The following is a 51846-nucleotide window of genomic DNA, read 5'->3' as shown; positions in this document are numbered from 1 at the left end:
CCCCCGCCGTACCCCCGGCCGTCACGAGGAGCACCCCTTGCGCACCGTCGTCCAGAAGTCCTTCGGCACCCCCGGCGTCCTCGTCCCGGCCGAGGCCGACCGCCCGGTCGCCGGCCCGGGCGAGGTGCTGGTCCGGGTGCACGCCGCCTCGGTCAATCCGGTCGACGCCTACGTCCGGTCCGGCGCGCTGCCGATGCTCGGCGAGCCGCCGTTCGTGCTCGGCTGGGACGTCTCGGGTGTCGTCGAGGAGGTCGCCCCGGACGTCACCCGGTTCGAGGTCGGCGACGAGGTCTTCGGCATGCCGTGCTTCCCGCGGCCGGCCGGCGCCTACGCCGAGTACGTCGCGGCCCCGGCCGGGCACCTCGTCCGCAAGCCGGCGGCGCTGGACCACGTGCGGGCCGCCGCCCTGCCGCTGGCCGGTCTCACCGCCTGGCAGGCGCTGGTCGGCACGGCCGGCCTGCGGGAGGGCATGCGCGTGCTGGTGCACGGCGCGGGCGGCGGGGTCGGCCACCTCGCGGTACAGATCGCCAGGGCCCGCGGCGCGGAGGTGCTGGCGACGGCCAGCGCCGCCAAGCACGACTTCGTCCGGTCGCTCGGCGCGGACCGCGTCATCGACTACCGGGCGGGCGACTTCGCCGCCGGGCTGGGCGGGATCGACGTCGTCCTCGACGGCGTCGGCGGCTACGGGCAGCGATCGCTGCCGCTGCTGGCCGAGGACGGCGTCCTGATCACCCTGATCGAGCGGAACAGCCCGGAGCTGGTCGCCGCGGCCGCGGCGGCCGGCCGGCGCCTCGCCGGGCCGGTCGTCGAACCCGACGCCGCCGGCCTGGCGGCACTGGCCGGGCTGGCGGAGCAGGGCCGGCTGCGCCCGTACGTGCAGCACGTGCTGCCGCTGGAGGAGGCAGCGAAGGCGCACGGGCTGATCGAGTCGCGCGGCACCCGGGGGAAGATCGTGCTGACCGTCTGAGTCCGAGTCAGGCCGGCTCGGCGGCCGCCCGGTCGAGGAAGACCAGCCGGGCCCGCTTCTCCGGCTTGTCGATCTCCGGGCCGGGTTCGAAGCCGCAGCGCCGCAGCAGTGCGATCGCCCGGTCGTTGCGGGCGTCGGGCTCGGCGACGATGCGGCGGCGGCCCGGGTCGGCGAGCAGGAAGCGGACGAAGACGCCGACCAGCGCCCGGCTGACGCCGTGCTGCGGGGGGCCGTCCGCCGGGCCGATCAGCAGGTGCATCCCGTGGTCGCCCGGCCGGACCCGGTAGCACTCGCCGACCGGGTCGTGCTCCGGTTCGTAGCTCTGGAAGAGCGCGGCGGGGCGGCCGTCGCGCAGCGCGAGGAAGGCATGGTGGGTGGTCAGCGAGTCGACGAACTCGTAGGTTTCCCGCACCTGTTCGCGGTCGGCGTCGAGCATGCCCCAGTAGCGGGCGCGCGGTTCGGTGACCCAGCGGTGGACGAGTCCGGCGTCGGCGGCCGGGTCGAGCTCGACGAGCCGGACGGTTCCCAGGGCGGGCAGCCGTTCCTCGTGCAGCGCCGGACGGTCCGCGGGCAGGGCCGCCCGGACGGGCGTGTCCGCAGTCACCACGGCTCCTCGGTCAGGCGGGTCCAGTCGGTGGTGACGGGTACGAGGCCGCCGCTCAGCCACAGCGGCAGCTGGTCGCGCCGGTGCGGGTGGCCGGGCAGCCCGGAGGCGCCGAACGGCACCACCCAGCGGCTGTTGTCGCGGTCGGCCAGGTCCCAGACGTACCGGGCGGCCGATCCGCGGGAGCTGCGGTCGGTGAGGCCAGGGACGCTGGAGGTGGAGAGCACGCAGTCGTGGTCGCCGGCCAGCGCCGGCCAGTCCTCGTCGGATCCGCCGTCGACGCCGGGCAGCGCCTGCCAGGGCGCCAGCCGGTGGGTGGCGCCCCAGGTCCGCCCGGTGTCCTCCGCCGCGGCCGTCTCCTCCACGGCGGCCCGCACCAGCGCGGCACGGTCCACGCCGGGCAGCCGGTCCTCCGTCAGCAACGTCTCCAGCGCGTACGCGATCCTGGGCGGCAGCGCCAGCCAGGGCCGGAACAGCTCCGGGTACGGCGAGGGCCCGGCGAGGGCGGCGAGCGCCGGCTCGGCGGCGAACCCGCGGACGACCGCGGAGCGCAGGTCGGCGAACCGGGCGGCGTCGGCGGAGTCTGCCGCCATCCGGCGGTCCCAGGCGAGCAGCCGGTCGCGGAGCTTCTCGGCGGCCGGGCTCAGCCCGTCGAGGGAGGCGAGCAGGTCGAGCAGCGGGGCGGCGGAGGCGAGGCGGGTGTCCATGTGGACGACCGCCATGTCGGCGGCCGTCCAGGCGACCGGGGCGGCGAGCAGTTCGGCGATCCGGTCGGCCCGGTGCGGCGGCGCGAACTCCACACCGAGCGGGGCGGCCAGGCCGCGCTGATTGGCCATCACCGCGGTGCCGTGCACCTCGGCGCGCGGCATCGGCCGTCGGCCGCGCCAGGCGTGTTCGGCGTCCCAGGCGGGGACGGGCCGCAGGCTGTTGGCCCCGGGGCGGTCCGGGACGGCGCCGGCGACCCGGTGCAGCAGGCCGCCGGCGGTGTCGGCGGCCTGGACGACGTTGACCGGCTCGATCCAGTGGTCGAAGGCGCGGTCGACGTCAGCGACGGTGCGGGCGCGCAGCAGGGCGGGCAGGGCGTCGAAGCCGAGTTCGGCGTCGACCCGCGGCAGGCAGCGGAGGCTGATGGCCTCTCCCCCGTCGTCGGCGCCGCCGGTGATCACCGGTCCGCGTGCGGTCTCGACGATCTCGATCTCCACCGGTTCGGCGCCGGCGACCTCGACCGTCTCGTGGTGGACGGCGGCTGGCTGCCAGCCGTCCGGGCCGAGCGCCTCGACCCCGGGGCCGTCGGGGCCGTCGGTGCGGCGCAGCCGCTCCCGGTAGAGGTCCTGGTAGTCGGCCATGGCGTTGGTGATCGCCCAGGCGACGCCGCCGGCGTGGCCGAAGTGGCCGATGCCGGGGACGCCGGGCACGGCCAGGCCGATCACGTCGAACTCCGGGCAGGCCAGCCGGATCTGCTGGTAGATGCCAGGGTCCTCGATGAAGCGGTGGGGGTCGCCGGCGATCAGGGCGGCGCCGCTGCCGGTGCGTTCGCCGGCGATCAGCCAGCCGTTGCTGCCGGAGGTGCCGGGGCCGTCGGTGGCGAAGAGCTCGGTGTGCTCCTCACCGAGGGTGCGGGCGACCCGGTCCCGCCAGAGCTTGCCGGGGAAGCCGGCGAACAGGACGTGGTGGGAGAGCCAGACGGAGAGCGGGGTCCACGGCTCCCATCGGCCCGGGGTGATTCCGGCGGCGGCGAACTCGGGTGCCCGGTCTCCGTGTTCGGCGAGGCCGTCGTTGACGCCGTCGACGTAGGCGCGGACCCATGCGGCGGTCGCCGGGGCGAGGGCGTCGAAGCAGCGGCGGGCGGTGTCGGCGAGCCTGGCCCGGCGGGCGAAGACGTCCCAGCCGAGGGCGTCGGCGCCGAGGAAGGCGGCCGAGGTGCCCCGGGCGCGGTGCCGCTCGACCTCGATCTGCCAGGCGCGGTCGGCGGCGGCGTTGCGGCCCTGGGCGTGGGCAAGTTCGAGCGGCCCGTCGGCGCGCAGGTGCGGGATCCCGTACGCGTCGCGGTAGGTGCGCTCGGTCATGCCCGGCTCCCCTCGGGGCGGACGGCGCCGCGGCGGGCGGCGGGGACGACCAGCGGGGTGCCGGTCTCGGGGTCGTCGATGACCCGGCAGGGCAGCCGGAAGACCTCCTCGACCAGGTCGGCGGTGACGATCTCGGTGGGCGGTCCGGAGGCGACGACCTTGCCGTCGCGCATGGCGATCAGGTGGGTGGCGTACCGGGCGGCGTGGTTGAGGTCGTGCAGGACGGCGACGAGGGTACGGCCCTGTTCCTCGTGCAGCCGGGCGCACAGGTCGAGGACCTCGATCTGGTGGGCGATGTCGAGGTAGGTGGTGGGCTCGTCGAGGAGGAGCAGCGGGGTCTCCTGGGCGAGTGCCATGGCGATCCAGACGCGCTGGCGCTGGCCGCCGGAGAGTTCGTCGACGAGCCGGTCGGCGAGGGTGTCGACGCCGGTGGCGGCCATCGAGTCGGTGACGACCTCCTCGTCCCGGGCGGACCACTGGCGGAGCAGGCCCTGGTGCGGGTAGCGGCCGCGGGCGACGAGTTCGGCGACGGTGATGCCGTCGGGGGCGACGGAGGACTGCGGCAGCAGGCCGAGGGTGCGGGCTACCCTGCGGGCCGGGACGGTGGCGATGTCCTGGCCGTCGAGCAGCACCGAGCCGGCGGACGGCCTGAGGGTGCGGGAGAGGGCGCGCAGCAGGGTGGACTTGCCGCAGGCGTTGGGGCCGACGACGACGGTGAACGACCGGTCGGGGACGGCGACGGTCAGGCCCTCGGCGATGGTGCGCTTCTCGTAGGCGAGGGTCAGCTCGGCGCCTGCGAGGCGCGGTCCGCCGGTTTCCATGGTCGGTTCTCCGTTCCGGGGCGTGGTGCTGGTGCGGGGTGCGGGCTGTCCGCTCACATCCGGCCTGCCCGGCGCTCGGTGGCGAGGAGCCAGACCAGGTAGCCGCCGCCGAGGACGCCGGTGACCACGCCGACCGGCAGTTGGTGGCCGGCGAAGGCGTGCTGGGCGAGGTGGTCGGCGGTGACGAGCAGGGCGGCGCCGGTGCACATGGCGGCGAGCAGGTTGGGGCCGGGGGCGCGGGTGAGCCGTTTGGCCAGTTGGGGTGCGGTGAGCGCGACGAAGTTCACCGGGCCGGCGGCGGCCGCGGCGAGCGAGGCGAGCAGGACGGCGCAGGCGAGCAGGGCGAGGCGGACGCGTTCGACCCGGATGCCGAGGCCGCCGGCGGCGTCGTCGCCCATCTCCAGCATCCGCAGGGCGCGGCCGCCGCCGAGCAGCACGGCGGGCCCGAGGACGGCGAGGGCGATCAGCAGCGGGACGGCGTCGCGCCAGCCGCGGCCGTCGAGGCTGCCGGTGAGCCAGAGCATCGCGCGGGCGGCGTCCATGAGCTGGGCACGGGTGAGCAGGTAGCCGTTGATGCCGGTGAGGACGGCGGCGCTGCCGATGCCGACGAGGACGAGCCGGCTGCCCTGGACGCCCTGCCGCCAGGCGAGGGCGTAGATGGCGGCGCCGGTGGCGACGCCGCCGGCGATCGCGCCGCCGGCCAGGGCGAGGCTGCTGCCGCCGGCGAGGACGACGAGCAGGGCCCCGGCGCCGGCGCCCTGGGTGAAGCCGAGGATGTCGGGGCTGCCGAGCGGGTTGCGGACCAGGGACTGGAAGAGCGCGCCGGCCAGGGCGAGGGCGGCGCCGACCAGCAGGGCGGTGACGACGCGGGGCAGCCGCAGGTCGTTGACGATGAAGTCCTCGGCGGGGCTGCCGCCGCCGGTGAGGGTGCGCAGCACGTCGGAGGTGCTCATCGGGTAGTCGCCGCTGCCGAGGGCGAGGACGCCGACGGCGAGGGCGAGCAGGGCGGCCGCGGCGCCGACCAGCAGGGCGCGGGGCCGGTAGCGCACGGAGACGGAGGCGCCGATCCGGAGGGTGCTGCTCATGCCCGGGCCACCTTTCCGCGGCGCGCGAACCAGAGGAAGAAGGGGCCGCCGAGGACGGCGGTGACGAGGCCGACCTGGAGTTCGCCGGGCCGGCCGAGGACGCGGCCCAGCACGTCGGCGCCGAGCAGCAGGACGGGGGCGAGGACGGCGCAGTACGGGAAGAGCCAGCGCAGGTCGGGGCCGGTGAGGGCGCGGACCAAGTGCGGCACCATCAGGCCGACGAAGACGATCGGGCCGCAGGCGGCGGTGGCCGCGCCGCACAGCAGGGTGACGGCGGTGATCGCCGCGGCGCGGACGAGTTCGGGCCGGGCGCCGAGGGCGCGGGCGGAGTCGTCGCCGAGGGCCATGGCGTTGAGCGGCCGGGCGAGGGCGAGGGCGAGCAGCAGGCCGGTCGCGATGAACGGCAGCACCTTGAGCACGGTGGAGCCCTGGGCACTGGCCAGCGAGCCGACCGTCCAGAAGCGCATTTTCTCCAGGGCGCCGGTGTCCAGCAGCATCAGGGCGCTGACGTAGCTGTAGAGGGTGGCGTTGAGGGCGGAGCCGGCGAGGGCCAGCCGGGCCGGGGTGGCGCCGCGGCCGCCGCCGACGGCGTAGACCAGGGCGGCGACGGCGGCGGTGCCGGCGAGGGCGAACCAGACGTAGCCGTCGAAGCCGGCGATGCCGAGGAAGGTGCCGGCGGAGACGACGGCGGCGGAGGCTCCGGCGTTGATGCCGAGCAGGCCGGGGTCGGCGAGCGGGTTGCGGGTCAGCGCCTGCATGACGCCGCCGGCGAGGCCGAGCGCGGTACCGGCGAGCAGTCCGAGCAGGGTGCGCGGCAGCCGCATCTCGTGGACGACGGTGTAGGAGCCGGCGGCGGGGTCGGTGAGGCCGTGCCAGACCTCGCTGGGCGAGAGCTCCTTGGCGCCGACGCCGATACTCAGGGCCAGGACGGCGAGCAGGACGAGCAGGGCGGCGAGGAGTCCGGCGGCGCGCAGCGCGGTGCGGGCGCCGGGCGGGCGCCGTCGGGGGTCGGCGGGTTCGGCCGAACCCCCTTGGTCCTGTGGCGGCTTGGTGAGAGACACGGGTGGTGCTCCGGCGCTGGCGGGGACCGGATTCCGGGGCCCCCTCTGGACAACGACTTAGGTTAGGTTAACCTAAATCCCGCTGCGGGTCCGCTGCCGGTCCCTGCCCGCACTCGCCGCCTGCACCCACCCCCTTCGAACCGGGAGAGACACCGTCATGCCGCGTTCCAGAACTGCCGCTCACCTCTCCCGTCGCGGCCTGCTCGCCGCCGGTGGCGCCACCGCCCTCGGTGCCGTGCTCGCCGCCTGCGGCAGCGGCGGTTCCGGTTCCGACGGCGCGTCGGGCTCCGCCGCGAAGGCGGCCGGCCCCTGGTCGTTCACCGACGACCGCAAGAAGGAGGTCACCGCCAAGGCCACGCCGAAGCGGGTCGTGGCGTACACCGGCACCGCGGCGGCCCTGGTGGACTTCGGCCTGGACGAGCAGGTCGTCGGCGTCTTCGGCGAGACGAAGACCGTCGACGGCAAGGCCGACCCGACGGCCGGCGACCTGAAGGTCGACAGGGTCGAGATCCTCGGCAACGCCTGGGGCGAGTTCAGCGTCGAGAAGTACGCGGCACTGCGCCCCGAGCTGCTGGTGACGCACATGTACGACCCGGACGCGCTGTGGTACGTGCCGGACGAGAGCAAGGACAAGATCCTCAGGATCGCCCCGAGCGTCGCGATCACCACCGCCCGCGTCCCGATGACCAAGCCGATCGAGCGGTACGCCGCGCTCGCCGAGTCGCTCGGTGCGGACCTGACGGCCAAGAAGGTCACCGACGCCAAGGCCCGCTTCGAGAAGGCTGCCGAGGAGCTGCGCCAGGCGGCCAAGGCCGGCGGCGGCATCAAGGTGATGGCCTGCTCGGGCAGCGCGGACATCTTCTACGTCTCCAACCCGAAGGTCTCCACCGACCTGATGTACTTCGCCGAGCTCGGCGTCGACATCGTGGTGCCCACCAAGCTGGAGGCCGGCGACTACTTCGAGGCGCTCAGCTGGGAGAACGCCGGCAAGTTCCCCGCCGACCTGCTCCTGCTGGACAACCGCTCCACCTCGCTGCAGCCCAAGGACCTCGCCGCGAAGCCGGCCTGGGGACAGCTGCCCGCGGTCAGGGCCGGCCAGATCACCCCGTGGGACGCGGTGCCGCGCTTCTCGTACGCGGGCGCCGCGCCGCTGCTGGAGAACCTCGCCAAGGCCATCCGGAACGCCAAGAAGGTGAGCTGACACCAGCATGGCCACCGCTGCCGCGATCGCGGCGCAGTACGGGTTCTTCGAGGCCGAGGTGGTCCGCACCCGCCGGCTCGGGCCGACGATGCTGCGGGTCACCTTCGGCGGCGCGCAGCTGGCGGGCTTCGCCTCGGGCGGCCGGGACCAGAGCTTCTCGCTCTTCCTGCCGCACCCCGGGCAGGACGCCCCGGTGCTGCCGGTCGAGGAGGGCGAGGGCTGGTTCGCCGCCTGGCGGGCGCTGGACGAGGGCGTCCGGGCGGTGATGCGCTCCTACACCGTCCGCGCGCAGCGCCGCGACCCGGACGAGGTGGACGTCGACTTCGTGCTGCACGGGGTGGATTCGGCCGGTGCCGCCGGGCCGGCCGCCGCGTGGGCCGCGAAGGCCGCACCGGGCGACCGGGTGGTCCTGCTCGGCCCGGCGGTCGAGGACAACCGCAGCATCTGCTTCCGCCCGCCGGCCGGCACCGACTGGGTGCTGCTGGCGGCGGACGAGACGGCGCTGCCCGCGGTCGGCGGCATCCTGGACCGGCTGCCGCCGACCACCCGGGCCCGGGTCTGGATCGAGGTCCCGTACGCCGCGGACATCCAGGACCTGGTCGCCGGACCGGAGGTGGAGATCACCTGGCTGGTCCGGGAGAGCGGGGCGACCCCGCTGGTGGAGGCCGTCCGCGCGGCCGACCTGCCCGGCGGCACCCCGTACGCCTGGATCGCCGGCGAGTCCGGGAGCGTCCGGGCGCTGCGCCGGCACCTGGTCGGCGAGCGCGGGACGGACCGTGCCGCGGTGACCTTCGCCGGCTACTGGCGGCGCGGCGCCTCGGAGGAGCAGCTCCGCCTGGAGGCCGCGTCCAAAAGCTCTCCTGACGAGGACTGATTCGACTTACCGTCAACCGCACACCCGCGACGGCCCGTTCCCCGGCACCCGGGTGCGGGCCGTCGCGGAATGCAGGAAACTTAGGGTAGGCTAACCTAAGTTCCACACCTCGTCCGCGACCGTTGAGGACTGACCATGAGCTTCCGGGGCCACACCGTCGAGCCGTCGGCAGGCAGCACCGCCACCCTGGAGAACGCCAGATCGCACCTGTTCAACGACCGCACGGTGGAGGGCTACCGGGAGTCCCTGCGGGCCGGCGTGGAGACCGTCGCCGCGAAGGTCTCCACCACCACCCGGCCCCTCACCGGGACGACCCCGGACCGGCTGGCCCCGGAGATATCCGGCATCGACCTCGACCGCCCGCTCGGCGACCCCGCCGAGGCGCTCGCCGAGCTGGAGGACGTCTACCTCCGCGACGCCGTCTACTTCCACCACCCCCGCTACCTGGCCCACCTCAACTGCCCGGTGGTGATCCCCGCCCTGCTCGGCGAGGCCGTCCTCACCGCCGTCAACTCCTCGCTGGACACCTGGGACCAGAGCGCCGGCGGCACCCTCATCGAGCGCCGCATGATCGACTGGACGGCCGAGCGGATCGGCCTCGGCCCGGACGCCGACGGCGTCTTCACCAGCGGCGGCACCCAGTCCAACTTCCAGGCCCTGCTGCTCGCCCGCGAAGAGGCCTGCGCCGCCCTCGCGGCCGCCGCCGACACCCCGCCGGCCAAGCACGAGCTGCTGCCGAAGCTGCGCATCATCGCCTCCGAGGCCAGCCACTTCAGCGTGAAGAAGTCCGCGAAACTGCTCGGCCTCGGCATGGACGCGGTGATCTCCGTGGAGACCGACCACGGCCGCCGGATGAAGCCCGAGGCGCTCGCGCGGGAGCTCGCCCGCTGCACCGGCGAGGGCCTGACCGTGATGGCCGTCGTCGCCACCGCCGGCACCACCGACTTCGGCTCCGTCGACCCGCTGCCCGAGATCGCCGGCCTGTGCGCCGCGGCCGGCGTGTGGATGCACGTGGACGCCGCCTACGGCTGCGGACTGCTCGTCTCACCGACCCGCCGACACCTGCTGAACGGCATCGAGCGAGCCGACTCGGTCACCGTCGACTACCACAAGTCCTTCTTCCAGCCGGTCAGTTCCTCCGCCGTCCTGGTCCGCGACCGCAGCGCGCTGCGGCACGCCACCTACTACGCGGACTACCTCAACCCGGCCCGGATGGCCGAACGGCGGATCCCCAACCAGGTCGACAAGAGCATCCAGACCACCCGGCGCTTCGACGCCCTCAAGCTCTGGCTGACCCTGCGCATCATGGGCGCCGAGGCCGTCGGCCTGCTCTTCGACGAGGTCGTCGACCGCGCCGCCGCCACCTGGGAGATGCTCACCGAGGACCCGCGCTTCGAGGTCGTCACCAAGTCGCAGCTCTCCACCGTCGTCTTCCGCTGGCTGCCGCCCACCGGCCTCGCGCGCGAACTCGCCGACGAGGCCAACCTGTACGCCCGCGAGGCCCTCGCCGCCTCCGGCGAGGCCGTCGTCGCCGGCACCAAGGTCGACGGCCGCCACTACCTGAAGTTCACCCTGCTCAACCCGGAGACCTCGCTGGACGACATCGCGCACGTCCTCGACCTCCTCGCCGAGCACGCCGGCCGGTACGTCAACGACAGGACGGCCGCCGCCCACGAACTCTGCCCCACCGCCGTCTGATCCCCGCCCGCCCCTCCGCACACGGGAGAAGCATGTCCACCCACGACTTCGTCGCGATCGGGCTGGGCCCCTACAACCTGGGCCTCGCCTGCCTCACCGAGCCGATCGACGGCCTCGACGGCGTGTTCCTGGAGAGCAAGTCGGACTTCGACTGGCACCCCGGGATGCTGCTCGACTTCGCCACCCTGCAGACGCCGTTCATGGCCGACCTGGTGACGCTCGCCGACCCGACCTCGCCGTACTCCTTCCTCAACTACCTGAAGGAGCGCGGCCGGCTGTACCCGTTCTACATCCGGGAGATGTTCTACCCGGTGCGCAGCGAGTACAACGAGTACTGCCGCTGGGCCGCGGCCAGGCTGCGCAGCGTCCGCTTCGGGCACACCGTCACCCGGGTCGAGTACGACGAGGCCGACGGCCTGTACACGGTGGTCTCCGAGGTCGGCGGCGAGACCGTCCGGCACCGCGCCCGGCACCTGGTGCTGGGCACCGGCACCCCGCCGTTCCTACCGGAGTCCTGCCGCGGGCTCGGCGGCGACCTGGTGCACAACTCCGGCTACCTGGACGCCAAGCAGGCGCTGCAGAAGAAGCGCAGCATCACCGTCGTGGGCAGCGGCCAGAGCGCCGCCGAGATCTACTACGATCTGCTCGCCGAGACGGACGTGCACGGCTACCGGCTCGACTGGGTGACCCGCTCGCCGCGGTTCTTCCCGCTGGAGTACACCAAGCTCACCCTGGAGATGACCTCCCCCGAGTACGTGGACTACTTCCACGCCCTGCCGGAGGAGACCCGCTACCGCCTGGAGTCCGAGCAGAGGGGCCTCTTCAAGGGCATCGACGCCGACCTGATCAACGGCATCTACGACCTGCTCTACCAGAAGAGCGTCAAGGGCCCCGTCCCGACCAGGCTGCTCACCAACTCCGCGCTGCACAGCGCCTCGTACGACGAGACGCTGGGCACCTACACGCTCGGGCTGCACCACGCCGAGCAGCAGCGGGACTTCTCGCTGACCACCGAGGGCCTGGTGCTGGCCACCGGCTACAAGTACACCGTGCCCGCGTTCCTGGAGCCGGTGCACGACCGGATCCGGTGGGACGGCCGCGGCCGCTTCGACGTCGCCCGCAACTACAGCATCGACACCACCGGGCGCGGGATCTTCCTGCAGAACGGCGGCACCCACACCCACAGCATCACCTCGCCCGACCTGGGCATGGGCCCCTACCGCAACGCCTGGATCGTCCGCGAGCTGACCGGCCGCGAGGTCTACCCGATCGAGAAGGCCATCGCCTTCCAGGAGTTCGGCGCGCCGGAGGGCGCCCCCGCATGACGCTCTTCACCCGCACCGACGCCCGCCTGGGCGAGTTCTCGATCCGGCCGCTCGACCCGGACACCGACGCCGCGCTGCTGCACGCCTGGGTCACCCACCCCAAGGCCGCGTTCTGGATGATGCAGGACGCCTCCTTGGAGGACGTCCGCACCGAGTACCGGCGGATCACCGAGCACCCGCACCACGACGCCTTCCTCGGTCTGGTCGACGGCGCGCCGTCCTTCCTGGTCGAGCGCTACGACCCGGCCCGGCTCGAACTCGTCGGCCTCCACGACGCCGAGCCCGGCGACGTCGGCATGCACTTCCTGTGCGCGCCGGCCGACACCCCGGTGCACGGCTTCACCCGGACCGTCATCACCACCGTGATGGCCTTCCTCTTCGGCGACCCGGCCACCCGCCGCGTCGTCGTCGAGCCGGACGTCCGCAACACCGCCGTCCACGCCCTGAACGCCGCCGTCGGCTTCGAGGTGGTCGGCCCGATCGCCAAGCCGGAGAAGGACGCCCTGCTCAGCGTCTGCACCCGCGCCCAGTTCCAGCACGCCCTCGCAGGAGCCACCGCATGATGCCCGCCGAAGCCGTCGCCCACCTGACGCCGGACGCCTGGGCCGAGGCCAACCGGCAGCTCGTCCGCAAGGCGCTCGCCGAGTTCTCCCACGAGCGGCTGCTCGCCCCCGAGCAGCTGCCCGACGGCCGGTACGCCGTCCGCACCGACGACGGCGCCGTGGAGTACCGATTCACCGCCCGGCTGCGCGCCCTCGACCACTGGCAGATCCCGGCCGACTCCGTCACCCGGCACCGCGGCGAGCAGGAACTGCCGCTCGACGCCCTGGACTTCTGCATCGAGCTGCGCGGCACGCTCGGCCTGACCGACGAGGTGCTGCCGGTCTACCTGGAGGAGATCTCCTCCACCCTGGCCGGCACCGCCTACAAGCTCGGCCGGCCCGCCCTCGGCGCCGACGAGCTCGCCAAGGCCGACTTCCAGACCGTCGAGACCGGGATGACCGAGGGCCACCCCGGATTCGTCGCCAACAACGGCCGGATCGGCTTCGGCGTGCACGAGTACCACCGGTACGCCCCCGAGGCCGCCGCCCCGGTCAGGCTGGTCTGGCTCGCCGCGCACCGCGACCACTCGGTCTTCACCTCCTGCGCGGACACCGACTACGACACGCTGATCCGCCAGGAGCTGGACCCGGCCACCCTGGCCCGGTTCGCCGCGGCGATGGCCGCCCGCGGGCTCTCGCTCTCCGAGTACCACCTGCTGCCGGTGCACCCCTGGCAGTGGTGGAACAAGCTGTCGGTGACCTTCGCCGGCGAGGTCGCCCAGCAGCGCCTGGTCTGGCTCGGCGAGGGCGACGACGAGTACCTCGCCCAGCAGTCCATCCGCACCTTCTTCAACACCAGCGACCCGTCCCGGCACTACGTGAAGACGGCGATCTCGGTGCTCAACATGGGCTTCACGCGCGGTCTCTCGGCCGCCTACATGGAGGCCACCCCGGCCATCAACGACTGGCTGGCCAAGCTGATCGCCGACGACGAGGTGCTGCGCGGCACCGGCCTGACGATCATCCGCGAGCACGCCGCGATCGGCTACCGGCACCGCCAGTACGAGGCCGCCACGGACCGGTACTCGCCGTACCGCAAGATGCTCGCCGCGCTCTGGCGGGAGAGCCCCGTCCCGTCGCTCGCCCCCGGCGAGCGGCTGATGACCATGGCCGCCCTGCTGCACACCGACCGGGCCGGCCGCTCGCTGGCCGCCGCGCTGATCGGGCAGTCCGGCCTCGCCCCCGAGGCGTGGCTGCGGCGCTACCTGGACGCCTACCTGACGCCGCTGCTGCACAGCTTCTACGCCTACGACCTGGCGTTCATGCCGCACGGCGAGAACACCATCCTGGTGCTGGACGGCGGCGCCGTGCAGCGGGCGGTCTTCAAGGACATCGCCGAGGAGATCGTCGTCATGGACGCGAACGCGGTGCTGCCGCCCGCCGTCCAGCGCGTCCGGGCCGCGGTGCCCGAGGACATGAAGCTGCTGTCGATCTTCACCGACGTCTTCGACTGCTTCTTCCGCTACCTCGCCGCGACCCTCGCCGAGGACGGCGTGCTCGACGAGGACGGCTTCTGGCGGACGGTCGCCGAGTGCGTCGCCGACTACCGCGACTCGGTGCCGCACCTCGCCGACCGGTTCGACCAGTACGACCCGTTCGCGTCCGAGTTCGCGCTGTCCTGCCTCAACCGGCTGCAGCTGCGCAACAACCGGCAGATGGTCGACCTGGCCGACCCGTCCGCGGCCCTGCAGCTGGTCGGGACCCTGGCCAACCCGATCGCCCGCTTCGCCCCCGCGGCCCGGTGACCGCCGCCACCGCACCGGTGGAGTCCGCCCGCGAGGACCGGCTGCCCGGCCGGTGGCCGGCCCTCGCGGTGATCTGCCTCGCCCAGCTCGTCGTGGTGCGCGACAACACCGTGCTGAACGTGGCCGTCCCCACCCTCGGCCGGGAGCTCGGCGCGGACACCGCCGGCATCCAGTGGATCGTCAACGCCTACGCGCTCGTCCAGGCCGGCCTGGTGCTCGCCGCGGGCGCCGCCGCCGACCGCTACGGCCGGCGTCGGCTGCTGCTCACCGGGCTGGCGCTCTTCGGCCTCGGTTCGCTCGCCGCAGGGCTGTCCACCACCACCGGGCAGCTGATCTCCGCCCGGGCCGGCATGGGAGTGGGCGGCGCCCTGCTGATGACCAGCACGCTCGCCGTGGTGATGCAGCTCTTCGACGCCGAGGAACGTACCCGGGCGATCGCCGCCTGGAGCGCCGTCAGCGCGCTCGGGTTCGCGGCCGGCCCGCCGGTCGGCGGCCTGCTGCTGGCGCACTTCGCCTGGGGCGCGCTCTTCCTGGTCAACGTCCCCGTCGTGCTGCTCGGACTGGCGGCCACCCGGGCCCTCGTCCCCGAGTCCCGCGCCCCCGGCGGCGGCCCGCCCGACCTGCTCGGCGCGCTGCTGTCCACGGCAGGGGACGACCGCCGTGGTCTACGCCGTCGTCTCCGGGCCGGCGCACGGCTGGGGCTCCGCCCACGTGCTGCTGCCCGCCCCGGCCGGCCTGCTGCTGGTCGCCGCCTTCGCCCAGTGGGAACGGCGGACGGCCCACCCGATGCTCGACCCCGCGTTCTTCCGCAACCGGCGGTTCACCGGGGCGGTCACCGGCGTCCTGCTGGTCACCTTCGGCAGCGCCGGGGTGCTCTTCCTGCTCACCCAGCAGCTGCAGTTCGTCCGCGGCTACCCTCCGCTGGAGGCCGGCCTGCGGACGGCGCCGTTCGCGCTCACCGTCGTCGCGCTCAACTTCACCGGTCTCACCGCCCGGTTGATCGCCCGGCTCGGCACACCGCGCTCCATCGCCCTCGGCATGGCGGTGCTCGCGGCCGGGTTCACCGTCGCCGCGTTCGCCGCCGACGGCTACGGGCCGCTGCTCGCCGGACCGGTGCTGACGGGCACCGGCTGCGCGGTCGCCAACCCGGCCATCGTCGGGGCCGTGGTGGGCGCCGTCCCGCAGGACCGGGCGGGCGGCGGCGCCGGCATCGACGGCGCCATGGCCGAGGTCGGCAGCAGCCTCGGCGTGGCCGCGCTCGGCGCCGTGATGAACGCCCGGCTGACGGCCGTCCTGCCCGCCGCGGCCTCCGTACCGGCCGCCCTCGCCGCCGCCCGCACCGAGGCCGACCGCACCGCCGTCCTGGACGCCTTCACCGCGGCCTCCGCACCGCCCAGCTGGTCGGTGCCGGCGCCGTCCTCGCCGGCGGCCTCGCCACCGCCCTGCTGCTGGCCCGCGCCACCCGGCACTCCCCCGGCCGCGAGCCCGGCTGACCCCGCTCGACCCGGACCGGCCCCGGCGGCCACCGGCTGCCCCCGACTGCCCAGGCCCGAACGGCCGCACTCCGATTGCCGCACGCGGACCCCGGGCGGAGCGTGGCAGATGACTCCCGCCTCCGCCCGGGGCGGGCCGGCGGAAGGGGCCCGGGCATGGCGGACGACCGAGCCGAGACCATCGCACGGTTCATCGCGCCACTGCGCGTGAAGCCCGGGTCGGAGGTCGACCTCGCCCGCGACTTCGACCCCCGCTACCGGGCCCACCTGAAGAAGCGGGACGGCGCGGAACTGCTGCGCACCGGCGTCGAACTGCTCGCCGAGTACCAGGACCGGCTCGCCGCCCAGGACACCTACGGCGTACTGCTCTGCCTCCAGGCCCTCGACGCCGGCGGCAAGGACGGCACGATCCGCCACGTCATGAGCGGGGTGAACCCGCAGGGCGTGAAGGTCAGCAGCTTCAAGGTGCCCTCTGCCGAGGAGCTCGACCACGACTACCTGTGGCGCTACAACCTCCGGCTGCCCGGCCGCGGCGAGATCGGCATCTTCAACCGCTCGCACTACGAGGAGGTCCTCGTGGTGCGGGTCCACCCGGAGCACCTGGAGCGGCAGCGGCTGCCCGAGGCCGCCCGAGGGCCGGACGTCTGGGAGCGCCGCTACCGCGACATCAACCGCTGGGAGCACCACCTCACCGACAACGGCTTCAAGGTGGTCAAGATCTTCCTCAACCTCTCCCGGGAGGAACAGCGGATCCGCTTCCTGAAGCGGATCGACCTGCCGGAGAAGAACTGGAAGTTCTCCGCTGCCGACGTCCGGGAGCGCCGCTACTGGGACGACTACCAGCTGGCCTTCTCCGAGATGCTCTCCGCGACCAGCACCCCGTGGGCGCCCTGGTACGTGGTGCCGGCCGACCGCAAGTGGTTCGCGCGGATCTGCGCGGCCGCCGTCCTGGTGCACACCCTCGCGGAGATCGACCCGCAGTACCCGTCTCTCGGCGCCGAGGCCCGCAAGCAGCTGCTCCTCGTCCGGCGCGACCTGGAGGCCGAGGCCCCGCCCGGCGCCGAGGCCGACCCGTACGAGGCGGAGCACGGGAAGGGCAAGAGGCGGAAGAAGAAGGGGAGCCGATGACGCAACAGGCCGATCCGGCGGCGGGTGCGCCCGCGCCGAGCTGGTACGCGCGGCCGCCGGCGGAGGCGCTGGCCGCCTTCGGCGTCGACCCGGCCGTCGGCCTGAGCGCCGCCCGGGCGGCCGAGCGGCTCGCCGCAGACGGCCCGAACGCGCTGCCCGAGGAGAAGCCGAAGCCGACCTGGCGGCGGTTCCTCGACCAGTACCGCAGCTACATGCAGATCATCCTGGTGGCCGCCGCGGTGGTCTCCCTGGCCATCAAGCAGTGGAGCACCGGGATCCTGCTGGTCCTGCTGACGCTGCTGAACGCCGTGGTGGGCCTGCGCCAGGAGGGCAAGGCCGAGAGCGCGATGAACGCGCTGAAGTCGATGATGAAGGCCACCGCGCGGGTCCGCCGGGACGGCACCGAGTCGGAGATCCCCGCCGAGCAACTGGTCGTCGGGGACATCGTGCTGATCTCGGCCGGCGACCAGGTCCCCGCGGACGGGCGGATCGTCGAGGCGAGCGCTCTGCAGATCGACGAGTCGGCGCTCACCGGCGAGAGCGTCCCCGCGGCCAAGGACGCGGGCACGCTGACCGGCGAACGGCTAGCGCCCGGCGAGCAGTCGAACATGGCGTTCATGAACACCCCGGTGACGCACGGCAGCGGGCTGCTGGTCGTCACCGGCACCGGCGCCGGCACCGAGCTCGGCAAGATCTCCGGTCTGCTCTCGGCCACCGAGAAGGAGCAGTCGCCGCTCGACCGGGAGCTCAACACCCTCACCCTGTGGATCGCCGGGGCGGCCGGTCTGACCATGATCGTGATGTTCGCGCTCGGCCGCAGCCGCGACCAGGCCTGGGACGCCCTCTTCGTCAGCGCCGTCTCGCTGGCCATCGCGGCCATCCCCGAGGCGCTGCCGACGGTCTCCCAGGTGATCCTCTCGGTCGGCAGCCTCAACCTGGCGAAGCGCCACGCGATCGTGAAGGAGCTGCCCTCGGTCGAGACGCTGGGCTTCACCTCGGCGATCAACTCCGACAAGACCGGCACCCTGACGATGAACCAGATGACGGCGGTGGAGGTGCTCAGCCCGACCGACCGCTACACCGTCTCCGGCACCGGCTACGGCCTGGAGGGCCGGATCCACCACGCCGCCGGCACCTCGGCCGGCGTCGAGGACGCCGTGCTCCCCTACCTGGTCGCCAGCGACGCCAAGCTGGTGGACGGACGGGTGGTCGGCGACCCCACCGAGGGCGCGCTGCTCGTGCTCGGCCACAAGGCCGGCCTGGACATCGAGGCCACCCGGGAGCGCTACCCGCGGCTCGCCACGCTGCCCTTCGACCCGGGCTACAAGCTGATGGCGACCTTCAACTCGGCGACGGACGCCATGGGCCGGCCCGTCGTCCGGTGCTTCGTCAAGGGCGCCGCCCCGGCGGTGATGGGCCGGGCCGCCACCGCTCTCTCGGCCGGCACCACCGTCCCCTGGGACGGCGAGCTCGCCCGGCGGGCCCAGGCGGCCACCGAGCGGATGGGCGGCGAGGGCCGCCGGGTGATGGCCGCCGCCGTCCGCGACATCGACCCGGCGCACTTCGACCCGGGGGGCGACCTGCTCTCCCTGGTCACCGATCTGCAGATGACCAGCCTGGTCGGCATGGTGGACCCGCCGCGCGAGGAGTCGAAGGCGGCGGTCGCCGAGGCGCAGGCCGCCCACATCCGGGTCCGGATGGTGACCGGCGACGACGTCACCACGGGCGCGGCCATCGCCCGGCAGCTCGGCATCGAGGGCGAGGCCGTGCTCGGCGCGGACTTCGCCGCCATGTCGGAGCAGGAGCAGATGGAGCGGATCGACACCATCGGGGTGGTCGGCCGGGTCGCGCCCGAACACAAGGTACTGCTGGCCAACACGCTCAAGAAGAAGGGCGCCGTCGTCGCGATGACCGGCGACGGCGTCAACGACGCACCGGCGATCAAGGCCGCCGACATCGGCATCGCCATGGGCAGCGGCACCGACGTGGCGAAGAACGCCAGCCGGATGATCCTCTCCGACGACAACTTCGCCACCATCGTCTACGCGGTGGCGGAGGGCCGGAAGCTCTACGACAACCTCACCAAGTACATCCGCTTCGTGCTCCTGCTGCTGGTCACCTTCGTGCTGACCTTCCTCGGCGCGACGATCTTCAACATCGCGAGCGGCGAGCCCTTCCCGCCGCCGCAGGTGCTGTGGATCCACTTCGTGGTGAACGCGCCGTTCGGCTTCGCGCTCGGCTTCGACCAGGAGAGCCCGGGGCTGATGCAGCGGACGCCTCGGCCGCGCGGGGAGTCGGTGCTGACCCGGCCGGTGATGGTCACGGTGGGGCTGAGCGGCCTCGCCATCACCGTCTTCCTGCTCTCGCTGATCAAGCTCGGCGAGTCCCGCTACGACGACGTGAACACCGGAAGCTCGATCGCCTTCACGGCCTTCTCGCTCTGCCTGATCGTCGCGGCCTTCGAGTGCCGCAGCGAGACGGCCTCGGTGTTCAGCACCACGACCTTCGACAGCAAGCAGATGAACTGGGCCGCCCTCGGCGAGTTCGTGCTGGCCGTGATGGTCACGCAGATGGACGGCTTCCGCCGCATCCTGGGCACCACCCGGATCAGCGTCCAGCAGTTCGGCTGGGCACTGCTGGCGCCGCTGGCCCTGCTGGTGCTCTGGGAGCTCGGCAAGTGGCTGGCCCGGCGGATGAGGCCGGCCCTCGCCTGAGGAGTCTCAGCGGGCTGAGGGAACGGACATGCGAAAGGGCCGCACCCGTCGCGCGGGTGCGGCCCTCCGTCGTCGTCCGTGCCGGGACCGGCCGGTCAGGCCTGGGGCAGGCCGGCCAGCTGGGCGGTGATCCGGGCGATGTCGGCCTCGGCGGCCTCCAGGCGGCCGCGGATCTTGGCGACCACCTCGTCCGGGGCCTTCGCGAGGAAGGCCTCGTTGCCGAGCTTGGCGGTGGTCTGCGCCTTCTCCTTCTCCGCCGCGGCGAGGTCCTTGGCGAGGCGCTTGCGCTCCGCCGCGACGTCGATCGTGCCGGACAGGTCCAGCGAGACCGTCGCGCCGGCGACCGGCAGCACGGCGGTGGCGGCGAAGCCGGCCTCCGGCACGGTCAGGCGCAGCAGCGAGCGGATCGCGTCCTCGTGGACACCGAGCACGGTGCCGGCCAGCTCGAGCTGCGCGGGGACGCGCTGCGCGGGCTGCAGGCCCTGGTCCGAGCGGAAGCGGCGGACCTCGGTGACCACCTGCTGCAGGGTGGCGATCTCGGCCTCGGCCTCCGCGTCGCGGAAGCCGGAGTCCTTCGGCCACTCGGTGACCACCAGCGACTCGGCTCCGGTGAGGGTGGTCCACAGGGTGTCGGTGACGAACGGGACCACCGGGTGCAGCAGGCGCAGGGTGAGGTCCAGGACCTCGCCGAGGACCCGGCGGGCCGCGTCGGCCTGTGCGCCGCCCCTGGCGAGGGTGGTCTTGGAGAGCTCGACGTACCAGTCGAAGACCTCGTCCCACGCGAAGTGGTAGAGCGCGTCCGAGACCTTGGCGAACTCGTAGTCGTCGTACAGCGCGTCGACCTCGGCCACGGTCGCGTTGAGGCGCGAGAGGATCCAGCGGTCGACCGAGGTCAGCTCCTCGGCAGCCGGCAGCGGGCCCTCGACGGTGGCGCCGTTCATCAGCGCGAAGCGGGTGGCGTTCCAGATCTTGTTGCAGAAGTTCCGGGAGCCCTTGACCCAGTCCTCGCCGATCGGCACGTCGGCGCCGGGGTTGGCGCCGCGGGCCAGGGTGAAGCGGACGGCGTCTGCGCCGTAGGCGTCCATCCAGTCCAGCGGGTCGACGGCGGTGCCGGACGACTTCGACATCTTCTTGCCGAACTCGTCGCGGACCAGACCGGTCAGGGCGACCGTCTTGAACGGCGCCTGGCCGTCCATCGCGTACAGGCCGAACATCATCATCCGGGCGACCCAGAAGAAGATGATGTCGTGGCCGGTCAGCAGGACGTCGGTCGGGTAGAACTTCTCGAGGTCGGCGGTCTTCTCCGGCCAGCCGAGCGTGGAGAACGGCCACAGGCCCGAGGAGAACCAGGTGTCCAGGACGTCCGGGTCCTGGTGCCAGCCCTCGCCGGTCGGCGGCTGCTCGTCCGGTCCCACGCAGACGACCTCGCCGTCCGGGCCGTACCAGACCGGGATCCGGTGGCCCCACCAGAGCTGGCGCGAGATGCACCAGTCGTACATGTTGTCGACCCAGTCGAAGTAGCGGCGCTCCAGCTCCTTCGGGTGGATCTCGACCCGGCCGTCGCGGACCGCGTCGCCGGCGGCCTGCGCCAGCGGCCCGACCTTGACCCACCACTGCAGCGACAGCCGCGGCTCGACCACGGTGTGGCAGCGCGAGCAGTGCCCGACCGAGTGCTCGTACGGGCGCTTCTCGGCGACGATCCGGCCCTGCTCGCGGAGCGCGCCGACCACGGCCGAGCGGGCCTCGAAGCGGTCCAGGCCGAGGAAGGGGCCGTGCACGGTGATGACACCGCGCTCGTCCATCACGGTCACGTTGGGCAGGCCGTGGCGCTGGCCGATGGCGAAGTCGTTGGGGTCGTGCGCCGGGGTCACCTTGACGGCGCCGGTGCCGAACTCCGGGTCGACGTGCTCGTCGGCGACGACCGGGATCTCGCGGTCCGTCAGCGGCAGCTTGACGGTCCGGCCGACCAGGTGCTTGTAGCGCTCGTCGTCCGGGTGGACGGCGACCGCGGTGTCGCCCAGCATCGTCTCGGCGCGGGTGGTCGCGACGACCACCGAGTCCTCGCCCTCGCCGTAGCGGATCGAGACCAGCTCGCCGTCGCGGTCCTTGTGCTCGACCTCGATGTCGGAGAGCGCGGTGAGGCAGCGCGGGCACCAGTTGATGATGCGCTCGGCGCGGTAGATCAGGCCGTCGTCGAAGAGCTTCTTGAAGATGGTCTGGACGGCCTGGGACAGGCCCTCGTCCATGGTGAAGCGCTCGCGCGACCAGTCGACGCCGTCGCCGAGGCGGCGCATCTGGCCGAGGATCCGGCCGCCGTAGTTCTCCTTCCACTCCCAGACCTTCTCGACGAAGGCCTCGCGACCCAGGTCGTGGCGGGAGAGGCCGGACTCGGCGAGCTGCTGCTCGACCTTGTTCTGGGTGGCGATGCCGGCGTGGTCCATACCGGGCAGCCACAGCGTCTCGAAGCCCTGCATCCGCTTGCGGCGGGTGAGGGCGTCCATCAGCGTGTGCTGGAAGGCGTGGCCGAGGTGCAGCGCACCGGTGACGTTCGGCGGCGGGATGACGATGGTGTACGCCGGCTTGTCGCTCTTCGCGTCCGCCGTGAAGTAACCGCGCTCCACCCAGCGCTCGTACAGCACGCCCTCTACCTCGGCCGGGGCGTAGGCGGTCGGCAGTTCGGGGCGGCTGATCGGCCCGCGGTCGGGGGCCTGCTGAGTGTCATCGGTCACCCCGCCATCCTAGAGGACGGGCCGCGAGCGGCCGGACGCCGTCCGTGCTGCGGCGCGCTGCGGCGGCGGGCGCACACCCCCGGGACGGCGGCCGGTGCGGCGGCCGGAGCGGCGGTCGGTGCGGCGGTCGGTGCGGAAGCGGGGGCGGCGCCCGGCTCGGTAGGCTGTGCGGCATGTCTGCTCCCGCTGTTCGCGTCCGTTTCGCACCGTCCCCGACCGGCATGTTCCACGTCGGCGGCGCTCGTTCCGCCCTCTACAACTGGGCTGTGGCGCGACAGTCCGGCGGCACCTTCGTCCTGCGCATCGAAGACACCGATGCGGCGCGCAACAAGCCCGAGTGGATCGACGGGATCGTCAACGCCCTCTCCGCGATCGGCATCAACGAGTCCGACCCGGCCTTCGAGGGCCCCTACTTCCAGTCGCACAACGCCGACCGGCACCGCGAGGCGGCCGGACAGCTGCACGCCGCCGGCAAGGCCTACTACTGCGACTGCACCCGCGAGCAGGTCCAGGAGCGCACCGGCTCGCAGCAGTTGGGCTACGACGGCTTCTGCCGCGACCGCGGCCTCGACTGGGAGGCCGGCCGGGCGATGCGCTTCCGCACCCCGGACGAGGGCGAGACCGTCGTCGTGGACCTGATCCGCGGCGAGCCGGCCTTCCCGAACAGCGCCATCGAGGACTTCGTGATCGCCCGTGGCGACGGCACCCCGGTCTTCCTGCTCGCCAACGTGGTCGACGACCTGGACGAGGGCGTCACCCAGGTGATCCGCGGCGAGGAGCACCTCTCCAACACGCCCAAGCAGCAGCTGCTGTGGGAGGCGCTCGGTGCGCAGCCGCCGGTCTGGGCGCACCTGCCGGTGATCGTCAACGAGAAGCGCCAGAAGCTCTCCAAGCGCCGCGACAAGGTGGCGCTGGAGGACTACCTCGCCGAGGGCTTCCTGCCCGAGGCGATGGTCAACTACCTGATGCTGCTGGGCTGGGCGCCGGGCGACGACCGCGAGATCCTGCCCTTCGAGGAGCTGCAGCAGCTGTTCCGCGTGGAGAACGTCAACAGCTCCTCGGCGTTCTTCGACATCAAAAAGCTGACGGCCTTCAACGGCGACTACATCCGGGCGCTGGGCGCGGAGCAGTTCACCGCGGCCTGTGCGCCGTGGCTGGCCGCGCCGCACGCGCCGTGGCGGCCGGAGGCCTTCGACGCCGCCGTGTTCGAGAAGGTCGCGCCGCTCGCGCAGACCCGGATCGCGGTGCTGTCCGAGATCACCGCACAGGTCGACTTCCTCTTCCTCGACGAGCCGGTCGCCGACGAGGCGTCGTGGGCGAAGGCGATGAAGGCGGGCGCCGCGGAGCTTCTCCGCGACGTCCGGGCGGGGCTCGCCTCGGCGCCCTGGGCCGCCGAGGACCTCAAGACCCTCCTGGAGAAGGTCGGCACCGAGCACGGCCTCAAGCTCGGCAAGGCCCAGGCCCCGATCCGGGTGGCCGTCACCGGCCGCACCGTCGGACTGCCGCTGTTCGAGTCGATGGAGCTGCTCGGCCGCGAGCGCGTCCTGGCCCGCCTCGACGCCGCCGCGGAGCGCCTGGCCGCCGCCTGATCCCCTCTTCGTCCCGTCCGCCCCCGGACCGCCGGCCCCGCCGGTGAGGTCCGGGGCGGCGGTGTCGTTGCGGCGCTCTGCACCTGACACGCCAGAAGCCCAGGTGCTCGATGAGCAACCTGGGCTTCCGTCCGAGCCGCCTGCGGGATTCGAACCCGCGACCTACGCATTACGAGTGCGTTGCTCTGGCCAACTGAGCTAAGGCGGCGCCGCTGCCGGGGCTCCCCGACGGGTCGAGGATCTCATCGGCAACGCGGGCCAGTCTACACAGTTTCGGGAGGTGGTCCGCACCGCGGCCGGCTCCGGGGTCAGGCGGAGGAGACGGCGAGCTTGGCGGCGAAGCCGGCGAAGAGCAGGGCGACGCCGCTGGTGAGCCCGGCGGAGAGGCGCTTGCGGCGGCGGAAGGCGGTCGCGAGCGTGGTGCCGGCGAAGATCAGCAGGGACAGGTAGAGGACGCTGAAGGTCTGCAGGATGCCGCCGAGCAGGCCGAAGGAGAGTGCCGGCATGCCGTAGGACGGGTCCACGAACTGGGTGAAGAAGGACAGCAGGAAGAGGATGGCCTTCGGGTTGAGCAGGCTGATCACCAGCGCCCGGCGGAACGGGTTCTCGGTGCTCTCCGGCAGCGCCTCGGCGGCCTCCACCGCGTCGATCGCGTCGGCCGCGGCCCGCCGTTCGAGCCAGAGCTGCCGGGCGGCCCGGATCATGCCGATGCCGATCCACAGCAGGTAGGCGGCGCCGCCGAACTTCACCACGGCGAAGACCGCCGGGTTGGCCTCCAGCAGCGAGGAGGCGCCGAGCGCGGTGAGGCTGATCAGGGTGAAGTCGCCGAGGAAGACGCCCGCGGCGGCCCGGTAGCCGGTGCGGACGCCCCTGCGGGCGGCGACGGACAGGACGTACAGCGAGTTCGGGCCGGGCAGCAGGACGATGACCAGGGCGCCGAGGACGTACGTCGCCAGGTCGTTGACTCCGAGCACGGGTGCTCCTGTCGGGACGGCGGGACACGTGGGGGCGCCCCATGCTATCCGCCAGCACCGTCAGCCAGGTACGGGTATTACCTGGTGGACAGGGCGTACGCCCGGGGCGCTACTTGGCGCAGCGGGTGCCGTCCGCCGGTGCCTCGCCGCCCAGCAGGTAGCGGTTGACCGCGCCGTCCACGCAGGTGTTGCGCCGCCCGTACGCGGTGTGGCCGTCGCCGTCGTAGGTGATCAGCCGGCCGGACTCCAGCTGGCCGGCCAGGGACTGCGCCCAGGCGTACGGGGTGGCCGGGTCGCGGGTGGTGCCGACGACGACGATCGGGGCGGACCCGGCGGCGCGGACGGTGTGCGGCTGTCCGGTCGGGCGGTCCGGCCAGTAGGTGCAGGAGAGCGCCATCCAGGCCATGTCGCGGCCGAAGTGCGGGGAGGCCGCAGCGAAGTCGGCCTCGGCGGCGCGGGCCTCCTCCGGGCCGGTGAACGGCGCGGGCAGGTCGAGGCAGTTGACGGCCATGTTGGCGGCCATCAGGTTGGGGTAGCTGCCGTCCTCGGCGCGTTCGTAGTACTCGTCGGAGAGAGCGAGCAGCGCGGTGCCGTCGCCGGCCACCGCGTCGGTGAGCGCGGTGCGCAGCTGCGGCCAGAGGAACTCGGCGTACATCGCCTGGATGACGCCGGTGGTGGCTTGGGCCTCGGTGAGCGGGCGGGTGGAGTCGGTCGGCAGCGGCTTGGCGTCGATCTGCCGGAACAGCGCGGTGAGCCGTTCGCCGACCTCCTTCTCGCTGTGGCCGAGCGGGCAGTCCTCGCGCTTGGCGCAGTCCTTGGCGAAGGCGGCCCAGGCGGTCTCGAAGCCGCCGGCCTGGGTGCGGTTGCCGGCCCTGGCGTCCAGCGACGGGTCCATCGCGCCGTCGAGCACCATCCGGCCGACCTTGCCCGGGAACAGGCCCGCGTAGGTCGCGCCGAGGAAGGTGCCGTAGCTCTTGCCCAGGTAGTGCAACTTGTCGTCGCCGACCAGGGCCCGCAGGACGTCCATGTCGCGGGCGGCCTCGACGGTGGAGACATGGCCGAGGACGTTCCCGGACTTCGCCTTGCAGGCCTCGGCGAACTCCTTGTCGGCGGCGATCAGGGCGTCGGTCTCGGCCTGGTCGTCGGGGGTGATGTCGGTGGCGGCGTAGGCGTCCATCCGCTCCCCCGAGAGGCAGCTGACGGGGGCGGAGCGGCCGACGCCGCGCGGGTCGAGGCCGACGAGGTCGTAGGCGGCGCGGACCTGCGGGTCGTAGCCGCGGGCGACGGCCTCCAGGTAGTCGACGGCGGAGCCGCCGGGTCCACCGGGGTTGAGCAGCAGGGAGCCGATCCGCTGGGCGCCGCCGGAGGCCTTCTTGCGCACGGCGGCGAGGGTGATGTCCCCGCCGGCGGGCCGGTCGTAGTCGAGCGGGACCTTGAACTGCGCGCATTCGAACTCGCCGTCGCAGGACTTCCAGTCGAGCTTCTGCGCGTAGTAGGCGGCCAGGGCGGCCGGGGTCTGCTCGGGCAGCGGCTGCAGCGGTGCGGCGTTCGCCGCGGCCCGGGAGGCACCCGCGGAGGCGCCGGACGTGCCGGTGTCGCTGGGCGCCGGCGAGCCTCCGGAGGAGCAGCCGGCCAGCAGCACGGCCGAGGCGGCTGCGGCAGCCAGGACGGCGGTCGCGGGGCGGTTCCGCCGGGTGGCTCGCATGGTGTGGGTCTCCCTCGGGCGCGGCACGGCGCGGAACGGCGGTGCGGTGCGCGGGCCGGTCCCGGGCTCGGCGGGGCACTCGCCGGGCCGCCCCCAGCGTATAGGTCGCCACCCGGGGCACCCCGGTGCCGACACCCTCCGGCGGGTTCCGGCCCGGCGGGCAGCGGGCGGCAACCGGGGTGGGAGGCGCTCATCGGCCAGTGGGCGACGGCCGGGTTCGGCCTGCCCTGTGCCGGCGACGGCGACGGGCTCAGCCGGCCCGGCCGAGGCTCTCGGCGAGGTACTGCACGGCGACCCGGACCAGCCGCAGGCGCTCCCGCTCGTGCGTGTAGTCCTGCACGATGTCGGAGACCCTGACGTCGGCGCGGGCGGCCGGGCCCTTGCCGCCGTGGAGCGCGGCCTGCAGCGCCCGGGCGTCACCGACGCCCGCGGTGTCGGCCTTGGCGGCGGCGAGCAGCAGCCGGCCGGCGGTGCCGGCGGGTGCCTCGGCGCAGGCCTCGGCGAGTGCGGCGGTGTCGTACCGCCCGGAGACCGCGGCGGCGGCGCCGTACAGGTCGGGGCGGGCCAGGCCGGCGGCGGCCGCGCAGGGTGCTCCGGCCTCGACGCCGAGCACGCCCCAGCTGTCCGGGCCGGCGGACATGGTGCGGAAGGCGGTGATCACCGCGGTGCGCAGCGCGGCGTCGTCGGCGACGGCCTGCGGGGCGGCGGCGACCAGCTCGCAGGGGTGCTCGGTGCCGCTGGGCGCCTCCGGGGCGACCACCACGAAGGGCCGGGAGCGGCCGAGCTTCACCGCGGAGGCGATGCCGTCGAAGAGGTCGGGCAGTTCGGCGTCGGCGGTCTTCCGGGGGGTGCCGGAGTGCAGGACGATCACCGGGAAGCGGGCCTGCTGGTCGGTGCGGTACTGCGCGGGCAGCCAGACCCGGACGGTGCGGGGCCGGCCGTCGGGGCCGGGGACGGCGCCCTCCATCAGCTCGCCCTCGGCCGGCTGCCCGATCGAGGTGAAGGCGGTGGCCGCGGGCGGCGCGGGGTGGGCGGCGGCGGAGGGGGGCTGTGCGGCGGCCGGCTGTGGTGCGGCGGACCCGGAGCTCGCTGCGGGACCGGGGGCCGCGGGGGGCCGGGAGGCCGACTCGGCCCCGCTGTGCTGCGACCGTCCCCAGGCGCCGGGTGCGCGGCCGGGCAGCACGGCGGCGGCGAGGACGGCGGCGCAGACCAGGCAGAACACGGCCGCGGCGGCGCGCAGCAGCAGCGGCCGCTGCTCGGCGGCGAGCCCGTAGGTGCGGGCGGAGCGGAGGTCGCGCCAGCCGGCGAGGGTGGAGCGGCCGAGCCGGAGTCCGGCCGCGGCGGCTGCGGCGGCCGCGAGCAGGGATACGACGACGAGGAGCGGACGGGGCATGGGCGCACCACCTCGGAGCGAGCACGGTCGCCGGACCACGGCTTTCGGACCGACCGTCCACAGGGTGCACAACGGGCCGCGCGGGTCGGCGGGGGCCGTGCGGGCGCCGTCCGACGTTCACTCGAACGAGCGAGGTGACATGCCGTCACCCGGAAGCCGCCGGGGCGCTCGGCGGCAGCGGACGCCGGGTCACCCGGCAGGCGCCGGTGGCCGGTCGGGGAGGTTCAGCCGGCCCGGAGGGCGAGCGTCATCGCCTCCACGGCGAGCAGCGGGTCGACGTTGCGGTCGAGCGCCTCGCGGCAGGCGAGGACGGCCTCGATACGGCGCAGGGTGGACTCGGCGGGCCCGGCGGCGGCGACCCGGTCGAGGGCCTGCCGGTGGTCCTCGTTGGCGAGCGGGCCGGCGGAGCCGAACTGCAGGGCGAGGACGTCCCGGTAGAAGCCGAGCAGGTCGAGCAGCGCGGTGTTGAGGGTCTCCCGGCGGGTGCGGGTAGCCCGGCTCTTCTGCCGCTTCTCCAGTTCCTTGACCGCCCCCGCCATGCCGCGCGGTGCCCGGCTGCCCTCGGCGGCACCGTACGCGGCCTTCAGGTCGTCGGTCTCCTTGGCGTCCTGGGTCTCGGCGAGGGCCTCGGCGTCGGCCTTCGCGGTGTCGACCAGCCGCTGCGCGGCGGCGAGGCAGCCGCCGACGTCGGCGACCTGCAGCGGAATGCGCAGCACCTCGGCCCGCCGGGCGCGCGCCTGCTCGTCGACGGCGAGGCGGCGGGAGCGGTCGATGTCGCCCTGGCCGGCGAGGGCGGCGGCGTGCGCGGGACCCGGGTCGACGCCGTCCCTGCGCACCAGCATGTCGGCGACGGCCTCGGCGGACGGCGTGCGCAGCACCAACAGCCGGCAGCGGGAGCGGATGGTGGGCAGCACGTCCTGGACGGAGGGCGCGCAGAGCAGCCAGACGGTCCGCGGCGAGGGCTCCTCGACGCCCTTGAGCAGGGCGTTGGCCGCGGCCTCGGTGAGCCGGTGGGCGGCGTCGACGAGGATCACCGACCAGCGGCCGCCGGTCGGATAGCTGGCAGCGCGCAGGACGAGGTCGCGCATGTCGCCGACGCCGATGGAGAGGCCGTCGGTGCGCACGTACTTCACGTCGGCGTGGCTGCCCGAGAGGACGGTGTGGCAGCCCTCGCAGAAGCCGCAGCCGGGCGTGCCGCCGAGTTCGAGGTCGGGGCTGGTGCACTGGAGGGCGGCGGCGAAGGCGCGGGCGGCGGTGGTCTGGCCGGCACCGGGCGGGCCGGTGAACAGCCAGGCGTGGGTCATCAGCGAGGCGTTGCCGCCGGGGTCGGCCGGTGCGCCCGCGGTGCGTCCGGCGGCGACGGTGGCCCGCGCCGCCCGGGCGGCCGCGGACAGCTGCTCGACCACCCGATCCTGGCCGACCAGGTCGTCCCACACGCTCACGCCGTACTCCCTGCCGTCCGCCCCGGCCGCCTGCCATCCGGGTCCGCCACGAGCCTAACGCCCGTCGCCGACACCGCGGGCGGCCGTCGGGGCGAGGGCACCGACCGGCTGCGCGTCCCGCCCGGCCGCCGCCGTGCGGGCGGGTTCCTCGGTCGTGGGGCACCCGGTGGACGGGCCCTGGGCCGACGGGCGATGTGCCGACGGGCGCGGGACGGGCGCCGGCACCCCGCGCACCTTCGCGAAGGAGGCCGCCAGGCGGGGCTTGAGCCAGCGGGCGGCGGGCCGCTCGACGAAGCGGTGCACCAGCCAGGATGCGACGGTCATCACCACCAGCAGCGCACCGACCAGCAGCCAGGGGTCGACCTTGCCCCCGAGGACGTCGATCACCTCCCAGCCGATGTACTCGTGCAGCAGGTACAGCGGGTAGGTGACGGCGCCGGCGGTGGCCAGCCAGCGCCACTGGACCGCACGGAACCAGTCCAGGGCGACGCCGGCCATCAGCAGGTAGAAGAGCGCGAGCAGGGCGACCACGCCCCACTCGGGCACCGGGTAACCGGCCTGGGCGGCGACGAAGCGGTAGGTGGGCAGCACGGACCGGCAGCCCGCCAGGAAGGTGAAGCCGACCAGCAGCCAGAGCAGCAGGTCCGGGCCGAACCGCCGGATCAGGTAGAAGGCCAGGCCCCCGATGAAGAACCAGCAGTACTCGGGCATCGCCAGCACCTGCAGCAGTTGCTCGCCGGGCGCGGCCATGGCGAGCACCCCGGCGGCGCACCAGAGCAGGCAGAAGGCGAGCACCCGGCGGTAGGTGAGGCCGAGCGCCACCACCACCGCGAAGATCAGGTAGAACCGGCCCTCGACCCAGAGACTCCAGTACACGCCGTCGACGTAGGGCGCCCCGAACGGGTACTCCATCATCGTCAGGTTGGTCAGTACGTCCCGGGTCGCCCGCGGGCGGCTGCCGCCCGGGACGGCCGCGAGCACCGCCGTGGTGAGCAGCACCGCGAACCAGTACGCCGGGAACAGCCGCACCACCCGGGAGCTCAGGAAGTCGGCGAGCGAGCGGCCCCAGCAGCTCAGGCAGATCACGAAGCCGCTGATCAGGAAGAACAGCTGGACGCCCATCCAGCCGTAGGCGGCGGGCCGGTAGAGCACCGGGAAGAGCTCCGCACGCGGCCGGCCCCAGTCGGAGCCGAACGCGACGTAGTGGTAGACGACGACCAGCAGGACGGCCAGGAAGCGCAGGCCGTCCAGTGCCAGCAGCCGGCCGGTGCCCGGTCTGCGCGCCGCTTCCGGGGCGGGGGCCTCGGCGGCGCGGACGGGCGGGGCGGCTGCGGCGACGGTCACGGGTACGGGCTTCCTCGGGTGGCTGCGGACGGGGAAAAGGGCACCGCAGTCTTTCAGACTGCGGTGCCCTTCCGTTGCGTCCCGCTGCCGGCCGGCGGCCGGCGGAGGCTAGTCGCGGCGGCGCTTGCGGCCCCAGCCGCGCCGCTCCGGGCCGTCCTCGCCGTCCTCCTCGGTCTCCCAGCGGGCCCACTCGTCGCGCGATCCCAGCAGGCTGTCGGTGAGGCTGGGGAGGTCGTCCATCGGCGTCTCCTCGGCCCAGGACGGACGCGGCCGGTCGACCGGGGTGAGCTCGCGGGTGGTCTCGGCGGGCGGCTCCTCGCGCCACAGGGCCGGCGGCACCCGGTCGGACCCGTCCGGATCGGCCTGCGGCAGCACGGCGGTCTCGCCCGCCTGCGGCAGCACCGCCGTCTCGTCCGCGAGCGGTGCCTTGCGGAAGTCGGCGCGCTCCGCCTTCGGCAGCACGGCGGTCTCGTCGGCCTTGGGCAGCACGGCCGTCTCGTCCGCCAGCGGTGCCTTGCGGAAGTCCGCGGGCTCCGCCTTCGGCAGCACGGCCGTCTCGTCGGCGGCCGGGACGGTCGGCAGGACGGCCGTCGCGTCGGCGGGGCCGGCCTGCTCGGCGGCCCGCACCGCCTTCCGACGCTCGACCTCGGGGATCTCCCGGGTGGTCTCGTCGTCCTCGTCGTCCTCGCCGTCCCGGGCGGGCGCGACCTGCGGAAGCTCCGCGGTCGCGGCGGCCGACGCGGCGGCGGTCTCCGCCGCCCGGCGCTCCTGCTCGGCGGCCTCGGCCTGCAGCCGGGCCTCCTCGGCGCGCTGCAGGGCCTCCTCCGCACGTCGGCGCTGTTCGGCGCGCTGCAGTTCGCGCTGGCGCTGGATCTCGGCCTGGGCGGCGGCCTCCGCCTCGCGGCGCTCGCGCTCGGCGGCTTCGGCCTTGAGCCGGGCCTCCTCGGCGGCACTGCGGCGGGCCTCCTCCTCGGCGCGTTCCCTGGCCTGCTCCTCGGCCCGCAGGCGCGCCTCCTCGGCGGCCTTGCGGGCCTCCTCGGCGGCGATCCGCTCGGCCTCCAGCTTGGCGAGGCGCTCCTTCTCGGCCTGTTCGGCGCGCAGCTCCTCCAGCAGGGCCTGCCGCTTGCGCTCGGCCTCCTCGGCCTCGGCCTTGAGCCGGGCCTCCTCGGCGGCGCGGCGCTCGGCGGCCTCCCGGGCGAGGCGCTCCTGCTCGGCGAGGGCGGCCTTCTCCTGCGTGGAGAGCGGCAGCTCGCGGTCGAGCCGGTGGCGGATCGCGGTGGTCACCTGGGCGGGCTGCTGCCCCGCGTCGACGACCAGGTAGCGGGCCGGGTCGGCGGCGGCGAGGGCGAGGAAGCCGGCCCGGACCCGGGCGTGGAACTCGGTCGGCTCGGACTCCAGCCGGTCGAGCGCCTCGGTGAACCGCTCGCGGGCGGCGGTCGGGTCGACGTCCAGCACCACGGTGAGGTCCGGGAGGAGGCCGCCGGTGGCCCAGCGGGAGATCCGGGCGATCTCGGTCGCGGCGAGGTCGCGGCCGGCGCCCTGGTACGCGATGGAGGAGTCCATGTACCGGTCGGTGATCACCACGGCGCCGCGGGCGAGCGCGGGCCGGATGACGCTCTCGACGTGCTCGGCGCGGTCGGCGGCGTAGATCAGCGCCTCGGCGCGGTGCGACAGGCCGGTGTTGCCGACGTCCAGGACGAGGCCGCGCAGCCGCTGGCCGACCGGGCTGCCGCCGGGCTCGCGGGTGAGCACCACCTCGTGGCCCTTGGCGCGGATCCACTCGGCGAGGGCCTGGGCCTGGGTGGACTTGCCGGCGCCGTCGCCGCCCTCCAGGGCGATGAAGAAGCCGGTGCCGGCGGTGCGGTGCGGGGCCGGGTCGGCGCCGCCGCGGACGGCCTGGAACAGCTCCTTGCTGAACGGCGCCACACCGCGGCGGTCGTCGGTGCGCAGCAGCACGACCGCGGCCAGCACCAGGGTGAGCAGGCCGGCCGTGGAGACGGCGAGCGCGGCGCCGTCGTGGATGAAGGTGAAGCTGCCGGGTTCGACCCGGCCGAGGGTGATCTCGCCGTAGGCGGCCGCGATCAGCGGGACGGCGATCAGCGCGCTGCCGACCACGGCCCGCAGCACCGCGTAGAGGTGCTCGGTGACCTTGGGCAGCCGGGCCTCCTCGACCTCCTGCGCGAGCAGGGTGCGGCCGACCGACACGGTCAGCCCGGCGGCGACGCCGGCCAGCACGGTGAGCAGCAGGACGAGGACGAAGTCCAGCACCAGGCCGGCCAGGATCAGTGCCACGCCCTCGACGAGCAGGGCGAGCGTGAGCAGGCGGCGGCGGGAGAACGAGGGCAGGGTGGCCCGGGTGAGCCGGACGCCGGCGGCCGGGGCGAGGCCCGCGGCGAGGACGACCAGGCCGTAGCCGATCGGGCCGGCGCGGTGCTCCAGCGCGGTCAGCAGGCCGAGCGAGGCGACGCCCGCCATCGAGGCGTAGGCCGCGGCGACGGCGAAGGTGAAGTACGGGGCGGAGCCGGTACGGCCCTTGCTCAGCGCCTTGCCGGGGGTGGCGTCGACAGGGGCTCGCAGGCCCTGCAGCGGGGAGTGCGGGGCGGCGGCGGGGCCGGCGGGCAGCTCCTGCAGGAAGACCAGCACGGCGGAGGCGGCGAACGTCAGGGCGGCGCCGACCGCGGCGGAGGTGACCTGGTGGGCGCGCAGCCAGTCCGGGCCGAGTGCGGCGAGGACGTTGTTGAGCAGGGTGAGGGCGACCAGGGCGGTGGCGCCGAGCGGCACGGTGGCCCAGCCGGTCCGGTCGTCCACGGTGCGGACGGCGTCCAGGGAGGCGGCGGAGGGCTTGCGGTGGTCGGGCGCGGCGTACGGGTCGGCGGCCGGCAGCAGGCCGGGGACGGCGGCTGCCTTGGCGACCGCCCAGATCCGCTCGGCGGCGCCGGTGGCGAAGACGGTGCCCAGCAGCACCCAGGTGGCGGCGCCCGGCGTCCAGGTCGACCACCAGGCGGCGATGCCGATCAGGACGGCGCGCACGACGTCCGCGCCGACCAGGACCCAGCGGCGGTCCAGCTTCTCGCCGAACAGCGTGTGCACCGGGCCGAGCAGGGCGGCCCCGAACAGCACGGTGGCGAGCATCCGCGCGGTGAAGACCGCGGCGACGGCGAGCGCCAGCGACCGGTAGCCGTCGCCGAACTGTCCGCCGGCCACGGCGGCGACCACCGTCAGCGGGACGAGGACGAGCAGCGACAGGCGGTCCGCGGTGCCGCTGACCAGCTGGGCCGTCCACAATCGCCGGTAGGGGCGGAGCCGGAGCAGCGACCGGGCCCGTTCGCCGGGTGTCCCGGCCGGCGGAACCTCCGGACGGTCGGGCGGGGCGGTGCTGGGACCGGCGGTCTGCTCCTCACTCGTCATACCGTCAGCGTAGCGGTCGGACGCTAGGGCCCATGGGGCGGACGGGGTTCCGGAAGCCGGTCATGACACGGTTGTGACGCACCGCGAGCCCGCACCCCCGAGGGTGCGGGCCCGCGTGACGGAGGGTGCGGCTCAGTCCTCGTCGGGGGTGGCGGCTGCGGCCTTCTTCGCCGCGGTCGCCTTGGTGGCCGTCTTCTTGGCGGTCGTCTTGGCGGCGGTGGTCTTGGCAGCCGTCGTCTTGGCGGCGGCCGTCTTCTTCGCGGCGGTCTTCTTGGTCGCCGTCTTCTTGGCCGCGGCCTTCTTCGCCGGCGCCTTCTTGGCCGCCTTCTTCACCGGCCCGCGGGCGCGCTTCTCGGCGAGCAGCTCGTAGCCGCGCTCGGGGGTGATCGTCTCGACCTCGTCGTCCTTGCGGAGCGTCGCATTGGTCTCGCCGTCGGTGACGTACGGGCCGAAGCGGCCGTCCTTGACGACCACCGGGCGCTCGCTGACCGGGTCGGTGCCGAGCTCCTTGAGCGGGGCGGCGGCGGCCGCGCGCCCGCGCTGCTTGGGCTGGGCGTAGATGGCCAGCGCCTCGTCCAGGGTGATGGTGAGCAGCTGGTCCTCGCTGGTCAGCGACCGGGAGTCGGTGCCGCGCTTGAGGTACGGGCCGTACCGGCCGTTCTGGGCGGTGATCTCGTTGCCCTCGGGGTCGGTGCCGACCACCCGGGGCAGCGAGAGCAGGCGCAGCGCGTCCTCGAGGGTGACGGTGTCCAGGGACATCGTCTTGAAGAGCGAGGCGGTACGCGGCTTCACCGCGTTCTTGCCCGTCTTCGGGGTGCCCTCGGGCAGCACCTCGGTGACGTACGGGCCGTAGCGGCCGTCCTTGGCGACCAGCGGGTTGCCGCTCTCGGGGTCGGTGCCGAGCGCGCGCTCGCCGCTGGGCTTGGCCAGCAGCTCCTCGGCGAGCTCGACGGTGAGCTCGTCCGGCGGCAGGTCGTCGGGGATGTCGGCGCGCTGGCCCTGCTCGCCCTCGACGGCGGAGGCCTTCTCGACGTACGGGCCGTAGCGGCCGACCCGCAGGGTGATCTCCTCGCTCAGCGGGAAGGAGCTGATCTCCCGGGCGTCGATCGCGCCGAGGTCAGTGACGAGCTCCTTCAGGCCGCCGAGGTGGTCGCCGTCGCCGTTGCCGGCCTCGGCGGCACCGCCCGCGGCGGCGCCCGCGCCCTCGCCGAAGTAGAAGCGCTTCAGCCACGGCACGGACTCGGCCTGGCCGGCCGCGATCCGGTCGAGGTCGTCCTCCATCTTGGCGGTGAAGTCGTAGTCGACGAGCCGGCCGAAGTGCTTCTCCAGCAGGTTCACCACGGCGAAGGAGAGGAAGGACGGGACGAGCGCCGTGCCCTTCTTGAAGACGTACTTGCGGTTGATGATCGTGTCGATGATCGAGGCGTAGGTGGAGGGACGGCCGATCTCGCGGTCCTCCAGCTCCTTCACCAGCGAGGCCTCGGTGTAGCGTGCCGGGGGCTTGGTGGCGTGGCCCTCCGGGGTGAGCCGGTCGGCGGCCAGCGGGTCGCCCTCGGCGACGTTGGGCAGCCGGCGCTCGCGGTCGTCGAGCTCGGCGTTGGGGTCGTCCGCGCCCTCCACGTAGGCCTTGAGGAAGCCGTGGAAGGTGATGATCTTGCCGGAGGCGGAGAACTCGGCGTCCCGGCCGTCGGCGGAGCGGCCGCCGACCCGGACGGTGACGGACTGGCCGACGGCGTCCTTCATCTGGGAGGCGACGGTGCGCATCCAGATCAGCTCGTACAGCCGGAAGTCGTCGCCGGACAGGCCGGTCTCGGCCGGGGTGCGGAAGCGGTCGCCGGACGGGCGGATCGCCTCGTGCGCCTCCTGGGCGTTCTTGACCTTGCTGGCGTAGACGCGCGGCGCGTCCGGCAGGTAGTCGGCGCCGTACAGCTGGGTGACCTGGGCGCGTGCGGCGGTGACCGCCGTCTCCGACAGCGTGGTGGAGTCGGTGCGCATGTAGGTGATGAAGCCGTTCTCGTACAGCTTCTGCGCGACCTGCATCGTCCGCTTCGCACCGAAGCCCAGCTTGCGGCTGGCCTCCTGCTGGAGCGTCGTGGTGCGGAACGGCGCGTACGGCGAGCGGCGGTAGGGCTTGGACTCGACACTGCGGACGGCGAACGCGGTCTGCTCCAGCGCGGCGGCCAGCGCCCGGGCGGCCTGCTCGTCGAGGTGCAGGGTGTTCGCGGCCACGGCGGCGTCGCGCAGCCGGCCGTCCGAACCGAAGTCGCGGCCGGTGGCGATCCGACGGCCGTCGACGGAGACCAGCCGGGCGCCGAAGTTCTCCGGGTTCGCGGCGTCGGCCGCGGTGCGGCCGGTCGAGAAGGTGCCGACCAGGTCCCAGTACGAGGCGGAGCGGAAGGCGATCCGCTCGCGCTCGCGCTCGACCACGAGCCGGGTGGCGACGGACTGCACGCGGCCCGCCGACAGCTTCGGCATGACCTTCTTCCACAGCACCGGCGAGACCTCGTAGCCGTAGAGGCGGTCGAGGATGCGGCGGGTCTCCTGGGCGTCGACCAGGCGCTGGTTGAGGTCGCGCGGGTTGCGCACCGCCTCCTGGATGGCGTCCTTGGTGATCTCGTGGAAGACCATGCGGTGCACCGGCACCTTGGGCTTCAGCACCTGCTGCAGGTGCCAGGCGATCGCCTCGCCCTCGCGGTCCTCATCGGTGGCGAGGAAGAGCTCGTCGGACTCCGCGAGCAGCGACTTGAGCTTGGTCACCTGCGACTTCTTGTCGGCGTTGACCACGTAGATGGGGGCGAAGTCGTGGTCGACGTCGACACCGAGCCGGCGCACCTCGCCCGTGTAGCGGTCCGGCACCTCGGCGGCTGTGCCGGGCAGGTCCCGGATGTGCCCGACGCTGGCCTCGACGATGTAGCCGGGGCCGAGGTAGCCCTTGATCGTCTTGGCCTTGGCCGGCGACTCGACAATGACGAGTCGCTTGCCGTGCGCGGTCTCGCTGCTCGGGGACACCTTCGCTCTTCTCTCCCGGTCGTTATCTGTGCTGGCGGCGCGGGCGGCGGGGGAGGCACTCCGCCCGTCCTTCCGCCGTCCGGGGCTGTCGCTGTGCGACGACCCCACCAGCGGAGTGTGACCGTACCCTGGCCACCCTTGTCAAACGGACGGTTCCCGCTTTTTCACCGGCAAGGCCGACCGACGCCACTCGAACGGTAACCCGACGACGAGGCCGCGCGCCCCATGGAGGGGGTCACCGGCCGACGAGGAGACCGGATCCGGACGTATCCCGGCCGACGGGCACGGGCCCGGACCCGCTGTGGACGAAGGGACCGGGCGCACCTTGCGATGTCTTCCGGGGCGGGCCGTCGGACGCGGTCCGCGGGTCCCCGGACGGGCCGCGTCCCTTCACGGCCGGCACCCCGGCCCGCTCCGGCTGCGGTTCGCTCCGGCGACGGTTCGCGCGGACGGTGGTCGCGTGGGCGGCGGTTCGCGTCGGGGGCGGTCGGCTCAGTGGGCGAGCAGCGAGGCGAACAGGCTGAGGCCGCCGGCCAGTGCGCCGGTGCCGAGCAGCGCCCAGAACACATCGGTGGCCAGCGTCGGCAGCAGGTCGGTACCGGCCAGGACGACCCGGCTCGGACGGCGCGCGTCGTACATGACCTGCACCAGCGCACCCGGCACCAGCCGGCCCGGCCGGCGGAGCGGGGTGCTGCCGCGGGGACGGGCCAGCACGGTCTCGGCTGCCCGGACGGCGCGGGCCCGGCCGGTCTCGGCCGCGCCGCGCACCGGCACGACCTCCACCTCCGGCAGCGCGGTGTAGGAGAGCAGCGGCGCACTGTCGAGCTCGCCGAAGGTGTCGCCGTACGGCTCGCCGTACGGATCTCCGTCCGCGACCACGCGGGCGGTCGCGGGTATGCCGTGACGGCGCAGATGGTGGCGAAGGCGCAACTCGGCGGCGCACCACAGCAGCAGTGCGCTGCCGAAGAAGGTCAGAACCGCACCTGCCGCGACCGCTGTCGGCGTCTCCACCGTCCCGCCCTCCCTGGCCTCAATCCACCGGCCCGGGCGCGCTGTCCCGAGCGCGCTCGTCCACAACCTGTGGACGGAGCCTGGCAGCCTGCGGACAACCCCGGACTGACGTTCGACGTACGACGGGGAACATCCCGGGGGCGGAGAGGTGAACGACGCTCTGTGGACGGCGCTTCGGCGGGGCGGCTCGGCCGGAGCGGTCCGGGTGGCCGCAGCCGGTCCGGGTGGCCCGCAGGTGCCGTAGGGGTCACGGTGGCCGCCGGGGCGCGGCGGGCCGACGCGTCGCGGGTGACCCGACGGGCGGGAGGGGTCGCGGTGGCCGCAAGGGGCGCGACGGGTCTGCGGAACGTCACGGGGAGGCCGCCCGCGTAACGGCTCGGCCCGGGCTGTCACAGCCCCGCTACGGCAGCACCCGTGCCGTCCGTGGACGGGGTACACCAGTAGCGGCACCACAGCGCAGCACCACACCACATCGGCCGGAGCCCGCCGGTCGCACTCGGGGGGAGAACCACCATGTCCGCACGCCGTCTGATCGCAACCGCCGCACTGCTGGGCGCGGCCACGCTCGCCCTCACCGCCTGCGACCCGAACGGCGCCGGCACGGACACCGCCGCCCCGGGCACCGGTGCCACGGCCTCCGCCGCTCCCTCGTCCTCCACCTCGTCCGAGCCGACCGCGAGCGCCACCCCGACGACCAGGGCCAGCAACCGGCCCAGCGGCAAGCCGTCGACCGGCCGCACCACCACCGCCAAGCCGTCCGGATCCGGCAAGCCGGCCGCCGACTGCACGGCCGCCGCCCAGCGCCCGGGGCACCGGGTCATCAACGTCACCGCCGCCACCGCGACCAAGGTCACCGCGACGCCCACCCGCTTCGTCTGCGGGCCCGACATCGACGACGACGGCTACTACGAGCCCACCGGCGCCGCCGGCTCCTTCTCGTTCGCCCCGGGCGCCACCGCGGAACTGTTCGCGATGAGCAGCACGATGGCGCCCAAGGCCGTCCCGCTGGCCGAGTTCGCCACCCACGCCGAGGACTGCGCCCACAACCGCGAGGTCCCCCAGCCCTACTCCTGCTACGGCGGCAACTACGACATCACGGTCGACTCCGCCGGCCGGATCACCAAGATCAGCGAGCTCTTCCACCCGTGACCGCGCCCGCCCGGGGCGGACGTCCCCGGGCCGACGTCCCCGGGCCGACGTCCCCGGACCGACACGCGAGGGCCGGTGCACGGAGGACGTTGCACGAGGGACGGCGCGGGCGGGACAGCCGGGGCGGGGCGGTCGACACGGAGTCGGCCGCCCCGCCCCGCCGGCTGGCGGCCACCGACCGTCAGGACACGACCGGTGCGACGAAGCCCTGCTCGGTGAGCATCCGCAGCGACTCCGGGACCCGGTCCCGCAGCACCACGCGCTCCTCCCCCAGCAGGTGGGCGATCGCATCGACGATGTCGCCCGCGGCGAGGCTGCCGTCGCAGGCGCCGACGAACCCGGCGCCGACCGTGTCCACCTTGGTCGCCCGCCGCATGCCGCGGTTGTGACGCAGGATCACGTGCTCCGGGTCCTCCGCGCCGGGCGCCCCGACCTGCTCCTGCACCACTTCCTCGGCGAGCACGTAGCGGGCCGCCAGCAGCGCCGCGTCGTCGTGCGCGCGGAGGAAGTCCTGGCGGGCGAACCACTCCTCGATGTGCGGGCCGAGCGGCTGCTCGACGGGGTGCGGCCACTCCTCGATCCGGACGGTCGGCTCGGCCGCACCGCTCGCCCGCAGGGTGATCCAGCCGAAGCCGACGCCCTCGACGCCCGCCGCCTCGAAGGCGTCCAGCCATTCGCCGTACCGCGCCCGGTAGTCGGCGCCCCGGCCGAGGTGGTCGCCGCCGTCGCGAAGCCACAGCTCGGCGTACTCGGCGATGTCCTGCACCTGCCGCTGCACCACCCAGGCGTCCAGGCCGGTACCGGCCACCCAGCCGGCCAACCGCTCGTGCCAGTCCTCGCCCTTGACGTGCTGCCAGTTCGCCAGCAGCTGGCAGTAGCCGCCCGGCTCCAGGTGCGCGGCGGCGCCGCGGACGATGCTGCGGCACAGGTCGTCACCGGCCATGCCGCCGTCCCGGTAGACGAAGCGGCTCCCCGGCGAGATCACGAACGGCGGGTTGGAGACGATCAGGTCGAACCGCTTGTCCGCGACCGGCTCGAACAGGCTGCCCTCGGCGGTCTCGGTGTTCTCGAAACCGGAGAGCGCCAGGGTGAGCCGGGCGAACTGCAGCGCCCGGGGATTGAGATCGGTGGCGGTGACGTGCTGGGCGTGACGGGCCGCGTGCAGGGCCTGCACGCCGGAACCGGTCCCCAGGTCCAGCGCGGACCGGGCGGGGCGCCGCACCGCCAGGTTGGCCAGTGTGGTGGAGGCGCCGCCCACGCCGAGCACCAGGTCCCGGCGGGCCACACCGCCGGCGCTGTCCCCGGCCCCGATTCCGCCGGCACCGCCCACCGCGCAGCCGAGGTCTGAGACGACCCAGGCGTCGGCGCTCGGCAGCCCGGCCACCTCGTTGGCGTACGGACGTACGTCGACGGTCGCCCGGACCCGGTCGCCGTCCTCGGTCAGCCAGCCGTCGGCCAGGCAGTCCTCGACGGAGAGGGCGGCCGCAGCGGCCGCGCGCGGGACGGGCTGCTGCAGCAGGAACAGCCGCACCAGCGTCTCCAGCGGGCTGCCGCCACGGGTCGCCCGCAGGGCGGGCACCGTCTCGCTGCGCGCGAGGGCGGCGTAGGCGGTGGGGCCGAGCAGGTCGAGGCAGCCGTCGGCCGTGTACTGGGCGGCGAGCAGCGCCTCACGGAGCCTGGCGAGGCGGACGGGATCGGGCGTAGGGCTGTTGGTCACCCCGCCATTGTCGCGCGGCCGCAAGGCGTGACGGGCAAGGCGTGACGGGCAAGGCGCGACGGGCAAGGCGCGACGGGCAAGGCGCGACGGGCAAGGCGCGACGGGCAAGGCGCGACGGCGCGCGGTGACGGGAGCAGCGACGGCGCCGGGCGGCGTCCGTGTGCGCCGTCACCCGTGACCGCGCCGCCGCTCCCCGGGCCCGGGTGACGGCGCGGACCCACCCGGGGCGTTCCGCTCAGCCGGCCGAGGCGCTCGGCGAGGCTGCGTCGGACGGCTGGGAGGACGTCCCCGCGGACGGCGCGGCGGCCGAGCCCGAGGCGCTGCCGGACGGCTTCCCGGAGGGCTTGGCGGAGGCCTTGCCGGACGGCGCGGCGGACGGCGTGCCCGTCCCGCCCGAGCCGGGCTGGTCGGCACCTGCCGATGCGGTGCCGCTGGCCACCGGGGCCGCCACGGCGTCCGCCTTGCAGCCGGGCTGGCGCTTCATCGCGTCGCCCGCCTCGCCGGTCTGCAGCCGGTTGAGCCCCTGCGTGGAGAGCTGGGCCAGCTGCTGGACCTGGTCGCCCACGCTGCGGAGGCCGTCCGCGAACTTCGCCTGGTCGCTGGTGGCCAGGGCGTCCAACTTCTTCTGGACGTCCAGGTAGCCCTGGGCGGCCTTGCGGAGCTCGTTCACGGCGTCCGTCCGGGCCGTCTCACCGTCCTCCGACTTCGGTGCCCCGGCCTTGTCGACGGCGTCCGCCAGCCCGGCGTTGGACTTGGCCAACTCGGCCAGGTCCGCCGACAGCCGCTTCTGCAACGCGATCGGCTCCTCGCCGGGCGTCACCTTGGCGGTGTCGGCGAGGGCGACCCGCGACTGGGCGATCGGGCTCCGCGCGGCGTCGCAGACGCTCTTCGCCCAGCCGTCGAGCTGCTTGGTGTTGTCGTCGCTGCACGCGACGGCGCCGAACGCGAGCAGCGCGCCGAGCGCGGGGACGGTCAGCAGTCGCTTGTTCACCGGGTGCCTTTCGGTCGCGGACGTCGATCTGCGAACCTACACGGCCGCCCGCCCCGCCCGCCGACGGCCCTTACGCCCGCTCGACCCGGGTCGCGTCCCCGTCACGGACCGTGCGGAGCACCGCGGGGTCCCCGTCCGGCGCCCCGAGCAGGTTGCACGGGCTCGCCAGGCGACACTCGCCGTCGTGCGAGATCGGGGTGGGGCCGAACGGCAGCGCCAGGCTGTCGCCGTCCGTCCAGAAAGCCACCGTGCCCGGGTCCACGACCTGGGCCGCGTCCGGCTCGCGCGGCGGGCTCAGGCCGGCGTCGAAGTAGACGTCGCCCCAGGTACAGGCGTTGGAATCGATCGGCAGCGCGGCCCAGAGTGCCTCCGAGGTGGGTGTCGCCTGGAGCTCGGCCGTCGCCTGCCCGCCCGGCCGGAGGATGCGTATGCGCATGGGGGTGTCACTCGTCCCGTCGGTCTCGAACCGAACCGGTCGCGCCAGGGGCAGGAAACAGCCACTTTCAACAATTTGTCAATGCGGGCTGAGGGGCCGGCCTGGCAGGCGCTGCGGGATCCGGGGACGGCGGAGCGGCCACACGGGGGCCTGGCGGCACGCCAGCAGCGGGATTCGAGGCGAAGGGCAGTATGAGCGGAGCCGCACACCGCCCGGCGGACGCTGTACGGCTGCGGGGTGGGAAACGGGCCGGGCGTCAGACGGCGACGGGCGCGGTGGAGACCGGCCAGCTCATCCTGATGAGGCCGCCCTCGCCACCGTTGGTGACCTCGACGTCCTCCACCAGGCCGGTGATCACGGCCAGGCCGAGGGCGTCCTCGCCGGGGTCGGCACTCGCGCCGGACACGGGGGAGGGAACGGAGCCGTCGCCGGCCTCGTCGGCGACCTCGATGAGGAAACGCTTCTCCTGCTCGATCAGTGCGACGCGGATCGCCCCGTGGGCGTCGCCGCGCTGGTGCAGGCCGACGGCCCGCGAGCATGCCTCTCCGACGGCCAGGCGGACCTCGTCGAGCACCGACTCGTCGACGCCGGCCCGTCTGGCCACGGCAGCTGCCACCAGCCGGGCCGTGCGCACGTGCTCGGGAAGCGCGCTGAATCGAAGTTCGACGGTTGCCATTCCTCCCCCTCCGGGGTTGCTCCCTGGTGGGCCGGAGCGTGCATGCACACCCCGGCGCGGGGCCGCCGCCGGCCCCGCCGGACCGGCGGGGCCGCAGCACGGCCCCGCCGGTGCGGGCAAAGACTGATCAGTCGGTGGACGCGACGGCGTCGTCCACCGAGTTGTGGATCGGGAAGACCTTGGTCAGGCCCGTGATCCGGAAGATCTTCAGAATGCGCTCCTGGTTGCAGACCAGGCGCAGCGAGCCCTCGTGTGCACGGACCCGCTTGAGCCCGCCCACCAGCACGCCGAGACCGGTGGAGTCGAGGAAGTCCACGCCCTCCATGTCGACGACGAGGTGGTAGTTGCCGTCGTTGACGAGCTCGACAAGCTGCTCGCGCAGCTTGGGGGCGGTGTACACATCGATCTCGCCGCCGACTTCGACGACCGTGCGATCGCCGACCGTACGGGTCGACAGGGACAGGTCCACGGAACCTCCAGCACCTTGCCTTGCTACGTCATTGCGATCCTCGGCCGGGCGGCCGCCACCGCGTGGTCGCAGGCCGGGCGAGGCAAGCCGCTGCTGACCAGCATCGGCGTGCGTCCCTCGGCCGTGCGGCCGTCACGGCCTCATTGAACCACCTGTGACCATGCCCGCACGATGGCTTGCGGCGATTCTCCGTCACGCCGGTGACACACTGGGTCCTCATGCCGCCCCGTCACACCGCGCCCGAAGCACTGCTGAAGACCCTGTCCACCAACCGGGGCCGGTCGGACCGCCTCACCCATACGGAGCACCTTCCCGCCCGCCCCGCCCGCCATTCCTCCTGGCCGGAAGGAATCCGTCCGGAAATCCGGGAGGCCGCCGGCGAACTGGGTGTGCGCGAGCCGTGGGCGCACCAGGCCGAGGCGATGGAACTGGCCCGGGCCGGGCGGAGCGTGGTGATCGCCACCGGCACCGCCTCGGGCAAGTCCCTGGGGTACCTGGCGCCCGTGCTGAGCGCGTTGCTCGACGGCACCGAGGCCCGCAACGGGCGCGGCGCCACCGCCCTCTACCTGGCACCGACCAAGGCGCTCGCGGCCGACCAGCGCAGGCGGGCTGCCGAACTGGTTCCGCCGCGGGTGCGGGTCGCGCTGTACGACGGCGACACCCCGCCCGAGGAACGCGAGTGGGTGCGGCAGTACGCCTCGTACGTGCTCACCAACCCGGACATGCTGCACCGGGGCATCCTGCCGGCGCACGCACGCTGGTCCTCCTTCCTCAAGGCACTGCGGTACGTGGTGGTTGACGAGTGCCACAGCTACCGCGGCGTGTTCGGCTCGCACGTCGCGCAGGTGCTGCGGCGGCTGCGGCGGCTCTGCGCCCGGTACGGGGCCGATCCGACGTTCGTGCTCGCCTCCGCCACCACCGCGGAGCCGGCCGTCACGGCCGAGCGGCTGACCGGGCTGCCCACGGTCGCCGTGACCGAGGACGCGTCGCCGCGCGGGCCGTTGGTGTTCGCGCTGTGGGAGCCGCCGCTGACCGAGCACGTGGGCGAGCAGGGCGCGCCCGTCCGCCGGACGGCGACCGCCGAGGCCGGCTATCTGCTCACCGACCTGGTGGAGTCCGGCACGCGCACGGTCGCCTTCGTCCGCTCCCGGCGGGCCGCCGAGCTGGTCGCCCTGCAGGCGCAGGACCTGCTGGGCAACCCGCTGGCCGGGCGGGTCGCGGCCTACCGGGGCGGCTATCTGGCCGAGGAACGTCGGGCGCTGGAGCGCGACCTGCACTCCGGACGCCTGCTCGGTCTCGCCTCCACCTCCGCCCTTGAGCTCGGCGTGGACGTCTCCGGTCTGGACGCCGTCCTGCTGGCCGGCTACCCGGGCACCCGGGCCTCGCTCTGGCAGCAGGCCGGACGGGCCGGACGGGAGGCGCAGGGCGCGCTGGCGGTGCTGATCGCCCGCGACGACCCGCTCGACACCTATCTGGTGCACCACCCGGAGGCGCTCTTCGCCAATCCGGTGGAGGCGACCGTGCTCGACCCGGACAACCCGCATGTCCTGGCTCCGCACCTGTGCGCCGCGGCGGCCGAACTGCCGATCACCGATGCCGACCTGGACCTCTTCGGGCCGTCCACCGCTCAGCTGCTGCCGGTGCTGGAGCGGCGGGGGCTGCTGCGCCGCCGCGCGGACGGCTCCTGGTACTGGACCCGGCGGGAGCGGGCCGCCGACGGGGTCGACCTGCGTGGCAGCGGCGGGAACCCCGTCCAGATCGTGGAGGCCTCCACCGGCCGACTTCTCGGCACGGTCGACGCGGCCGCCGCGCACACGACCGTGCACACCGGCGCCGTCCACCTCCACCAGGGGCGCACCTACCTGGTGCAGGACCTCGACCTGGAGACCTCGGTCGCCCTGGTGGAGGCGGCCGACCCGCCGTACACCACGGCTGCCCGCGACATCACGTCCATCTCCGTGCTGTCGACCGACAGGTCCGAGGAGTGGGGCGAGGCCCGGCTGAGCTTCGGTTCGGTCGAGGTGGTCAACCAGGTGGTGGGCTTCCTGCGCAAGCGCATCTCCACCGGCGAGATCCTCGGCGAGACCAAGCTCGACCTGCCACCGCGGACGCTGCGGACGCGGGCGGTGTGGTGGTCGGTGACGGAGGACCAGCTCTTCGACGCCGAGATCCCGTTCGACCAGCTGCCGGGCGCCGCGCACGCCGCCGAGCACGCTTCGATCGGTCTGCTCCCGTTGTTCGCCACCTGTGACCGGTGGGACATCGGCGGCGTCTCGGTGCCACTGCACCCGGACACCGGGCTGCCCACCGTGTTCGTCTACGACGGCCACTCCGGTGGGGCCGGCTTCGCCGAGCGCGGGTACACCAGGGCCCTGCAGTGGCTCACGGCCACCCGGGACGCCATCGCCGCGTGCGAATGCGAGCGCGGCTGCCCGTCCTGTGTGCAGTCCCCCAAGTGCGGCAACGGGAACGACCCGCTGGACAAGGCGGCTGCCGTCCGGCTGCTGGACGTGCTGCTCACGGGGGCGCCGACCACCGAGGGCGGCCAGCACGGGGCGATACCGCGGTAGGGGCGGCTGTCGCCGTCGTCGGTCGACCGGGGTGGGCGGTTCCGCCCGGACAGCCGCGGCCCGTGCGGGCCCGCTCGCGTCGTCCGTGCCGTCGACGGAGGCGTCCCCGGCGGCAGCCGGCGCCCAGACCGGGCCGGCTCGGGCGCGTGCCCGGGCAGGGCCTGCCGGTAAGGGCAGGTGACTGGTCGCCACCTCCACCACCACCTCGACGGCGTCCTCCTCCGGCAGAGGGGCGCAGGAGACCAGATCGGCGCCGTGAGCAGCGGCGATCCCGGCCGCGCGAGCGCAGCCTGCGTCGGGGTCGACCAGCAGGCGCTCGGCAGCCGCCAGCGCTGCGAGATCGGCAGCGGACTCCGCACGGTGCCGGGCCGCGACGGCCGATCCCACCGCGAGCACGACCGCGAACACCGCGCAGCCGAGCATGCCCATCGCGAGCAGCCACACGGTCGCGGAGCCCGCGTCGCCGGTCGGTGCGGGCGACAGCTCGTGCGGATGGTCGGGCGTGGCAGGTCGTGTCCTCAGGGCGGCCATGGTGAGCCGCCCTCCGCCCCGCTCGGGGCGTCCTCGCGGGCCGCGACAGCTGAGGCTCCCAGCCGGACCGACAATGCCGCGCCGATCCGGCCGGGTGCCGGGAAGGGGGCCTCGACCGTGACCCGCACAGTGGCGTCGTCCTGGGCGATCTCGACGGATGCACCGGGCGGGGCGGCCGCGCGAGCCGCCGCCACCGCGTCCGTGTCTCCGCGTGCTGCGGCCCGGGCCGCGATCCTGGCGGCGTCCACGCAACGGATCTGGCCTGCGGCTGCGATGACGCCCCAGATCAGCATGGCCGCGAGCAGCACCATGGCCGGCATCGCCACCGCCGTCTCCGCGGTGGCCGTCCCCGCGTCGTACGGCCTGCCGTTCCAGCCGCCTCCGATCGGCCGCCGCCGACCCGGATGCCGTGGGTCTCCCGGACGCCGTGGGTCTGGTGGACGCCGTGGGTCTGGTGGACGGCGGTCAGACCGCATGGAGGGCCCTGTCGAGCAGTTCCCCGAGCGCCCCGGAGACCGTCCCGCTCGTCACCACGCGGTAGAGGATCGCGGCGAAGGCGCATGCCGCCACCGTGCCGATGGCGTATTCCGCCGTCGTCATGCCGGCGTCCGGCGGGCCGATCGTTGCCCCGCGGATCCGCCGGGCGAGACGTCGGGCGAGACGGGCACGGACCACGGCCATGCGGTGGAGCCCGAGTCGGCGGCGTACCCGGAAGGCGACCGGCGGAGCGACGGAGGTCGGTACGGGGCCGGGGACGAGGGCCGCCGCCGGGGCAGCGGGGTCGGGGGCCGCCACGGTGGTGTCGGTGGTCGGGGACGGGAGGTCGGTGAGACGGACGGTGGGCTGGAACATCGCAGACTCCTTCGGGCAGATCCGTGATTCGAGTCGGGAGGCGATCCGGGTGGGCGGGACGTCAGATCCGGTGGGCGTAGAGCGTGGCGAGGCCCATGACGACGGGCGCAACACCGATCAGGACGAAGGCGGGGAGGAAGCAGAGCCCGAGTGGGGCGGTGGCGAGCACACCCGCGCGCCGGACCCTGGCGTGGGCGGCCCGGGCTGCCGCCGCCCGCTGTGTCTGGGCGAGGCTGCTCAGCGCTGCCATCGGCGGCGTGCCACTGCGGCTGGTCCTGATCAGACAGCGTGCCAGCGGCGCCAGCACAGGGCTGGAAGAGCCGAGTTGCTCCCAGCAGACCTCCGGCGGGGCGCCCAGCGCGAGCTGGGCGGCAGCCGCCGTCAGCCGGTCACGCATCGGGGAGTCCACGCCGGCGGCCACCGCAGCGGCCGCCCGGCCTGGCGCGGAGGCCGAGCCGAGACAGGCGGCCAGCAGCTCTGCGGTGAGGGGCACTTGGCGCAGCAGGCGCTCCTCCTCGGCCACTGCGCGCCGTGCGGCGGCCGACAGGGGCCGGGGCAGCCAGCGGTAGGCGGCCGCGGCCGCCACTGCCCCGGCCACCAGGCCCACCGCCCCGCCGGTGGCAGCAGCGGTGGCGAGGCCGACCGCCAGTGGCGCGCACCAGGCTCGGGCAGGCAGGCTGCGCAGCGGCCGTCGCGTCCGACGGGGGCGACGGGGGCGGCGAGCGTGTCGCCGGGGGCAGGCGGGCCGGAGGTCGGGCAGACAGCCGCGGAGGCGCCGTCTGAGCTCGCGCCGCCGCACCGGCCCGGGCAGGACTGCCAGGACACCGAGGAGGGCTGACAGTGCGACAGTCAGGGCGGTCACCCGGCCACCCCACCCCTCGCGGTACGGGGGCGCAGCTGTTCCGGGCCTCCGAGGCGGTCCGCACGGCGGCGGGAGATCCCGCAGGCCGGCCGCCCCGTTCTCGGCCTGCCGTCCTCGCCCGCCGTCCGGGCCGGGTCGACCGGGGGAGCGTCCTCGGCGGACCTGACGATCCGGGCCGTCCACAGCAGGCCTGCGGTCTCCAGTGCGGCACCGGCGGCGAGGCAGACCAGGCCAGCCGGTGTGTGGAGCAGCGTCGGCAGTGGGTGAGCACCGAGGGCCGTACCGAGCAGGAGACCGAAAACGGGGAGCACGGCAAGCAGCGCGACCGTCGCGCGGGAGCCGGCCAGCTCACCGGCCACCTCCTCGGCGAGGGCGCGTTCGGCACGCAGGGCGTCGACGAGCTGATCGAGGCCCGCCAGCAGCCCGGTGCCGCTCTCGGCGCTCACCTGCCAGCAGGCGGCGACGGCTGCGGCCCCGCAGCCGCCCGGCAGTTCGGCGACCAGACGGAGGGCGGTCGGGACGTCTGCGCCGTAGCGGGCCGCCGCGAGTCGGGCGGACGGTTCGGCGCCGAGGTCGTCCCGGAGTGCTCGCCCGCGGCCGATGACGGTCTGCAGGGCGTACTCGGCGGTGGCACCGCTGCGGAGCTCGCCGACCAGACAGGTACACAGCTCGATCACGGCCGCCGAGCGACGCCGCGCCTCCTCTACCGTCCGGCGTCGGGCACGCAGTCGCCGCAGCGGCAGGATGCCGGCGGCCGCCGCCGTGAACGGGACCGGAGAGTGGGTGGCATGGCCGGCAGCGATCCCGATGGGCAACAGGACCAGCTCGGGGACCAGCCACCGGGGCCGGCGTCCGCTCGCTGCCGCACGCCGGACGAGCTCATGGAGGGCCGTGCCTCTCCGACGGGCACGTTCCTCACCCTGGGCGTCGAGCAGCCTCCTGGCCCGCCCGCCACCGGATGGACGTCGTACCGCGCCGCCCGGCAGCACGGCCGGCGGGCGGCCCAGCGCTGCCGTGCCCGTCGAGAGCCCGCTCACGGCCGCCTCCGACGGTCGGACGCCGTCCGGTCGTCCTTGGGCCAGGCGGCGGCCGACTCCAGCAGCCACCACGCCAGTCCGGCCACCCCGCAGAGCGCCAGGCCCCAGAGCGCCTCCAGTTGGCGGAGCGTCATTCCGGCCTCCCCGCAAGGGTGACGCCGCGTTCGGCGCAGATGTGCTGGAGCGAGGCCCAGCCCGGTCCGGTCTCGCAGCGGCCACCGGGCCGGAAGAGCAGGGCGGGTCGCGTGGTCGTGAGGCCGCGGGCATCGCCCTCCACGGTGTGGAGTTCGGCCACCCGCCGCTGCCCGGTGGCGGGATCGCGGACGAGGTGGACGACCAGGTCGACGGCGGCCCGGAGCTGGCTGTGGAGCGAGAGCCGGTCGAGGCCGGCGAGCGACCCGAGCGCTTCCAGGCGGGCCGGCACGTCGGCCGCCGCATTGGCGTGGACGGTGCCGAATCCGCCGTCGTGACCGGTGTTGAGCGCGGCGAGCAGGTCGACGACCTCTGCGCCGCGGACCTCGCCGACGACGAGCCGGTCGGGACGCATCCTCAGGGCCTGCCGGACGAGGTCGCGCAGGGTAAGCTCACCGAGGCCCTCCTGGTTCGGCGGACGGCTCTGCAGGCGCACCACGTGCGTGTGGTCGGGGCGGAGTTCGGCCGAGTCCTCGACCACGACGATCCGCTCGTCGGCCCCGACGAGTCCGAGCAGGGCTGCCAGCAGAGTCGTCTTGCCGGAGCCCGTGCCGCCGCTGATGAGCAGCGAGAGCCTGGCACGGAGCACTCCGCGGAGCAGGTCGGCTCCGGGCCCGGTCAGTGTGCCGCCGACGACGAGCTCGTCCAGGGTGAACGGGCGTGCCCGGCAGATCCGCAGGGAGATGTGGGTGCAGCCGCCGGCGGCGATGGGCGGCAGGACGGCGTGCAGCCGGGTGCCGTCCGGGAGTCGGGCATCCACCCAGGGCATCGCGTCGTCGAGGCGGCGGCCCGCGGCGGTCGCCAGTCGGTGGGCCAGCCGTCGGACGGCCTCGCGGTCCGGGAATCGGACCTCCGGTGCCGGTTGCAGGCCGCTTCCGCAGTCGATCCACACCTCGTCAGGGCCGTTGACGAGCACATCGGTCACATCGGGGCGGTCGAGCAGCTCGTGGAGCGGCCCGGCGCCGACCAGCTCGGCCTGGATGGCCCGTACGGTGTCGAGCACGTCCCCGCCGCCCAGGGGCGGCCGGTTGGCACGCAGCGCGGCGGCGACGGACCCGGTGGTGGGCAGCGCGCCGGTCTCGGCCAGATGGAGGCGGACGGCGTCGAGCAGGGTGCCGCGGCGGTGCGTGGAGTCGTCCTGGATCTGCTTGCCGACCGCAGTGGTGCGTTCGCCGTGCTGTCCGTCGGAGCGGAGGGCCGCCGCAGTCCGCAGGGAGCCGCCACTGCCGAGTCGCAGGCCGGCGCCGAGGCGGCGGCGGTGCTGCGCGGGCTGGGCCCAAGGACCGCCGGACATGCGGCGGCGCGGGAGACGGTCGGTCATGATGCACCGCCTGCGGCCGCCACCGGCGGCATGACCTCGCTCAGGAAGCTGTTGCAGAAGCGGGCGAGCGGGCCTCGCTCACGCAGGCCGGGCGGCAGTCCGCGCTCGACGTCGAGGCCGAGCCCGGGCTCCGACGGAAGCTCTCCGGCGAAGGCGAGCCTCAGGTTGCGGGCGATCTCGGCGGAGGGAAGGCCGACCGGGCCGGGGACGCGGACCACCGCGCGGAGGTCGGTCAGCCGCATCCGGGCGGCGGCGGCGACGCGGTCCGAGGCGGCGAGGGCGCGCAGTTCCGCGGGGACCACGAGCAGACCGGTGTCGATCTGCTCGAGCGCCTGGGCGGCGGCCGGATCGAGGTGGCGGGGCAGGTCGACCACCACCAGGCCGCCGCGGCGCCTGGCCGCGGCGAGCACGCTGCGCATCGCCTCGGGCGGGATGGCCAGGCAGTCGCTGCGGTCCCAGGAGAGCGCGCTGAGACCTTGCAGTTCCGGCAGTGCGCCGGCGAGTTCCGCTCCGCCGATCCGCCCGCGGGAGCCGGCGAGATCGGGCCAGCGGAGCCCCTCGGCGGTCTCGCCGCCGAGCAGGACGTCGAGTCCTCCACCGAGCGGGTCGGCGTCGACCAGCATGGTGCGGTGCCCGCTGCGCGCCGCGGTCACGGCGAGCGCGCAGGCCAGTGTGGAGGCGCCGGCGCCGCCGCGGCCGCCGAGCACGCCGACGGTGAGCGCGGGCGGGCCGACGCCCTCCGCCGCATCGGCGATCCGGTCCAGCAGCCACGCCTGCGCGTCCGGCAGGAACAGCACGTGCTCGGCGCCGAGGCGCACGGCCCGCACCCAGACGCTGCCGTCGTCGAGGTCGAGCCCGAGCAGCAGCACGCCGGACCGGCGCGGCAGCCCGGCGCACGACTCGGCGAGGTCGTCGCCGACCAGCACGAGTGGCGCGTCCTCCCAGAGTGCGCGCGGTGGTTCGGCACGGGCCAGGTACGGTTCGGCACCGGCCGCGGCGCAGATCCGGGCGAGGTGGTCGGCGAGGGCGTCGTCCGCGGTGACGATCAGCGGGCC

The 51846-nt window shown here is 74.3% G+C and carries 38 protein-coding genes, 1 tRNA gene and 2 pseudogenes (1 of these 41 running past the window's edge); 13 read left to right on the top strand and 28 right to left on the bottom strand.

Going from position 1 to position 51846, the window contains the following annotated elements; translation table 11 throughout:
• Nucleotides 1-967: NADP-dependent oxidoreductase (locus tag KSNIM_RS20790; protein WP_411543747.1), on the top strand; the 967-nt coding region annotated here is incomplete at its 5' end.
• A gap of 7 nt (nucleotides 968-974) precedes the next feature.
• On the opposite strand, the gene KSNIM_RS20785 is transcribed toward KSNIM_RS20790, so the two are convergent.
• The 5 genes from KSNIM_RS20785 to KSNIM_RS20765 are packed head-to-tail and all read right to left on the bottom strand — an operon-like array spanning nucleotide 975 to nucleotide 6604.
• Nucleotides 975-1571, bottom strand: coding sequence for a GNAT family N-acetyltransferase (locus KSNIM_RS20785; RefSeq protein ID WP_263104699.1), 597 nt, complete (start codon nucleotides 1569-1571; stop codon nucleotides 975-977).
• Nucleotides 1568-3637 carry a penicillin acylase family protein gene (locus KSNIM_RS20780; protein ID WP_263104698.1) on the bottom strand — a complete coding sequence of 690 codons (2070 nt, stop codon included), beginning with the start codon at nucleotides 3635-3637 and terminating at the stop codon, nucleotides 1568-1570. The genes KSNIM_RS20785 and KSNIM_RS20780 overlap by 4 nt, the downstream gene beginning before the upstream one ends.
• A complete protein-coding gene (locus tag KSNIM_RS20775) occupies nucleotides 3634-4458 on the bottom strand; it encodes an ABC transporter ATP-binding protein (RefSeq protein WP_263104697.1) in 825 nt (274 codons plus the stop codon). The genes KSNIM_RS20780 and KSNIM_RS20775 overlap by 4 nt, the downstream gene beginning before the upstream one ends.
• Nucleotides 4459-4511: 53 nt before the next feature.
• Nucleotides 4512-5543 carry a FecCD family ABC transporter permease gene (locus tag KSNIM_RS20770; protein ID WP_263104696.1) on the bottom strand — a complete coding sequence of 344 codons (1032 nt, stop codon included), beginning with the start codon at nucleotides 5541-5543 and terminating at the stop codon, nucleotides 4512-4514.
• Nucleotides 5540-6604: a FecCD family ABC transporter permease gene (locus tag KSNIM_RS20765; protein ID WP_411543746.1), complete on the bottom strand. Its 1065-nt coding sequence runs from the start codon at nucleotides 6602-6604 to the stop codon at nucleotides 5540-5542. Before KSNIM_RS20765 ends, KSNIM_RS20770 begins: the two co-directional genes overlap by 4 nt.
• 157 nt (nucleotides 6605-6761) lie before the next feature.
• Between KSNIM_RS20765 and KSNIM_RS20760 the strand changes: the two genes are divergently transcribed.
• The 9 genes and pseudogenes from KSNIM_RS20760 (at nucleotide 6762) to KSNIM_RS20720 (ending at nucleotide 19384) form a co-directional block, all read left to right on the top strand.
• A complete protein-coding gene (locus tag KSNIM_RS20760) occupies nucleotides 6762-7805 on the top strand; it encodes an ABC transporter substrate-binding protein (RefSeq protein ID WP_263104695.1) in 1044 nt (347 codons plus the stop codon).
• Nucleotides 7806-7812: 7 nt separating this feature from the next.
• Nucleotides 7813-8679, top strand: a complete 867-nt coding sequence (locus tag KSNIM_RS20755) for a siderophore-interacting protein (protein ID WP_263104694.1) — start codon at nucleotides 7813-7815, stop codon at nucleotides 8677-8679.
• A gap of 135 nt (nucleotides 8680-8814) precedes the next feature.
• Nucleotides 8815-10377 (top strand): pyridoxal phosphate-dependent decarboxylase family protein, encoded by a 1563-nt coding sequence (locus KSNIM_RS20750; RefSeq protein ID WP_263104693.1) that lies wholly within the window; start codon nucleotides 8815-8817, stop codon nucleotides 10375-10377.
• Between the two features lie 32 nt (nucleotides 10378-10409).
• Nucleotides 10410-11702, top strand: a complete 1293-nt coding sequence (locus tag KSNIM_RS20745; RefSeq protein WP_263104692.1) for a lysine N(6)-hydroxylase/L-ornithine N(5)-oxygenase family protein — start codon at nucleotides 10410-10412, stop codon at nucleotides 11700-11702.
• Nucleotides 11699-12265: a GNAT family N-acetyltransferase gene (locus KSNIM_RS20740; protein WP_263104691.1), complete on the top strand. Its 567-nt coding sequence runs from the start codon at nucleotides 11699-11701 to the stop codon at nucleotides 12263-12265. The genes KSNIM_RS20745 and KSNIM_RS20740 overlap by 4 nt, the downstream gene beginning before the upstream one ends.
• On the top strand, nucleotides 12262-14049 hold the full coding sequence (locus tag KSNIM_RS20735; protein WP_263104690.1) for an IucA/IucC family protein: 1788 nt from the start codon (nucleotides 12262-12264) through the stop codon (nucleotides 14047-14049). Before KSNIM_RS20740 ends, KSNIM_RS20735 begins: the two co-directional genes overlap by 4 nt.
• Nucleotides 14046-15542: pseudogene (locus KSNIM_RS20730) on the top strand (MFS transporter). Before KSNIM_RS20735 ends, KSNIM_RS20730 begins: the two are co-directional and overlap by 4 nt.
• Nucleotides 15543-15698: 156 nt before the next feature.
• A complete protein-coding gene (locus KSNIM_RS20725; protein ID WP_263104689.1) occupies nucleotides 15699-16670 on the top strand; it encodes a polyphosphate kinase 2 family protein in 972 nt (323 codons plus the stop codon).
• On the top strand, nucleotides 16667-19384 hold the full coding sequence (locus KSNIM_RS20720; protein WP_263104688.1) for a cation-translocating P-type ATPase: 2718 nt from the start codon (nucleotides 16667-16669) through the stop codon (nucleotides 19382-19384). The genes KSNIM_RS20725 and KSNIM_RS20720 overlap by 4 nt, the downstream gene beginning before the upstream one ends.
• 95 nt (nucleotides 19385-19479) lie before the next feature.
• Here the strand turns inward: KSNIM_RS20720 and KSNIM_RS20715 are convergent, their stop codons facing one another.
• On the bottom strand, nucleotides 19480-22113 hold the full coding sequence (locus tag KSNIM_RS20715; protein WP_263104687.1) for a valine--tRNA ligase: 2634 nt from the start codon (nucleotides 22111-22113) through the stop codon (nucleotides 19480-19482).
• A 221-nt stretch (nucleotides 22114-22334) separates the two neighbouring features.
• On the opposite strand from KSNIM_RS20715, the gene gltX reads away from it, so the two are divergent.
• On the top strand, nucleotides 22335-23702 hold the full coding sequence (gltX, locus tag KSNIM_RS20710) for a glutamate--tRNA ligase (protein WP_263108040.1): 1368 nt from the start codon (nucleotides 22335-22337) through the stop codon (nucleotides 23700-23702).
• A 134-nt stretch (nucleotides 23703-23836) separates the two neighbouring features.
• Here gltX and KSNIM_RS20705 read toward each other — a convergent pair.
• From KSNIM_RS20705 to KSNIM_RS20665, 9 genes are all read right to left on the bottom strand, one after another.
• Nucleotides 23837-23910 (bottom strand) — tRNA-Thr (locus KSNIM_RS20705).
• Nucleotides 23911-24010: 100 nt separating this feature from the next.
• Nucleotides 24011-24676 (bottom strand): leucine efflux protein LeuE, encoded by a 666-nt coding sequence (gene leuE / locus KSNIM_RS20700; RefSeq protein WP_263104686.1) that lies wholly within the window; start codon nucleotides 24674-24676, stop codon nucleotides 24011-24013.
• A gap of 109 nt (nucleotides 24677-24785) precedes the next feature.
• Entirely contained in the window at nucleotides 24786-26381 is a 1596-nt protein-coding gene (locus KSNIM_RS20695; protein WP_263104685.1) for an alpha/beta hydrolase, read from the bottom strand.
• 250 nt (nucleotides 26382-26631) lie between these two features.
• Nucleotides 26632-27774: a hypothetical protein gene (locus KSNIM_RS20690; protein ID WP_263104684.1), complete on the bottom strand. Its 1143-nt coding sequence runs from the start codon at nucleotides 27772-27774 to the stop codon at nucleotides 26632-26634.
• 224 nt (nucleotides 27775-27998) lie between these two features.
• Nucleotides 27999-29216 (bottom strand): DNA polymerase III subunit delta', encoded by a 1218-nt coding sequence (locus tag KSNIM_RS20685; RefSeq protein ID WP_263104683.1) that lies wholly within the window; start codon nucleotides 29214-29216, stop codon nucleotides 27999-28001.
• 54 nt (nucleotides 29217-29270) lie between these two features.
• The gene (locus KSNIM_RS20680) at nucleotides 29271-30560 is read right to left on the bottom strand and encodes an acyltransferase family protein (RefSeq protein WP_263104682.1); all 1290 of its coding nucleotides are present in this window, start codon (nucleotides 30558-30560) and stop codon (nucleotides 29271-29273) included.
• Between the two features lie 108 nt (nucleotides 30561-30668).
• Nucleotides 30669-33968, bottom strand: a complete 3300-nt coding sequence (gene tmk, locus KSNIM_RS20675) for a dTMP kinase (protein WP_263104681.1) — start codon at nucleotides 33966-33968, stop codon at nucleotides 30669-30671.
• 132 nt (nucleotides 33969-34100) lie between these two features.
• The gene (gene topA / locus KSNIM_RS20670) at nucleotides 34101-36977 is read right to left on the bottom strand and encodes a type I DNA topoisomerase (RefSeq protein ID WP_263104680.1); all 2877 of its coding nucleotides are present in this window, start codon (nucleotides 36975-36977) and stop codon (nucleotides 34101-34103) included.
• A gap of 492 nt (nucleotides 36978-37469) precedes the next feature.
• A complete protein-coding gene (locus KSNIM_RS20665; RefSeq protein ID WP_263104679.1) occupies nucleotides 37470-37988 on the bottom strand; it encodes a DUF3592 domain-containing protein in 519 nt (172 codons plus the stop codon).
• Between the two features lie 513 nt (nucleotides 37989-38501).
• Here KSNIM_RS20665 and KSNIM_RS20660 point away from each other — a divergent pair.
• Nucleotides 38502-39137, top strand: coding sequence for a hypothetical protein (locus tag KSNIM_RS20660; RefSeq protein WP_263104678.1), 636 nt, complete (start codon nucleotides 38502-38504; stop codon nucleotides 39135-39137).
• A 181-nt stretch (nucleotides 39138-39318) separates the two neighbouring features.
• Here the strand turns inward: KSNIM_RS20660 and KSNIM_RS20655 are convergent, their stop codons facing one another.
• The 5 genes from KSNIM_RS20655 to bldG form a co-directional block, all read right to left on the bottom strand.
• Nucleotides 39319-40854, bottom strand: coding sequence for a class I SAM-dependent methyltransferase (locus KSNIM_RS20655; RefSeq protein ID WP_263104677.1), 1536 nt, complete (start codon nucleotides 40852-40854; stop codon nucleotides 39319-39321).
• Nucleotides 40855-41089: 235 nt separating this feature from the next.
• Entirely contained in the window at nucleotides 41090-41845 is a 756-nt protein-coding gene (locus KSNIM_RS20650; RefSeq protein ID WP_263104676.1) for a hypothetical protein, read from the bottom strand.
• 70 nt (nucleotides 41846-41915) lie between these two features.
• Nucleotides 41916-42281: a cyclophilin-like family protein gene (locus KSNIM_RS20645; RefSeq protein WP_263104675.1), complete on the bottom strand. Its 366-nt coding sequence runs from the start codon at nucleotides 42279-42281 to the stop codon at nucleotides 41916-41918.
• A gap of 256 nt (nucleotides 42282-42537) precedes the next feature.
• Complete coding sequence (locus tag KSNIM_RS20640) at nucleotides 42538-42957, bottom strand: ATP-binding protein (protein ID WP_263104674.1); 420 nt, start codon at nucleotides 42955-42957, stop codon at nucleotides 42538-42540.
• A gap of 127 nt (nucleotides 42958-43084) precedes the next feature.
• Nucleotides 43085-43426: an anti-sigma factor antagonist BldG gene (gene bldG, locus KSNIM_RS20635; RefSeq protein ID WP_030272780.1), complete on the bottom strand. Its 342-nt coding sequence runs from the start codon at nucleotides 43424-43426 to the stop codon at nucleotides 43085-43087.
• A 218-nt stretch (nucleotides 43427-43644) separates the two neighbouring features.
• Here bldG and KSNIM_RS20630 point away from each other — a divergent pair, with 218 nt between their 5' ends.
• Nucleotides 43645-45996, top strand: a complete 2352-nt coding sequence (locus tag KSNIM_RS20630; RefSeq protein WP_263104673.1) for a DEAD/DEAH box helicase — start codon at nucleotides 43645-43647, stop codon at nucleotides 45994-45996.
• A 141-nt stretch (nucleotides 45997-46137) separates the two neighbouring features.
• Here the strand turns inward: KSNIM_RS20630 and KSNIM_RS20625 are convergent.
• The 8 genes and pseudogenes from KSNIM_RS20625 to ssd all read right to left on the bottom strand — a co-directional run.
• Nucleotides 46138-46527 (bottom strand): annotated as a pseudogene (locus KSNIM_RS20625) (Rv3654c family TadE-like protein); the annotation flags it as partial.
• The gene (locus KSNIM_RS20620) at nucleotides 46515-46853 is read right to left on the bottom strand and encodes a TadE family type IV pilus minor pilin (RefSeq protein ID WP_317634040.1); all 339 of its coding nucleotides are present in this window, start codon (nucleotides 46851-46853) and stop codon (nucleotides 46515-46517) included. The gene KSNIM_RS20620 and the pseudogene KSNIM_RS20625, both read right to left, overlap by 13 nt.
• 139 nt (nucleotides 46854-46992) lie before the next feature.
• On the bottom strand, nucleotides 46993-47208 hold the full coding sequence (locus KSNIM_RS20615; protein ID WP_263108038.1) for a DUF4244 domain-containing protein: 216 nt from the start codon (nucleotides 47206-47208) through the stop codon (nucleotides 46993-46995).
• A 232-nt stretch (nucleotides 47209-47440) separates the two neighbouring features.
• Nucleotides 47441-47977 (bottom strand): type II secretion system F family protein, encoded by a 537-nt coding sequence (locus tag KSNIM_RS20610; RefSeq protein WP_263104672.1) that lies wholly within the window; start codon nucleotides 47975-47977, stop codon nucleotides 47441-47443.
• Between the two features lie 260 nt (nucleotides 47978-48237).
• Complete coding sequence (locus KSNIM_RS20605; RefSeq protein ID WP_263104671.1) at nucleotides 48238-48918, bottom strand: type II secretion system F family protein; 681 nt, start codon at nucleotides 48916-48918, stop codon at nucleotides 48238-48240.
• A gap of 356 nt (nucleotides 48919-49274) precedes the next feature.
• Nucleotides 49275-49412, bottom strand: coding sequence for a hypothetical protein (locus KSNIM_RS20600; protein ID WP_263104670.1), 138 nt, complete (start codon nucleotides 49410-49412; stop codon nucleotides 49275-49277).
• Complete coding sequence (locus KSNIM_RS20595) at nucleotides 49409-50791, bottom strand: TadA family conjugal transfer-associated ATPase (RefSeq protein ID WP_263104669.1); 1383 nt, start codon at nucleotides 50789-50791, stop codon at nucleotides 49409-49411. The genes KSNIM_RS20600 and KSNIM_RS20595 overlap by 4 nt, the downstream gene beginning before the upstream one ends.
• A protein-coding gene (gene ssd / locus KSNIM_RS20590) for a septum site-determining protein Ssd (RefSeq protein WP_263104668.1) crosses the window boundary here: on the bottom strand, nucleotides 50788-51846 show its 3' portion. 51 nt of this gene lie beyond the right edge of the window; only the last 1059 of its 1110 coding nucleotides appear in the window; its start codon lies beyond the right edge, outside the window — the gene reads right to left on this strand; it ends in the stop codon at nucleotides 50788-50790. Before ssd ends, KSNIM_RS20595 begins: the two co-directional genes overlap by 4 nt.

Source organism: Kitasatospora sp. DSM 101779, from assembly GCF_025655475.1.
Taxonomy (GTDB): domain Bacteria; phylum Actinomycetota; class Actinomycetes; order Streptomycetales; family Streptomycetaceae; genus Kitasatospora.
The sequence above is the reverse complement of the archived record's forward strand: the minus strand, read 5'-3'. Positions and strand labels throughout refer to the sequence as shown.

Bases quoted from the DNA above. Each gene is read 5' to 3' on its own strand.
- KSNIM_RS20780 (WP_263104698.1), bottom strand. From the start codon at position 3,637: ATGACCGAGCGCACCTACCGCGACGCGTACGGGATCCCGCACCTGCGC.
- KSNIM_RS20775 (WP_263104697.1), bottom strand. From the start codon at position 4,458: ATGGAAACCGGCGGACCGCGCCTCGCAGGCGCCGAGCTGACCCTCGCC.
- KSNIM_RS20770 (WP_263104696.1), bottom strand. From the start codon at position 5,543: ATGAGCAGCACCCTCCGGATCGGCGCCTCCGTCTCCGTGCGCTACCGG.
- KSNIM_RS20760 (WP_263104695.1), top strand. From the start codon at position 6,762: ATGCCGCGTTCCAGAACTGCCGCTCACCTCTCCCGTCGCGGCCTGCTC.
- KSNIM_RS20755 (WP_263104694.1), top strand. From the start codon at position 7,813: ATGGCCACCGCTGCCGCGATCGCGGCGCAGTACGGGTTCTTCGAGGCC.
- KSNIM_RS20750 (WP_263104693.1), top strand. From the start codon at position 8,815: ATGAGCTTCCGGGGCCACACCGTCGAGCCGTCGGCAGGCAGCACCGCC.
- KSNIM_RS20745 (WP_263104692.1), top strand. From the start codon at position 10,410: ATGTCCACCCACGACTTCGTCGCGATCGGGCTGGGCCCCTACAACCTG.
- KSNIM_RS20740 (WP_263104691.1), top strand. From the start codon at position 11,699: ATGACGCTCTTCACCCGCACCGACGCCCGCCTGGGCGAGTTCTCGATC.
- KSNIM_RS20735 (WP_263104690.1), top strand. From the start codon at position 12,262: ATGATGCCCGCCGAAGCCGTCGCCCACCTGACGCCGGACGCCTGGGCC.
- KSNIM_RS20725 (WP_263104689.1), top strand. From the start codon at position 15,699: ATGGCGGACGACCGAGCCGAGACCATCGCACGGTTCATCGCGCCACTG.
- KSNIM_RS20720 (WP_263104688.1), top strand. From the start codon at position 16,667: ATGACGCAACAGGCCGATCCGGCGGCGGGTGCGCCCGCGCCGAGCTGG.
- gltX (WP_263108040.1), top strand. From the start codon at position 22,335: ATGTTCCACGTCGGCGGCGCTCGTTCCGCCCTCTACAACTGGGCTGTG.
- KSNIM_RS20695 (WP_263104685.1), bottom strand. From the start codon at position 26,381: ATGCGAGCCACCCGGCGGAACCGCCCCGCGACCGCCGTCCTGGCTGCC.
- KSNIM_RS20690 (WP_263104684.1), bottom strand. From the start codon at position 27,774: ATGCCCCGTCCGCTCCTCGTCGTCGTATCCCTGCTCGCGGCCGCCGCA.
- tmk (WP_263104681.1), bottom strand. From the start codon at position 33,968: ATGACGAGTGAGGAGCAGACCGCCGGTCCCAGCACCGCCCCGCCCGAC.
- KSNIM_RS20660 (WP_263104678.1), top strand. From the start codon at position 38,502: ATGTCCGCACGCCGTCTGATCGCAACCGCCGCACTGCTGGGCGCGGCC.
- KSNIM_RS20645 (WP_263104675.1), bottom strand. From the start codon at position 42,281: ATGCGCATACGCATCCTCCGGCCGGGCGGGCAGGCGACGGCCGAGCTC.
- KSNIM_RS20640 (WP_263104674.1), bottom strand. From the start codon at position 42,957: ATGGCAACCGTCGAACTTCGATTCAGCGCGCTTCCCGAGCACGTGCGC.
- KSNIM_RS20630 (WP_263104673.1), top strand. From the start codon at position 43,645: ATGCCGCCCCGTCACACCGCGCCCGAAGCACTGCTGAAGACCCTGTCC.
- KSNIM_RS20615 (WP_263108038.1), bottom strand. From the start codon at position 47,208: ATGGCCGTGGTCCGTGCCCGTCTCGCCCGACGTCTCGCCCGGCGGATC.
- KSNIM_RS20600 (WP_263104670.1), bottom strand. From the start codon at position 49,412: ATGACGCTCCGCCAACTGGAGGCGCTCTGGGGCCTGGCGCTCTGCGGG.
- KSNIM_RS20595 (WP_263104669.1), bottom strand. From the start codon at position 50,791: ATGACCGACCGTCTCCCGCGCCGCCGCATGTCCGGCGGTCCTTGGGCC.